Source organism: Pseudomonas sp. UBA5568, from assembly GCF_002425525.1.
Taxonomy (GTDB): Bacteria; Pseudomonadota; Gammaproteobacteria; order Pseudomonadales; family Pseudomonadaceae; genus Aquipseudomonas; species Aquipseudomonas fulva.
In genome coordinates this window covers 1-56,702 of the sequence record NZ_DIMK01000006.1, presented here as the reverse complement: position 1 = coordinate 56,702, position 56,702 = coordinate 1, and the positions used below count along the sequence as shown (strand labels likewise).

53 protein-coding genes (1 of these 53 running past the window's edge) are annotated in these 56,702 nt (G+C 61.1%); 25 read left to right on the top strand and 28 right to left on the bottom strand.

All coding sequences use genetic code 11. The annotated features are described in order from the left end of the window. The 6 genes from B2S33_RS02815 to B2S33_RS02790 all read left to right on the top strand — a co-directional run. Positions 1-33, top strand: the final stretch of a protein-coding gene (locus tag B2S33_RS02815) for a TraX family protein (protein ID WP_242809968.1). 729 nt of this gene lie to the left of the window's left edge; 33 of the gene's 762 nt are visible here — the last part of the coding sequence; its start codon lies beyond the left edge, outside the window; its stop codon occupies positions 31-33. A 10-nt stretch (positions 34-43) separates the two neighbouring features. Continuing rightward, entirely contained in the window at positions 44-583 is a 540-nt protein-coding gene (locus B2S33_RS02810; protein WP_023532599.1) for an IncP plasmid survival protein KfrC family protein, read from the top strand. Between the two features lie 46 nt (positions 584-629). After that, positions 630-2,468 (top strand): type IV secretory system conjugative DNA transfer family protein, encoded by a 1,839-nt coding sequence (locus B2S33_RS02805; RefSeq protein ID WP_027913252.1) that lies wholly within the window; start codon positions 630-632, stop codon positions 2,466-2,468. Next, positions 2,465-3,004: a conjugative transfer signal peptidase TraF gene (gene traF, locus B2S33_RS02800; protein WP_027913251.1), complete on the top strand. Its 540-nt coding sequence runs from the start codon at positions 2,465-2,467 to the stop codon at positions 3,002-3,004. The genes B2S33_RS02805 and traF overlap by 4 nt, the downstream gene beginning before the upstream one ends. 286 nt (positions 3,005-3,290) lie before the next feature. Next, entirely contained in the window at positions 3,291-4,010 is a 720-nt protein-coding gene (locus tag B2S33_RS02795; protein ID WP_023532649.1) for a carbonic anhydrase, read from the top strand. Between the two features lie 190 nt (positions 4,011-4,200). Then, positions 4,201-5,733 (top strand): SulP family inorganic anion transporter, encoded by a 1,533-nt coding sequence (locus tag B2S33_RS02790; protein ID WP_280076427.1) that lies wholly within the window; start codon positions 4,201-4,203, stop codon positions 5,731-5,733. A 53-nt stretch (positions 5,734-5,786) separates the two neighbouring features. Here B2S33_RS02790 and B2S33_RS02785 read toward each other — a convergent pair whose 3' ends face one another. After that, positions 5,787-6,428 (bottom strand): hypothetical protein, encoded by a 642-nt coding sequence (locus tag B2S33_RS02785; RefSeq protein WP_027913249.1) that lies wholly within the window; start codon positions 6,426-6,428, stop codon positions 5,787-5,789. A gap of 356 nt (positions 6,429-6,784) precedes the next feature. On the opposite strand from B2S33_RS02785, the gene B2S33_RS02780 reads away from it, so the two are divergent. Continuing rightward, entirely contained in the window at positions 6,785-7,417 is a 633-nt protein-coding gene (locus B2S33_RS02780; RefSeq protein ID WP_027913248.1) for an SCO family protein, read from the top strand. A gap of 126 nt (positions 7,418-7,543) precedes the next feature. Here the strand turns inward: B2S33_RS02780 and B2S33_RS02775 are convergent, their stop codons facing one another. From B2S33_RS02775 to B2S33_RS02765, 3 genes are all read right to left on the bottom strand, one after another. Next, on the bottom strand, positions 7,544-8,314 hold the full coding sequence (locus B2S33_RS02775) for a MetQ/NlpA family ABC transporter substrate-binding protein (RefSeq protein ID WP_288649781.1): 771 nt from the start codon (positions 8,312-8,314) through the stop codon (positions 7,544-7,546). A gap of 64 nt (positions 8,315-8,378) precedes the next feature. Further along, complete coding sequence (locus B2S33_RS02770) at positions 8,379-9,050, bottom strand: methionine ABC transporter permease (protein ID WP_027913246.1); 672 nt, start codon at positions 9,048-9,050, stop codon at positions 8,379-8,381. Next, on the bottom strand, positions 9,050-10,057 hold the full coding sequence (locus B2S33_RS02765; protein ID WP_027913245.1) for a methionine ABC transporter ATP-binding protein: 1,008 nt from the start codon (positions 10,055-10,057) through the stop codon (positions 9,050-9,052). The genes B2S33_RS02770 and B2S33_RS02765 overlap by 1 nt, the downstream gene beginning before the upstream one ends. Positions 10,058-10,279: 222 nt before the next feature. Here B2S33_RS02765 and katE point away from each other — a divergent pair, with 222 nt between their 5' ends. After that, positions 10,280-12,415 (top strand): catalase HPII, encoded by a 2,136-nt coding sequence (gene katE, locus B2S33_RS02760; protein WP_288649778.1) that lies wholly within the window; start codon positions 10,280-10,282, stop codon positions 12,413-12,415. A 45-nt stretch (positions 12,416-12,460) separates the two neighbouring features. On the opposite strand, the gene B2S33_RS02755 is transcribed toward katE, so the two are convergent. The 4 genes from B2S33_RS02755 to zur form a co-directional block, all read right to left on the bottom strand. Continuing rightward, on the bottom strand, positions 12,461-13,168 hold the full coding sequence (locus B2S33_RS02755) for a PA5502 family lipoprotein (protein WP_197873890.1): 708 nt from the start codon (positions 13,166-13,168) through the stop codon (positions 12,461-12,463). A gap of 125 nt (positions 13,169-13,293) precedes the next feature. Next, positions 13,294-14,076 carry a zinc ABC transporter permease subunit ZnuB gene (gene znuB / locus B2S33_RS02750; RefSeq protein WP_027913242.1) on the bottom strand — a complete coding sequence of 261 codons (783 nt, stop codon included), beginning with the start codon at positions 14,074-14,076 and terminating at the stop codon, positions 13,294-13,296. Further along, positions 14,069-14,842, bottom strand: coding sequence for a zinc ABC transporter ATP-binding protein ZnuC (gene znuC, locus B2S33_RS02745; RefSeq protein ID WP_288502534.1), 774 nt, complete (start codon positions 14,840-14,842; stop codon positions 14,069-14,071). Before znuC ends, znuB begins: the two co-directional genes overlap by 8 nt. After that, positions 14,839-15,324: a zinc uptake transcriptional repressor Zur gene (gene zur / locus B2S33_RS02740; RefSeq protein ID WP_027913240.1), complete on the bottom strand. Its 486-nt coding sequence runs from the start codon at positions 15,322-15,324 to the stop codon at positions 14,839-14,841. The genes znuC and zur overlap by 4 nt, the downstream gene beginning before the upstream one ends. A gap of 66 nt (positions 15,325-15,390) precedes the next feature. Here zur and B2S33_RS02735 point away from each other — a divergent pair, with 66 nt between their 5' ends. Then, positions 15,391-16,296 (top strand): zinc ABC transporter substrate-binding protein ZnuA, encoded by a 906-nt coding sequence (locus tag B2S33_RS02735; protein ID WP_027913239.1) that lies wholly within the window; start codon positions 15,391-15,393, stop codon positions 16,294-16,296. 100 nt (positions 16,297-16,396) lie between these two features. Here B2S33_RS02735 and B2S33_RS02730 read toward each other — a convergent pair whose 3' ends face one another. Both B2S33_RS02730 and B2S33_RS02725 read right to left on the bottom strand, forming a co-directional pair. Next, complete coding sequence (locus B2S33_RS02730; protein WP_288649775.1) at positions 16,397-17,347, bottom strand: homoserine kinase; 951 nt, start codon at positions 17,345-17,347, stop codon at positions 16,397-16,399. Between the two features lie 68 nt (positions 17,348-17,415). Beyond that, complete coding sequence (locus tag B2S33_RS02725) at positions 17,416-17,703, bottom strand: DUF2782 domain-containing protein (RefSeq protein WP_027913237.1); 288 nt, start codon at positions 17,701-17,703, stop codon at positions 17,416-17,418. A gap of 75 nt (positions 17,704-17,778) precedes the next feature. Here B2S33_RS02725 and polA point away from each other — a divergent pair, with 75 nt between their 5' ends. Further along, positions 17,779-20,526 (top strand): DNA polymerase I, encoded by a 2,748-nt coding sequence (gene polA, locus B2S33_RS02720; RefSeq protein WP_181420215.1) that lies wholly within the window; start codon positions 17,779-17,781, stop codon positions 20,524-20,526. Positions 20,527-20,824: 298 nt separating this feature from the next. Here the strand turns inward: polA and yihA are convergent, their stop codons facing one another. Then, complete coding sequence (gene yihA / locus B2S33_RS02715; RefSeq protein ID WP_027913235.1) at positions 20,825-21,457, bottom strand: ribosome biogenesis GTP-binding protein YihA/YsxC; 633 nt, start codon at positions 21,455-21,457, stop codon at positions 20,825-20,827. Between the two features lie 228 nt (positions 21,458-21,685). Here yihA and B2S33_RS02710 point away from each other — a divergent pair, with 228 nt between their 5' ends. The 7 genes from B2S33_RS02710 to B2S33_RS02680 all read left to right on the top strand — a co-directional run bounded on the left by B2S33_RS02710 (position 21,686) and on the right by B2S33_RS02680 (position 28,801). Then, complete coding sequence (locus B2S33_RS02710) at positions 21,686-21,958, top strand: cytochrome c5 family protein (RefSeq protein ID WP_081783975.1); 273 nt, start codon at positions 21,686-21,688, stop codon at positions 21,956-21,958. Positions 21,959-21,989: 31 nt separating this feature from the next. Next, entirely contained in the window at positions 21,990-22,607 is a 618-nt protein-coding gene (locus tag B2S33_RS02705) for a c-type cytochrome (RefSeq protein WP_028687761.1), read from the top strand. 151 nt (positions 22,608-22,758) lie between these two features. After that, positions 22,759-23,391 carry a thiol:disulfide interchange protein DsbA gene (gene dsbA, locus B2S33_RS02700; RefSeq protein WP_288502531.1) on the top strand — a complete coding sequence of 211 codons (633 nt, stop codon included), beginning with the start codon at positions 22,759-22,761 and terminating at the stop codon, positions 23,389-23,391. A gap of 11 nt (positions 23,392-23,402) precedes the next feature. Beyond that, positions 23,403-24,257, top strand: coding sequence for an endonuclease/exonuclease/phosphatase family protein (locus tag B2S33_RS02695; RefSeq protein ID WP_027913232.1), 855 nt, complete (start codon positions 23,403-23,405; stop codon positions 24,255-24,257). A gap of 95 nt (positions 24,258-24,352) precedes the next feature. After that, positions 24,353-26,227, top strand: coding sequence for a GGDEF domain-containing protein (locus tag B2S33_RS02690; protein WP_288649771.1), 1,875 nt, complete (start codon positions 24,353-24,355; stop codon positions 26,225-26,227). 76 nt (positions 26,228-26,303) lie between these two features. Next, positions 26,304-27,092 (top strand): N-acetylmuramoyl-L-alanine amidase, encoded by a 789-nt coding sequence (locus B2S33_RS02685; protein WP_027913230.1) that lies wholly within the window; start codon positions 26,304-26,306, stop codon positions 27,090-27,092. Positions 27,093-27,196: 104 nt separating this feature from the next. Then, positions 27,197-28,801: an EAL domain-containing protein gene (locus B2S33_RS02680; RefSeq protein WP_125922567.1), complete on the top strand. Its 1,605-nt coding sequence runs from the start codon at positions 27,197-27,199 to the stop codon at positions 28,799-28,801. Between the two features lie 13 nt (positions 28,802-28,814). On the opposite strand, the gene B2S33_RS02675 is transcribed toward B2S33_RS02680, so the two are convergent. Continuing rightward, a complete protein-coding gene (locus B2S33_RS02675; protein ID WP_033694889.1) occupies positions 28,815-30,581 on the bottom strand; it encodes a KinB sensor domain-containing domain in 1,767 nt (588 codons plus the stop codon). Between the two features lie 11 nt (positions 30,582-30,592). Then, positions 30,593-31,939: a sigma-54-dependent response regulator transcription factor AlgB gene (gene algB, locus B2S33_RS02670; protein ID WP_027913227.1), complete on the bottom strand. Its 1,347-nt coding sequence runs from the start codon at positions 31,937-31,939 to the stop codon at positions 30,593-30,595. Between the two features lie 211 nt (positions 31,940-32,150). Between algB and B2S33_RS02665 the strand changes: the two genes are divergently transcribed. The 6 genes from B2S33_RS02665 to B2S33_RS02640 all read left to right on the top strand — a co-directional run bounded on the left by B2S33_RS02665 (position 32,151) and on the right by B2S33_RS02640 (position 37,520). Further along, positions 32,151-32,972 carry a BON domain-containing protein gene (locus B2S33_RS02665; protein ID WP_288649769.1) on the top strand — a complete coding sequence of 274 codons (822 nt, stop codon included), beginning with the start codon at positions 32,151-32,153 and terminating at the stop codon, positions 32,970-32,972. 173 nt (positions 32,973-33,145) lie between these two features. Continuing rightward, complete coding sequence (locus B2S33_RS02660; protein ID WP_027913225.1) at positions 33,146-33,436, top strand: hypothetical protein; 291 nt, start codon at positions 33,146-33,148, stop codon at positions 33,434-33,436. A 34-nt stretch (positions 33,437-33,470) separates the two neighbouring features. Then, positions 33,471-33,632, top strand: coding sequence for a DUF1328 domain-containing protein (locus B2S33_RS02655; RefSeq protein ID WP_023532363.1), 162 nt, complete (start codon positions 33,471-33,473; stop codon positions 33,630-33,632). Further along, positions 33,629-34,099 carry an inhibitor of vertebrate lysozyme family protein gene (locus B2S33_RS02650; protein WP_088522797.1) on the top strand — a complete coding sequence of 157 codons (471 nt, stop codon included), beginning with the start codon at positions 33,629-33,631 and terminating at the stop codon, positions 34,097-34,099. The genes B2S33_RS02655 and B2S33_RS02650 overlap by 4 nt, the downstream gene beginning before the upstream one ends. A gap of 728 nt (positions 34,100-34,827) precedes the next feature. Then, on the top strand, positions 34,828-36,156 hold the full coding sequence (gene gltP, locus B2S33_RS02645) for a glutamate/aspartate:proton symporter GltP (protein ID WP_023532821.1): 1,329 nt from the start codon (positions 34,828-34,830) through the stop codon (positions 36,154-36,156). A 134-nt stretch (positions 36,157-36,290) separates the two neighbouring features. Further along, positions 36,291-37,520, top strand: coding sequence for a nucleoside recognition domain-containing protein (locus B2S33_RS02640; RefSeq protein ID WP_023532681.1), 1,230 nt, complete (start codon positions 36,291-36,293; stop codon positions 37,518-37,520). A 31-nt stretch (positions 37,521-37,551) separates the two neighbouring features. On the opposite strand, the gene B2S33_RS02635 is transcribed toward B2S33_RS02640, so the two are convergent. The 15 genes from B2S33_RS02635 to B2S33_RS02565 all read right to left on the bottom strand — a co-directional run bounded on the left by B2S33_RS02635 (position 37,552) and on the right by B2S33_RS02565 (position 54,071). Then, positions 37,552-38,574 carry a DUF5924 family protein gene (locus tag B2S33_RS02635; RefSeq protein ID WP_027913223.1) on the bottom strand — a complete coding sequence of 341 codons (1,023 nt, stop codon included), beginning with the start codon at positions 38,572-38,574 and terminating at the stop codon, positions 37,552-37,554. A gap of 76 nt (positions 38,575-38,650) precedes the next feature. Beyond that, complete coding sequence (locus tag B2S33_RS02630; protein WP_288649767.1) at positions 38,651-40,057, bottom strand: M16 family metallopeptidase; 1,407 nt, start codon at positions 40,055-40,057, stop codon at positions 38,651-38,653. 30 nt (positions 40,058-40,087) lie between these two features. Continuing rightward, a complete protein-coding gene (locus B2S33_RS02625) occupies positions 40,088-41,746 on the bottom strand; it encodes a Na/Pi cotransporter family protein (protein ID WP_027913221.1) in 1,659 nt (552 codons plus the stop codon). Between the two features lie 208 nt (positions 41,747-41,954). After that, positions 41,955-42,725: a TerC family protein gene (locus B2S33_RS02620; RefSeq protein WP_027913220.1), complete on the bottom strand. Its 771-nt coding sequence runs from the start codon at positions 42,723-42,725 to the stop codon at positions 41,955-41,957. Between the two features lie 70 nt (positions 42,726-42,795). Then, positions 42,796-44,103 carry a CitMHS family transporter gene (locus tag B2S33_RS02615; protein WP_023532698.1) on the bottom strand — a complete coding sequence of 436 codons (1,308 nt, stop codon included), beginning with the start codon at positions 44,101-44,103 and terminating at the stop codon, positions 42,796-42,798. Positions 44,104-44,392: 289 nt separating this feature from the next. Further along, positions 44,393-46,339 carry a DUF4105 domain-containing protein gene (locus B2S33_RS02610; protein ID WP_414707691.1) on the bottom strand — a complete coding sequence of 649 codons (1,947 nt, stop codon included), beginning with the start codon at positions 46,337-46,339 and terminating at the stop codon, positions 44,393-44,395. Positions 46,340-46,344: 5 nt separating this feature from the next. Continuing rightward, entirely contained in the window at positions 46,345-46,665 is a 321-nt protein-coding gene (locus B2S33_RS02605) for a DUF2388 domain-containing protein (protein ID WP_023532340.1), read from the bottom strand. 36 nt (positions 46,666-46,701) lie between these two features. After that, on the bottom strand, positions 46,702-46,995 hold the full coding sequence (locus B2S33_RS02600; RefSeq protein ID WP_110606308.1) for a DUF2388 domain-containing protein: 294 nt from the start codon (positions 46,993-46,995) through the stop codon (positions 46,702-46,704). Between the two features lie 29 nt (positions 46,996-47,024). Then, the gene (locus B2S33_RS02595; protein WP_027913216.1) at positions 47,025-47,342 is read right to left on the bottom strand and encodes a DUF2388 domain-containing protein; all 318 of its coding nucleotides are present in this window, start codon (positions 47,340-47,342) and stop codon (positions 47,025-47,027) included. Between the two features lie 285 nt (positions 47,343-47,627). Next, positions 47,628-47,843: a DUF1127 domain-containing protein gene (locus tag B2S33_RS02590; RefSeq protein WP_027913215.1), complete on the bottom strand. Its 216-nt coding sequence runs from the start codon at positions 47,841-47,843 to the stop codon at positions 47,628-47,630. A 339-nt stretch (positions 47,844-48,182) separates the two neighbouring features. Further along, on the bottom strand, positions 48,183-49,676 hold the full coding sequence (locus B2S33_RS02585) for an acetyl-CoA hydrolase/transferase family protein (protein ID WP_028687772.1): 1,494 nt from the start codon (positions 49,674-49,676) through the stop codon (positions 48,183-48,185). A 186-nt stretch (positions 49,677-49,862) separates the two neighbouring features. Further along, positions 49,863-51,299, bottom strand: coding sequence for an NAD(P)(+) transhydrogenase (Re/Si-specific) subunit beta (locus B2S33_RS02580; RefSeq protein ID WP_027913213.1), 1,437 nt, complete (start codon positions 51,297-51,299; stop codon positions 49,863-49,865). Then, positions 51,296-51,616 (bottom strand): NAD(P) transhydrogenase subunit alpha, encoded by a 321-nt coding sequence (locus tag B2S33_RS02575; protein WP_288649763.1) that lies wholly within the window; start codon positions 51,614-51,616, stop codon positions 51,296-51,298. Before B2S33_RS02575 ends, B2S33_RS02580 begins: the two co-directional genes overlap by 4 nt. A 12-nt stretch (positions 51,617-51,628) precedes the next feature. Beyond that, complete coding sequence (locus B2S33_RS02570; RefSeq protein ID WP_027913212.1) at positions 51,629-52,750, bottom strand: Re/Si-specific NAD(P)(+) transhydrogenase subunit alpha; 1,122 nt, start codon at positions 52,748-52,750, stop codon at positions 51,629-51,631. 415 nt (positions 52,751-53,165) lie between these two features. Then, the gene (locus B2S33_RS02565; protein WP_027913211.1) at positions 53,166-54,071 is read right to left on the bottom strand and encodes a LysR family transcriptional regulator; all 906 of its coding nucleotides are present in this window, start codon (positions 54,069-54,071) and stop codon (positions 53,166-53,168) included. Positions 54,072-54,227: 156 nt separating this feature from the next. Between B2S33_RS02565 and B2S33_RS02560 the strand changes: the two genes are divergently transcribed. Both B2S33_RS02560 and B2S33_RS02555 read left to right on the top strand, forming a co-directional pair. After that, a complete protein-coding gene (locus B2S33_RS02560; RefSeq protein WP_288649762.1) occupies positions 54,228-55,409 on the top strand; it encodes an acyl-CoA dehydrogenase in 1,182 nt (393 codons plus the stop codon). A 13-nt stretch (positions 55,410-55,422) separates the two neighbouring features. Then, positions 55,423-56,643, top strand: a complete 1,221-nt coding sequence (locus B2S33_RS02555) for a CaiB/BaiF CoA transferase family protein (RefSeq protein WP_288649760.1) — start codon at positions 55,423-55,425, stop codon at positions 56,641-56,643. The last annotated feature ends 59 nt before the right edge of the window (positions 56,644-56,702 follow it).

Below are 56,702 nucleotides of genomic sequence, written 5' to 3'. Positions count from 1 at the left end.
ATGGCCAAGGCCGGTTACCTGTTCCTGATTTGAGGAGTGCTTGATGAAAATGCCCACCCCCATCAACCCGCCGGCGGATGATGCTGGCCAAGGTATCGAGGCGCAGGCCCAGGCATTGGCCGCCGAGCAGGCTGCGCTGCTGCAGGGCAGTTCGGTACAGGCCCGCTACGATCAGGCCCTCGGCGAACTGGTGGAGCAGAAAGCCGATCAGGCGGGTGCGCTGGAACAGCGGCTGGAGAACATGCTCGATCGTCAGCAGGCGCAATTGCAGCAGAACATGGCCTCACGCCCAGGCATGATCGCCCTGCCCTCCACACGTGCTGCCTGGGAACAGGCGAACCAGCGCTGCCAGGCACGGTTGCAACAGTTGCAGGCGCGCCTGGAACGGGTACAGGACCTGCACCATGGCATGGGTCTGTACTCTCCGCGTATCGAGGAGATGGCGGCGCGCCAGTTGCGAGCCGAGCAACCTGAACTGGTCGAGCAATGGAGCCTGCAACGCCAGGCCGAGCGCAGCTTGACCGAAACACAGCGCCGCAGCCTCACCCAAGAGCTGAGCCGTGGTCGGACGCCATCACCATGACGCCAACCCTTTTTCCCACTCACTTCATCCTTTCCGGAGCCCATCCATGAAGCACAACAACGCCGTTGGGCCGCAAATTCGCGGCGAGAGGCGCGGCGGCGCCAGCCGTTGGCAAGCTTTGCTGGCGCTGGCGTTTTTGCTCGCCGGGTTGGCCACTGCCACGCAATATTTCGCCTATCTGTTCAACTATCACGCCGCCCTTGGGCCTAACCTCAACGGGGTCTATGCCCCTTGGATGATCCTGGTGTGGGCCGCTCGCTGGTCGACCGAACAGCAGGACGCGCTGATGACCGCAGGCTCCGTCGGGGTATTGGTCACAGGGGTTGGCCTGATTGCCGTGGTGGTGGTGCGCATGATCACCAACAACAGTGCCCAGGCCAACGCCTTCCTGCACGGTTCGGCGCGCTGGGGTGGGCACAAGGACATCCAGAGCGCGGGTTTGCTGGCCGATGAAGGCGTGTACGTCGGCGCCTGGCTCGACAAGCGCAACAAGCTGCATTACCTGCGTCACAACGGGCCGGAACACATCCTCACCTTTGCCCCCACGCGCAGTGGTAAGGGCGTGGGGCTGGTGATTCCTACCTTGCTGTCGTGGAAGCACAGCGCCGTGATCACTGACTTGAAGGGTGAGCTGTGGGCGTTGACCGCAGGGTGGCGTCAACAGCATGCGGGCAACCGCGTGCTACGGTTCGAACCGGCAACCGCCAATGGCTGTGTGGGTTGGAACCCGCTGGAAGAGATCCGCCTGGGCACCGAGTTCGAGGTGGGTGATGTGCAGAACCTGGCCACGCTGATCGTCGACCCTGACGGCAAGGGCCTGAACGACCACTGGCAGAAGACCTCCCAGGCCATGCTGGTCGGCTGCATCCTGCACCTGTGCTACCGCGCCCAGGATGAAGGGGGCGTGGCCAGCCTGCCGATGCTCGATGCCATGCTGGCCGATCCCTCCCGGCCCATTGCGGAGTTGTGGGAAGAGATGACCCATTACGGTCACCTGGACGGCGAAAACCACCCGCTGGTGGGCTCTGCCGCGCGCGACATGCTCGATCGGCCGGCCGAGGAAGCCGGCTCGGTGCTGTCTACCGCCAAGTCCTACCTGTCGCTGTTCCGCGACCCGATCGTGGCCCGCAACGTGGCGCGCTCGGAGTTCAAGATCCGCGACCTGATGAACCACGACGACCCGGTCAGCCTGTTCATCATCACCCAGCCCAACGACAAGGCGCGCCTGCGCCCGCTGGTGCGAATCCTGGTGAACATGATCGTGCGGCTGCTGGCCGACAAGATGGACTTCGAGGACGGCCGGCCCAAGGCCCATTACAAGCACCGCCTGTTGATGATGCTCGATGAGTTCCCAAGCCTGGGCAAGCTGGACATCATGCAGGAGTCGTTGGCGTTCGTGGCCGGTTACGGCATCAAGTGCTACCTGATCATCCAGGACTTGTCGCAGTTGCAGGAGTTCTACGGGCAGAACGAGAGCATCACCTCCAACTGCCATATCCAGAACGCCTACCCGCCTAACCGCGTGGAAACGGCCGAGCACCTGTCCAAGCTGACAGGCCAGACCACCATCGTGAAAGAGCAGATCACCACCAGCGGGCGCCGCTCCAGTGCGTTGCTCGGGCAGGTTTCGCGCACCATCCAGGAGGTCCAGCGCCCCTTGCTCACCACCGACGAAGCCCTGCGCATGCCCGGCCCGCGCAAGGACAGCCAAGGCAACATTCAGGAAGCCGGGGACATGGTGGTGTACTGCGCAGGTTACCCAGCCTTCTATGGCAAGCAGCCGTTGTACTTCCAGGACCCGATCTTCCTGGCCCGCGCCAAGGTGCCTGCGCCGCGCGAGAGCGATCGCACCATCGATCTACGGGACACTGTGACCCCGGCATGAAACGTCCGCTGAGCGTGGCCGCCGCCTTGGCCATCCTGTGTTTCCTGTTGCTGCCCCTGGCGCTGCACTGCGGCGCCAGGATCAATGTGACCAGCAGTTTCCCGCCCGGTATCTATTGGGTAGTCGACAAGACGCCGGCCAAGGGCGACTTGGTGATGTTCTGCCCGCCAGAGCAGCCCTTGTTCGATTTGGCCCATAGCCGTGGCTATGTGGGCAGCGGGACATGCCCTGGCGGCTACATGCACATGCTCAAGCGCCTTGTGGCCGTGGCGGATGACGAGGTGGACTTCGCCGAGACGGGCGTGCGGGTCAATGGTCAGTTGCAGGTGCGCAGCCAGCCGCTGGCCAAGGACCCCAGTGGGCGGAGCCTGCCACGCCCGCCTCAGGCTCACCTGCGCCTGGCGGGCAGCGAGGTGCTTCTGCTCTCCGACTACAGCAGCCTGTCGTTCGACGGTCGCTATTTCGGTGTCTTGCCACGCAAGCAAGTGAACGAAGTGGTCAGGCCTTGGCTGGTATGGCAGCGCGAGCCACGTTGAGCGCTGGGGCCTTAATCCCCAGCCTCACTAATCCGAGCAAATAATTGCAGTCATGGTACTTGGCAATTGATGCTTTTTTGCTACTATTGAAACTCCCTCCTGATCATCTGGAACGCCCGTTCTAGAGCCTCCGAATTAAGTTTCAGTTAAGTTTTCCCGGCTAGCGTAGGAAATCAGTCCACACCGACTGTGATTTATGCTCAATGCCTGTCATCTAAATCCCAGCATTGCCAGAATCTTTCACCGGTAAAATGGATTTGCCTACTCACCGTCAAGAGGATGAATCATGCCCGTAAAGGACCCATCCAAGGTCGTGCCGCAGGTCCCTGCGGAGAGCGCCGATGCCGCCCTGAAGCACATTGTCGACGGCTTCCTGCGCTTTCATCATGACGTTTTTCCTGAGCAGCAAGAGCTGTTCAAGAAGCTCGCCACGGCGCAAACGCCGCGCGCCATGTTCATTACCTGCGCCGACTCGCGCATCGTGCCGGAGCTGATCACGCAAAGCTCGCCGGGCGATCTGTTCGTTACTCGCAACGTCGGCAACGTGGTCCCGCCTTATGGCCAGATGAACGGCGGCGTTTCCAGCGCCATCGAATACGCCGTCATGGCGTTGAAGGTGCATCACATCATCGTGTGCGGTCACTCCGACTGCGGCGCCATGCGCGCCGTGCTCAACCCGCAGTCGCTGGCCAAGATGCCGACCGTCAGCGCATGGCTGCGTCATGCCGAAGTAGCCCGCACCGTGGTCGAGAACAACTGCACGTGCGAAACCGAGCACGAGAACATGCAGGTGCTGACCAAGGAAAACGTCATCGCCCAGCTGCATCACCTGCGTACGCACCCCTCCGTTGCTTCGCGCCTTGCCGCTGGCGAGCTGTATATCCATGGTTGGGTGTACGACATCGAGACGAGCAAGATCGAAGCCTACGACGCCTTGAGCGACAGCTTCCTGCCGTTGTCGGCAGACCAGCCAGTGCCCTGCGCTACTCCGAGAGGCCGCTACTAAGCGACCCGACCACCGCTGAACCTTGATGGCCGGCTACACCCCGCTGGGGTGTGGCGTGGCCGTCTGCTGCCCTGAATTCCCTGACTGGTGTGCCGGCTTCTGCGCTGGCGGCTTGCTGCCGCGCGCCTGTCGGGGCTAAACGTGCCCGCGGCCAGAGGAATGGCCGTGCGATAGAGAAAGGAGTAATACGGTGAACATTACACAGCTGAAAGCGGCCCTGCCGCGTGAGTTGCTGGCCTCGGTAGTGGTCTTTCTGGTGGCCCTGCCCTTGTGCATGGGCATTGCGATCGCCTCCGGTATGCCGCCGGCCAAGGGACTGATCACCGGTATCATCGGCGGCATTGTCGTCGGTTTTCTTGCCGGTTCCCCGTTGCAGGTCAGCGGACCGGCAGCTGGGCTGGCGGTGTTGGTCTTTGAGTTGGTGCGCCAGCACGGCATGGCCATGCTCGGGCCGATTCTGCTCCTGGCAGGGATACTGCAGTTGCTGGCCGGGCGCCTGCGCCTGGGCTGCTGGTTTCGAGTGACGGCGCCTGCGGTGGTGTACGGCATGCTGGCGGGTATCGGGGTACTGATCGTGCTGTCGCAGGTCCATGTGATGTTCGACACGGCGCCTCAGCCGTCGGGCATGCAGAACCTGCTGGCGTTCCCGGCAACCGTCGCTGGGGCATTGCCACTGGAAAGCGCAGGCATGGGTTGGCAGGCCGGTGCATTGGGGTTGGGTACCATGGTCATCATGTGGGGCTGGGAACGGTTGCGGCCACAGCGTTTGCGCTTCATTCCGGGGGCATTGCTGGGCGTGACAGCCATGACTGCCATCAGCCTGTGGCTGGCGCTGCCGGTGAACCGCGTGGAGGTACCGGCGGACTTGTCCGAGGCCATTGACTGGATTCGGCTCGATGACCTGATGAAACTGACCGACCCTAGCCTGCTGGTGGCTGCCTTCGCACTGGCATTCATCGCCAGCGCCGAAACCTTGTTGTCCGCCGCAGCGGTGGACCGCATGCACAGTGGCCAGCGCTCGAATTTCGACCGGGAACTCTCGGCCCAAGGCATCGGCAACATGCTGTGTGGCGTACTGGGCGCGCTGCCCATGACCGGCGTGATCGTGCGTAGCTCGGCCAACGTTCAGGCCGGCGCACAAACCCGGGCTTCGGCGATTCTGCATGGCGTGTGGCTGTTGGCGTTCGTGGTGGTGCTCAGCAGCATCTTGCAGCAGATCCCGATTGCAAGCCTGGCCGGGGTGCTGGTGTTTACCGGGATAAAACTGGTCGATCTCAAAGCCTTCCGGGGCCTTGGACGCTATGGCCGGATGCCGATGTTCACCTATGCGGCCACCGCCTTGGCGATCATCTTCACCGACCTGCTCACGGGCGTCTTGCTGGGCTTTGCCCTGACGTTGCTCAAGCTCGCCTTCAAGGCAGCACGCCTGAAGATCAACCTGGTGGACCTGCCCAAGGCCGGGCACATGGAACTTCGCCTGAGCGGCGCGGCCACCTTCCTCAAGGTGCCGGCGCTGACCAAGGTGCTCGACGGCGTACCGGCCGGCACCACCTTGCATGTGCCGCTGGGCAACCTCAGTTACATCGACCACGCCTGCCTGGAATTGCTCGAAGACTGGAGCCGCAGCAATGCAGCCAATGGCTCCAAGCTTCGCGTCGAGCACAAGCGCTTGAAACGGCGGGTAGAGGGACGGTTACGTACCACGTCCGGCGTCGGCGCCTGACAGCGGGCCGTGGCCCAGGCCGGCCATCGCAAGAACAGCCAGCCTGGCCCTGCTCAGGCTGGCTGGCCGAGCTCCACGCCCAGCTGACGTGACAAGCAAGGCCAACGTTTCCAGGCGGCGCCGGTTTCAGGGCTGCTCAGCTTCTCGCGGTAGGCCTCTACGGATTCGGCGGCGAAGCTCTCGTCGTCGAGCATTTCATCGACCGAATGGTGCACCACTTCGTCGAGCTGATTGGCGAACGCCTCGCCGATCAGCTGGTGAGCGATCAGGTTGGCAACGGTGGTATCGACGGGGATGAGCGGCTGCTGGAAGTGCCGGATGTACAGGTCGTTCACCTCCTCCACCAGGCGATGGGCCAGATAGGCCTCATCCAACAGGCAGTCCAGGCCGACATGCCCTTGCATCACGCTGGGCGGCTGCAGGAAGTAAGCCTCGGCAATTTTCAGCACCGGCGTGATCTGCGATTCGATGCCGGCTTCACGCGCCACCTCATGAGCCGCTTCGAGCAGTTCCGGCACTTGATCGATGTAGGCACCCACAAAGCGCGCCAGCGTGTCCTGAGCACCCTGCTCCGGCAGTTGAATGGACGGGTGCAGGTGCGGCAGTTGCAGCGCGAGACGTTTTTTCAGCTGGCCGGTCTGGCCTTCATGTTGATGGGCTTGATTCACCTGCTCGCGTACAGCAGCGATGTTCATGACAACTCCAAGGACAAAACATTTCAAACGGAAGACACTAACTTAGCTGGATATTCAATTAAGTTAAGATCCATTTGTTATAAACGGATCCAATCCCTGTGGCATCCAGCATATATGGCGTTCCCTGGCTGACGGTTTTCCTTCAATTACACCGGTTTAGAGCCTTGAGGCGGCGGATGAAGTTCATTTCATGAAGAGCCTCGCCCACCGTGCTGATCCTTCCGGGCAGCCTGAAAAGGCCAGTGCAGGCCGTGGCGCCGAGCCGCATGCGCAGCATGTCGGCATCGCGTACCCTACTGCCTACCTTGTGCGCTGTTCGTCACAGCGATCGTCGACCTCAACCTGTTACCGAGCCCATGACCCGAACCCAGAAAGCCGTCTTCATCATCGCTGCCCTGATCGTTGTGATCATGGGCCTGATCCTCAACAATGTGCTCAACGCCAAACGCGCCCCGAGCGCCACCGAGCTTATCGATGCTGGCATCATCCTGCTGCCGCAAAGCCGGACGGTGGCTGGGGTGACCATGACCAACCAGGATGGCCAGCCGGTGCAGCTGGACCAGCTGAAAGGCAAGTGGTCGCTGCTGTTCTTCGGCTATACCTACTGCCCGGACATCTGCCCCACCACGTTGGCGCAGCTGCGGCAGGTAAAGAGTGAACTGCCCAAGCAGGCGCTGGACCGCTTGCAGGTGGTATTGGTGAGCGTGGACCCCAACCGCGACACGCCGAACCAGCTCAAGCAGTACCTGGGTTATTTCGACAAGGATTTCATGGGGCTGGCCGGTTCCGTGGAAGACACTCAGAAGCTGGCCAATGCGCTCAGCATTCCCTTCATCCCAGCCGATACCAGCAAGCCCGGTTACACCGTGGACCACAGCGGCAACCTGGCCATCGTCGGCCCGGACGGCCGTCAGCGTGGCTTCATTCGTGCGCCGTTCGACAGCCAGAAATTGGTGGCCCGCCTACCTGGTCTGGTCCAGGGCGACTGAGCATCGCTCAGGGCCCTGCGCGGGCCCTGGTCTCTGGGGCGATAGCACAGGCGCATTGCCCCCGTGCTTGCGTCACGCGCCAGTAGCAACCTCACCCTGGGTCGCCAGGCGACCCAGGGCGCAGGCTCAGAACGCGGGTACTACAGCGCCTTTGTACTTCTCGGTGATGAACTGCTTCACCTCAGGCGAATGCAGGGCGGCTGCCAGCTTCTTCATGTCCTCGCTGTCCTTGTTGTCCGGACGCGCGACGAGGATGTTCACGTAAGGCGAATCGCTGCCCTCGATGGCCAGCGCATCCTTTTCCGGGTTCAGCTTGGCTTCCAGTGCATAGTTGGTGTTGATCAGGGCGGCATCGACCTGGGTCAGCACGCGCGGGATGGTGGCCGCTTCAAGTTCGCGGAACTTGACGTTCTTCGGGTTCTCGGCAACGTCTTTCACGGTGGAGAGGATGTTGGTGTTGTCCTTGAGCTTGATGACACCAGCCTTGTCCAGCAGCAGCAGAGCACGGCCACCGTTGGTGGCATCGTTGGGGATGACTACGGTGGCGCCGGACGGGAGTTCGTTGAGCTGCTTGATCTTGGTGGAGTAAACGCCCAGCGGCTCGATGTGCACGCCAGTCACGCTCACCAAGTCAGTGCCCTTGGCCTTGTTGAACTCATCGAGGTAAGGCTGGTGCTGGAAGAAGTTGGCGTCCAGACGCTTTTCCGCCACCTGTACGTTTGGCTGAACGTAGTCGGTGAATTCCTTCACCTTCAGCTCCACCCCTTGCTTGGCCAGCAGCGGCTTGACCACGTTGAGAATCTCGGCATGCGGCACCGGCGTAGCGGCGACGGTGAGGGTATCGGCCTGGGCCGAGAAGGCCGCGATGGCGGCAGCGACAGCAAGCAGCTTCTTCATTGATCACTCCTTGTGAGGGCCGCGACGGCCCCCGAACGGGTCGGTCGAGCCGACCCCATTGGGGTTACTTACGGGAAAAATGCACAACCAGCCGGTCGCCGACACTTTGCAGGACCTGCACCAGCACCAGCAGCAGCACCACGGTCACGACCATGACGTCGGTCTGGAAGCGCTGGTAGCCGAAACGAATCGCCAGGTCCCCCAGGCCACCGGCACCCACGACACCGGCCATGGCGGTATAGGAAACCAACGTGATGGCCGTGACGGTGATCGCGGCGAAGATCCCTGGCCGGGCCTCAGGCAACAGCGCGCTGGTGATGATCTGGCGCGTGGTGGCGCCCATCGACTGGGTAGCTTCGATGATGCCGCGGTCCACTTCGCGCAGGGCGGTTTCGACCAGACGTGCAAAGAACGGGGTAGCACCCACCACCAGCGGCGGGATCGCACCTGCCACGCCTAGCGATGTACCCGTGATCAGCACGGTGATAGGGATCATTACGATCAGCAGGATGATGAACGGCAGCGAGCGCAGGATGTTGACCACCAGCGACAGCAACGCGTACACGCCCTTTTGTTCGAACATTTGCCGCGGGCCGCACAGGAACAACAGCACACCGAGTGGCAGGCCGAGCAGTACGGTGAAGAACAGCGAGCCGAACAGCATGATCATGGTATCGACGGTTGCCAGCCAGATTTCGGCCCAGTCGACGTTAGCGAAGAAACTCAGGGCGTCCATCAACGCAATACCTCCATATGAACATCAGCAGCCTTGAAGCAGGCAAAGGCCGCTTCCATGTCGCCGCCGATCAGGGCAAGCGTGAGCTGGCCGTAGGGGACGTCCTTGATGCGATCGATACGCCCGGCAAGGATGCTGTAGTCGACGCCGGTTTCACGGGCGACGGTGCCCAGCAGCGGTGCATAGGTCGCGTCACCCTGGAAGGTCAGTCGCACGATGCGGCCTGGCACATGGGCGAAATCGTCGCGCTGCTCGCCTTCGTCGACTTGCTCGTCTTCCTGCACGAAACGTTTGGTGGTGGGGTGCTGCGGATGGAGGAACACGTCCGCCACCGAGCCCTGCTCGACGATCTGGCCGGCGTCCATTACTGCCACCCGGTCGCAGACACGGCGGATCACGTCCATTTCATGGGTGATCAGCACAATGGTGAGCTTCAGCTCACGGTTGATCTCGGCCAGCAGCTGCAGTACCGAGGCGGTGGTCTGCGGGTCCAGGGCGCTGGTTGCTTCGTCACACAGCAGAATCTTCGGGTTGGTGGACAAAGCACGGGCAATGCCGACGCGCTGCTTTTGACCGCCCGACAACTGCGCAGGGTACTTGCGCGCATGGTCCGACAGACCGACCCTGGCCAGAAGCTCGACCACGCGTTTGTCGATCTCGGCGCGCGACAATTGGCCAGCGAGGGTGAGTGGCAGGGCGACATTGTCGGCGACGGTCTTGGACGCCAGCAGGTTGAAATGCTGGAAAATCATGCCGACCTGCTGGCGAAAGCCGCGCAATTGGGTGGCATTGAACGCGGTCACTTCTTCACCGTCGACGATGATCTTGCCGCCGGAAGGCTCTTCCAGGCGGTTGATCAGGCGCAGCATGGTGCTCTTGCCGGCCCCGGAGTGGCCGATCAGGCCAAACACCTGGCCATCCTCGATCGTCAGGGTCGTCGGATTCAGGGCGGGAATTTCTCTACCGGCAACGCGGTAAGTTTTGTGTACCTGTTGGAACTCGATCACGTAGCGAACCTTGTGGGGCGCATGGAAATTGATTCAGCGGTGGGCTGGGGGCCGCATTTTAGCCTTTTATAACCGCTGTTCTTAGCATTTATTTTGCCTCTGACCAATCAGAACGCTATATGGCGACAGCTGGTCATCCCGATGGAACGCTCGCTCTTGTGCCCGGGTCACTAACTGGACAAGCCCGATCGGGCGCCCGAAGACTGATGAGGAAAGCCAACCATGCCCAGCAAGAACAAGGATGCGCCGAAGCACAGCGAGGCCGCAGGTACTCAGACCCCGGATCGGGCCAATACCAATGCCAAGTTGCAGAGCCTGGAAGCAGACCGCAGCGATGCCACCGGGCAGGCGCTGCGCACCAACCAGGGTGTGCGCATTTCGGACAACCAGAACACCTTGAAGGCCGGCGACCGCGGCCCCTCGCTGCTTGAAGACTTCATCATGCGCGAGAAAATCACCCATTTTGACCATGAGCGCATCCCGGAGCGGATCGTCCATGCACGAGGCACCGGTGCCCATGGTTATTTCCAGAGCTATGGCTGCCACGCCGAACTGACCAAGGCCGGTTTCCTGCAAGATCCGGAGAAGATCACCCCGGTATTTGTGCGCTTTTCCACCGTTCAGGGGCCGCGCGGCTCCGGTGACACGGTGCGCGACGTGCGCGGCTTTGCCGTGAAGTTCTATACCGATGAAGGCAACTTCGACCTGGTCGGCAACAACATGCCGGTGTTCTTTATCCAGGACGCCATCAAGTTCCCGGACTTCGTACACGCCGTCAAGCCCGAGCCGCATAACGAGATCCCCACCGGCGGTTCGGCCCACGACACCTTCTGGGACTTTGTCTCGTTGGTGCCTGAATCGGCGCACATGGTCGTCTGGGCCATGTCGGACCGCGCCATCCCACGCAGCCTGCGCATGATGGAAGGCTTCGGCGTGCACACCTTCCGTCTGGTCAACGCCGTAGGCATGGCCCACTTCGTCAAGTTCCACTGGAAGCCCAGCGAGGGCGTGCATTCCGTGCTGTGGGACGAGGCGCAGAAACTGGCGGGCAAGGACACCGACTACCACCGTCGTGACCTGTGGGAAGCCATCGAAACCGGCGACTACCCGGAATGGGAACTCGGCGTGCAGATCGTGCCTGAGGCCGACGAGCACAAGTTCGACTTCGACCTACTGGACCCGACCAAGATCATCCCTGAAGAGCTGGTCCCGGTCACCCCGCTGGGCAAGATGGTGCTCAATCGCAACCCGGACAACTTCTTCTCCGAGGTCGAGCAGATCGCTTTCTGCCCAGGCCACATCGTGCCGGGCATCGACTTCACCAATGACCCGTTGCTGCAGGGTCGCCTGTTCTCCTACACCGATACTCAGATCAGCCGCCTGGGTGGCCCGAACTTCCACCAGATCCCGATCAATCGCCCGGTTGCCCCGAACCACAACAACCAGCGCGATGCGATGCACCAGCATATCGTGCACAAAGGCCGCGCCGCCTACGAGCCCAACTCCATCGACGGCGGCTGGCCGAAGGAAACCCCGCCCGGCCCACGCGACGGCGGTTTCGAGACGTATCAGGAGCGCGTCGATGCGCACAAGATTCGCCAGCGCAGCGACTCGTTCGGTGATCACTTCTCCCAGGCGCGCCTGTTCTTCCAGAGCATGAGCCCGACCGAGCAGCAGCACATCATCAAGGCCTACAGCTTCGAATTGGGCAAGGTTGAGCGTGAGCACATCCGTGCACGCCAGGTGAATGAGATTCTCGCCAACATCGACCTGAAGCTGGCAGCAGCCGTGGCGGAAAACCTGGGCCTGCCAGCCCCTAAAGCCGGCACCGTCAAGGTCAAGGGCAGCCAGCTGGCCGAATCGCCAGCCTTGAGCCAGATGAACCATCCGGGCAAGGTCGGGATCAAGGGTCGCAAGATCGCTGTACTGATCGCCAACGGCGTGGATGCCGCCAGCGTCGACAAGATGGTCAAGGCCCTGGAGGCGCAGAGCGCTCGCCCCATGCTGCTGGGCCCGACCTCGGCGCCTGTGAAGGCCGCCGACGGTACGCAACTGCCGGTAGATGCCTCCATGGAAGGCATGCCGTCGATCATGTTCGATGGCATCGTTGTACCCGCTGGCAAGGCGTCCACCGATGCCATGGCGGCCAGTGGTCTGGCCAAGCACTTCCTGCTTGAGGGCTACAAGCATCTCAAGGCGATGGTGCTGACCCAGGAACTGCTTGCAACGTTGGGCCTGAAGGAAGACAAGGGTCTGCTGACCGGCGACGACCAGAAGGCCATGGACGCGTTCGTCAAGGCAGTGGAAGGGCATCGCGTATGGGAGCGTGAAGCGGCTGCCGAAGCGGTTCCTGCTTAAACCCTCCGCGTGTCAGGGGCTGCATTGCAGCCCCTATCCACGGGCCTAGCGCTGGTGGGGGACCAGCACCACCTGAGCGGGCAACGCGCGCTGGATGTCGTGCTTTTGTTTCAGGTCGAAGGTGCTGTCGATCTTGCGAACACGCTTGGCCAGCAATGTCTTCAGCCACGGCGCATCCGCGCTGCGTGGCACCTGGAACACCACATCGCAACCATAATTGACCACGTCGGCGGCGATGTCATCGAGCTGCTGGCGCATGGCTTGGATGTCGGTGGTTTCCAACGCAATCACTGTACTGGGCGCACTGGGGTCGATCACTCGAGCCCTTGGCTTGGCTTCGGCAGCCTTGAGTGCGGCTTCGGCCTTGGCCAGCTCGGCCTTGCGCGCTTGTGAAACGGCATCACCGCCAGTGACCGCCGGTGCCTGTGGCATCAGCGCACGCGCACGCGCCAGGGCTGTGACCGCCGCATTCACGTCACCTTTTTGCAGCATGATCTGGCTGCGTTGCAGATAGGCTTCGGCCAGCTCGCGCTGGTATTGCTCGACGCGGCCGTCGCCAGGCGACTGCGCTTGCAAAGAGACCAGTTGGTCTTCTGCGGTGGCCAGCTCGTTGCTGGCGATATTTTGTTGCAACTGCTGCCATGCATCAGGCTGGGCAGGCGCGCTGGCCTGTTCGACCGGTGCATGGGAGCACGCGGCAAGGAACAGGGAAAATACGCCAACAAGCAGACAACGGGAGGCAAACGGCTTCATTCCTGCGGCTCTCTATTTGCGCAAAAAGCGAGCAAGTCTACACCCAGGTGCGCACGCTCGAAAACTGGTCTTACAGACCCTTTACTCCGCCGAAGGTTGCAAGACCGGGCTTGGAAGCCTGTCGCTCACCGTTTGGGTAGGGCCAGACTCAGCAAGAATAGCACCGCAGCGCACACCACAATGGATGGACCGGCAGGCGTGTCCTTGAACCATGACAAGGCCAGCCCGCCGCAGACCGCTACCACGCCTATGACGCTGGCGCCTACGGCCATCTGCTCCGGAGAGCGCGCATGCCGTTGGGCGGCTGCCGCCGGAATGATCAGCAAAGAGGTGATCAGCAAGACGCCGACGATCTTCATGGCTACCGCGATGACCACGGCGATGAGCAGCATCAGCGCCATGCGCAACGCTGCAACCGGTAGCCCTTCGACCGTTGCCAGTTCTTCGTGGACGGTGACGGCGAGCAAGGGGCGCCACAAGACGGCGATCAGTACGAGTACCAGGGCGCTGCCGCCCAAAATCCAGGCAAGATCGGTCGGGCTGATGGCCAGCAGATCCCCGAACAGGTAAGCCATCAGGTCGATGCGCACGTCGTGCATGAAGCTCAGCACCACCAGGCCCAAGGACAAGGTACTGGGTGCCAGGATACCGAGCAGCGTGTCGGATGCCAGAGGCTGGCGTTGCTGCAAGGTCACCAGCAGAATCGCCAGCAACAGGCAGCCCACGGTGACGGCCAATGTGGGGCTGACATCCAGCACGAAGCCTAGGGCCACACCCAGCAAAGCAGCATGGGACAGGGTGTCGCCAAAGTAGGCCATGCGCCGCCAGACGACGAACGAGCCAAGGGGGCCAGCTACCAGCGCGAGGGAAAGACCAGCGAGCAGGGCGTAGAGAAGAAAATCAGCCATGCTTGCAGTGCGCTCCGTGAACATGGGGGGCTGGGGCGACCACAGAACCGTGCAGGTCGTGACTGTGGTCATGATGATGGTGATAAATGGCCAGGCTGGGTGCGGTCTGGCCGAACAGTTCGACGAATGCCGGGTCACCGCTGACCTGTTCGGGATGACCGGAGCAGCACACATGGCGGTTCAGGCACACCACCTGATCGGTCGCACTCATGACCAGGTGCAGGTCGTGGGAAACCATCAATACGCCGCAACCCAGGCGGTCGCGCAGTCGGGTGATGAGGTTGTACAGCTCCGTCTGCCCTACCACGTCAACACCTTGCACCGGCTCGTCCAGCACCAGCAACTGCGGCTCTCGCAGCAGCGCACGGGCCAGCAGCACACGCTGCATTTCACCCCCGGACACAGTCTGGATGGGACTGTCGATCACGTGCTCGGCGCCGACCTCCTGAAGCGCCGACAGGGCCGCTGCGCGATCCACGCCAGGTACCAGGCGCAGAAAGCGCAGCACCGACAACGGCAGCGTGGCGTCGACCTGGATTTTTTGCGGCATGTAGCCAATGCGCAGCCGGGGTTTGCGCCATACCGAGCCGCGGTGTGGCTTGAGTAGCCCCAGCACGGCGCGGACCAGCGTGGTCTTGCCCGCTCCATTGGGCCCGATCAGGGTGACGATCTGGCCGGGTGCGACTGCCAAGTCGATGCTGTCGAGCACGGCATCCCCGCCATAGGTGACGCCAACCTGCTCCAGGCGGATCAGCGCGTCGCTCATGCCGCGTCCTTGCAGTTGCTGCACACGCCCACGACCTCGACGGTCTGGTTCTCGACCGTGAAACCTACATGCCTGGCGCTGCCGACGATGGCATCGCTGATACTCGCCTGCTCCAGCTCAATGGCGATATGGCACAGTCGGCAAATGAGAAACTGCCCCTGGTGCGTATGCTCGGGATGGCTACAACCGATAAAGGCGTTGAGCGAAGCGATGCGGTGCACGAGACCGTTTTCCAGAAGGAAGTCCAGCGCGCGGTACACCGTTGGCGGCGCCGCGCGACGGCCATCCTGTTCGCTCAGCACCGCCAGGATGTCGTAGGCGCCCAACGGTTTGTGGCTCTGCCACACCAGCTCCAGTACCCGGCGGCGCAGCGCCGTCAGGCGCAGCCCTTGACGAGCGCACAGAGCGTCGGCTTCAGCCAGGGCGCTGTGCACGCAATGGGAATGGTCATGAGGACGGGTGGCCAGCGGCGTAATGGACATGGGCAGCGACGATTCTGGATAGAGACGTTATTATGTTACCTGTTTCTGACGATTCGAGTACCTACTGTGGCCCGATTCCTTACCCTGTTTGTCGCTTTCATCGCATTTTCCGCCCACGCTGACGTGCATGTGCTGACCAGCATCAAGCCTCTGCAACAGATCGCCGCTGCTGTGCAGGAAGGCGTCGGCAGCCCTGAAGTGCTGTTGCCGCCGGGTGCCTCGCCTCACCATTACGCACTGCGTCCCTCGGACGTGCGCAGGGTCGCGGAGGCGGATTTGCTGTACTGGATAGGCCCGGACATGGAGGGCTTTTTGCCCAAGGTGCTGACCAGCCGCAGCAAGACGACCGTCGCGGTACAGTCGCTGCCGGGCATGAAGCTGCGTCACTTTGGCGAGGACAGCCATTCCCACGACGAAGACCACGACGACCATGACCATGATCACCGCCCAGGCAGCCTGGATGCGCACTTGTGGTTGTCTTCGGTGAACGCCCGGGTGATCGCCGGGAAAATGGCCGCCGATCTCGCCAGCGTGGACCCTGCCAATGCCGACCGCTACACGCGTAACCTGGCGACCTTCACCCAGCGCCTGGACGCGCTCGACACCCGCATCAAGGCTCGGGTGGCGGGTGTGGCAGGCAAGCCTTACTTCGTGTTCCACGAGGCCTTCGATTATTTCGAGGCAGAGTATGGCCTCAAGCATACCGGCGTGTTCAGCGTGGCGTCCGAAGTGCAGCCCGGCGCTCAGCACGTGGCCGCCATGCGTAAGCGGCTGCAGGAAGTGGGCAAGACTTGCGTCTTCAGCGAGCCGCCCTTGCGCCCCCGGCTGGCCGAAACCCTGACAGCCGGTCTGCCGGTGCGCCTGGCCGAGCTCGATGCGCTGGGTGGCACCGATCCGGTGGATGCGCAAGGCTACGAGCGATTGCTCGACAAGCTAGGGGGCGACTTGGCGAGCTGCCTGGAGCAGCTGTAAAGGTACGCTGCGGCTGCATATCTGGGTTGGGCGCCCGGGGCAGCGCCTGATGCCTTCTGCCCCATGGGCAGGCGCACAGGGCCTGCCGCCAGGGTTTGGATCAGAGGGCGAACGGCAGCTTCACGGCCACCTGCTGGCGCTGCGCCAGGCGCACCTCGAACTCGCTTGGGTCGTGGATCATCACATCCATGCCAGCAAAGGACTCTGCCGCGATCAAGCGAGACAGCCAGAACCGCACGCAGGCAACGCGCAACATCTGTGGCCAGAATTCGGCTTCGGCTGCTGTGAACGGCCGTAATGCGGCGTAGGCGGCAAGCAAGGCCTGGGCGCGCGGTACATCGATGCCGGCCTGCGCATCCAGGCACCAGTCGTTCAGGGTAATGGCAATGTCATACAGCATCGGCCCCGAGCAGGCGTTGTAGAAGTCGATGACTCCGGACAGATGGGTGCCTTCGAACATCACGTTGTCGCGGAACAGGTCGGCATGCAGGTTCGCCCGGGGCAGTGCCAGGATCTGCGCCTGATGGGCGGCGATTTCATCCAGCGCCGGTTGCAGCAGGCTGGCCTGCTCGGCGTTCAGGCGCGGCAGCAGTTCGGCCCCGGCGGCCAGCATCCACTCAAGGCCTCGGTCCGTGCGGCGCTCGATGATGTGTTCACGGGTGGCCAGGTGAATGTGTGCGAGCAGTTCACCGACCTGGGCACAATGCTGGGCATTGGGCGCCTTGATGTGTTTGCCCGAGAGCCTGGGTTGCAGCAACGCCGGTTTGCCGCACAGTTCGCGCAGGCCATGGCCGTCACGGTCACGAATGGCGTAGGGCACTGGCATCCGGGCCGTGTGCAGGGTATCGAGCAGCTCGATGAAGAACGGCATGTCCTCGCTGGGCCCACGCTCGATCAGCGTCAGCACGAACTCCCCCTGTTCGAGGCTGACGAAGAAGTTGCTGTTCTCGGTGCCGGCGGCGATACCCTGGAAATCGAGCAGGCGACCCAGCTCATAAGGTGCCAGAAAGGTTTCCAGCTCAGGCCGGGTCACGGGGGTGAAGACTGACATGATGAAAGATTGCCCATGCAGGCACTTCTGGCCGAAGTGCCGGGTTGATGTGAACGGTGCGCGTCAGATTACCACTCGAAGATCTTCCAGGACGGAATCAGCATGTCCGGCTGGTCGGAACGAATGAAATTGCCATCGGAGCCATCGGCGCGTACCAGAAAGTAAGGCTTGCCATGTTTGGGCGTGATCTTGATCGCATACAGGAAGCCGTTTTGGCGATATTCCTGGATGGTCTTGTCGCCTTCCGTGCGAATGGTCACCTCGGGATCGGCCGAGGGCGCGTCATCCGCCGCCAAGGTAACGACGGGCAGACCTGCCATCAGGCAGAGCAGTAACAGGCGATTGAGTGTACGCATGATAACCTAGTCCCTTTGTCGTCAATGATTCTGGCTATTCTAGCGCCGGACCCGTCGAAAAGGTTGATTCTGCTCATGAGCCAAGCGCCCCTCGTCCTCGTGGACGGTTCCTCCTACCTTTATCGCGCCTTCCATGCCTTGCCCCCGCTGACCACGTCCAAGGGCATGCCAACCGGTGCGGTGAAGGGTGTGCTCAACATGCTCAAGAGCCTGCGCAGGCAGTACCCGGACAGCTTGTTCGCTGTGGTGTTCGACGCCAAGGGCGGCACGTTCCGCGACACTCTGTTCGCCGACTACAAGGCCAACCGCCCCAGCATGCCTGACGATCTGCGGGTGCAGATCGAGCCGCTGCATGCCAGCGTCAAGGCCATGGGCTACCCACTGTTGTGCGTCGAAGGGGTCGAAGCTGACGATGTCATCGGTACCTTGGCACGCAGCAGCGCGGCGCTGGACCGGCCGGTCATCATTTCCACCGGCGACAAGGACATGGCGCAGCTGGTCGACGGGCACATTACCCTGGTCAACACCATGACCGGTAGCGTGCTGGACGTGGCTGGCGTGCACGAGAAATTCGGGGTCGGCCCCGAGCACATCATCGACTTCCTGGCGCTGATGGGCGACAAGGTAGACAACATTCCAGGTGTGCCAGGTGTGGGTGAAAAGACCGCCGTCGGGCTGTTGACCGGGATCGGCGGGGGGCTCAGCGACCTGTACGCGAACCTGGACAAGGTGCCTGCGCTGCCTATTCGAGGCGCCAAGAGCCTGCCCGCCAAGCTTGAAGAACACCGTGAAGCGGCTTTCATGTCGTACGAGCTGGCCACCATCAAGATCGATGTGCCGCTGGACATCGAAGTCGATGCGCTGGTGTGCGGCGAACCAGACCGCGAGGCGCTGCTGGCGCTGTATACCGAAATGGAGTTCAAGAGCTGGATTGCCGACCTGCAGCGCGATGCGGCTCGGGAAGGGGACCAGTTGCCCCCGGTAGAGGCCCCGGCGGCCATGGTCGAGGCCCGCTATGAAACCATCCTTGACCAGGACCGCTTCGACGCCTGGCTCGAGAAGCTGCGCCAGGCACCGCTGTTCGCGTTCGATACCGAAACCACCGGCCTCGATGCGCAGCGCGCCCAGCTGGTAGGGATTTCCTTCGCCGTCGAGCCCCATGAAGCGGCCTACGTCCCCTTGATGCACGACTACGAAGGCGCCCCTGCCCAGTTGGACCGTGAGGCCGTTCTGCTCGCGCTCAAGCCCTTGTTGGAGGACCCGGCAAAAGCCAAGGTAGGCCAGAACGCCAAGTACGACATCAACATCCTTGCCAATGGTTCTCCCGCGATCCAGGTGCAGGGGGTGGCCTATGACACCATGCTCGAATCGTACGTGTTCAACTCGACCGGCACGCGGCACGACATGGACAGCCTGGCGCAAAAGTACCTTGGGCATACCACCATTGCGTTCGAGGACATTGCAGGCAAAGGTGCCAAGCAGCTGACCTTCAACCAGATCCTTCTGGACAAGGCCGGCCCCTACGCGGCCGAAGATGCCGACATCACCCTGCGCCTGCACCAGGCATTGCAGGCGCACATGGCCAAGACCCCCAGTGTGCAGCCGGTGCTCACGGACATCGAAATGCCGCTGGTGCCGGTGCTGGCCAAGATCGAGCGCCAGGGCGCGTTGGTCGATGCGGCGCTGTTGCACGTCCAGAGCGGCGAGCTGGGTGTGAAGATGGCCGAGCTGGAACAGCGGGCCTTCGAACTGGCTGGTGAGGAATTCAACCTGGGTTCGCCCAAGCAGCTGGGCGCGATCCTGTACGACAAGCTGGGCATGCCGGTGATCAGCAAGACGGCCAAGGGCCAGCCATCGACGGCAGAAGCTGTGCTGGACGAGCTGGCCGAGCAAGGGTACCCACTGCCTGAAGTGCTGATGCAGTACCGCAGCCTGAGCAAGCTCAAGAGCACCTACACCGACAAGCTGCCGGGGCAGATCAACCCTCGCACGGGGCGAATCCACACGTCGTACCAGCAGGCAGTGGCGGCCACGGGCCGGTTGTCGTCCAGTGACCCGAACCTGCAGAACATTCCGATCCGCACGGCCGAAGGCCGGCGAATCCGCCAGGCCTTCATCGCAAGCCCTGGCTACAAGCTGCTGGCCGCCGACTATTCCCAGATCGAGCTGCGCATCATGGCGCACCTGGCCAAGGACGAAGGCTTGCTGCACGCGTTCCAGAACGATCTGGACGTGCACCGGGCGACGGCGGCCGAAGTATTCGGCGTTGCGCTCGAACAGGTCACCCATGACCAGCGGCGCAGCGCCAAGGCGATCAACTTCGGGCTGATCTACGGCATGAGCGCCTTTGGTCTCGCCAAGCAGATCGGGGTGGACCGCAAGCAGTCCCAGGATTACATCGATCGTTACTTCACACGCTATCCAGGGGTGTTGGCCTACATGGAGCGTACCCGTGCCCAGGCCGCAGAGCAGGGGTTCGTGGAAACCCTGTTCGGTCGCCGGCTCTACCTGCCTGATATCAACGCCAAGAACCCAGCCTTGCGCCGGGGAGCCGAGCGCACGGCGATCAACGCGCCGATGCAGGGTACGGCTGCCGACATCATCAAGCGCGCCATGGTCAATGTGGACAACTGGCTGACCGAAAGCGCACTGGATGCGCGGGTGATCCTGCAGGTGCACGACGAACTTGTTCTTGAGGTGCGCGAAGACCTCGTGGATCTGGTGAAAGATGAAATTCGAAAGCACATGAGTCAGGCGGCGCAACTGGACGTGCCGTTGCTGGTCGAGGCCGGTGTGGGCGCAAACTGGGACGAAGCCCACTGATTGCGCGGGCCAAGGGGCGTTGTGGTGCGGTTTGCCGTCACAGTCGCCCTGGCCTGTCACAACCGGTTTCATGAAACTGTCGCAAATAGTTCCAGGCCCCAGGAACTAAAGCAGTGAACTGCAACTCAGAGTACCTGAATGGCTGGTGAAGCCGTTCGATGCTCCTATGTTGTGTTAAGTGTTGGCAGATATCCGGACCCCGCCCTAGCGGTCCGGGCTTGGACCCCGAACTTCCCCCTCCCCATACGAAGTCCGGGGTTTTTTTTGCCTGAAATTTGCCTGGCGCGGGCCTTGGCCCTCAGGCGACAGGCTTGTCTTCGAGCTCCATCCAGTCGGCCAGCACGCGGTAGGCGTCTTCAAGGCCCAGGCGCTTGGGGGCCGAGAACAGTTGGATGGTCACGCCTTCGCCCCAGCCTTTCCTGATCTCCGATTGCACCTTGAGCAAGGTGTTCTTGGCGGCGCCATGGGTGAGCTTGTCGGCCTTGGTCAGCAAGATATGCATGGGCATGCCGCTGGCCTTGGCCCAATCGAGCATCATCTTGTCGAAATCCGTCATCGGGTGGCGGACATCCATCATCAGGATCACGCCACGCAGGCATTCGCGGCTGCCCAGGTAAGCTTCCAGGTGGCGCTGCCAGTGCTGCTTGAGGGGGATGGGCACCTTGGCGTAGCCGTAGCCCGGTAAGTCGACCAGGCGGCGTTCGTCATCCAGGCTGAAGAAGTTCAGCAACTGGGTGCGGCCGGGCGTTTTCGAGGTGCGGGCCAGGCTGGCGTGGGTCAGCGTATTCAGCGCGCTGGATTTACCGGCGTTGGAGCGGCCGGCGAAGGCCACCTCGTAACCCTGGTCGTCCGGGCATTGTTCGACCTTGGCAGCGCTGAGGGCGAATTTGGCTTTCTGGCACAGGCCGAGGATGGGGTTCTTGACTTGCATGGGATATCCGATGTGGTGATGCCAGCCCCCTGTTGAGCGGGGCCTGGCAAGCGGTGTCGTTTCCGTTTGGGTGGCGGAAGTATATAATGCCCCAGTTTTTGTGTGCTCTTTCTCCCGGCTTTGGGGAACGAGCATGGGGTGTCGAACATGAGCTTGCGCATTAGAACGCAGCGCGGCCCCCAACCCTGAACGTCATGGCGCAATACGCAATGGCCGCTTGCTGTCGGTCTGTTCCTGCCGGTTTTCAGCGCACAGGCTACACAGGATTCCGAGGTGTTGTACAACCGCGTGTGCGCGGCGGGTACAGCGAACGCCTGCTCCATGAGCCCAGAGGGGCGATCGGGCAACCTGATTCCTGATCTGGCGCAATGCATGAATATCTCGGCACGGCACAATGCTCAGGGTTTCAAGGCTATGCCGCCGCGTGGATTGTGCATGGACTGCAGTGCCGAGGACTACCGTCTGGTCATCCTTTGGATGAATGGCAGTCCCGATACATAACATTTCACCCCTAGCCGTGTTGGATTAGCTGATGAACAAACTAGTCGTGAGTCTGCTGTTGAGCCTAGGTGTCGCAGGTGCGGCCACTGCTGCGCAGCCCGTCAAAGGCGATGCCGCCGCAGGTCAGGCCAAGACGGCCGTCTGCGGGGCCTGCCACAACCCAGATGGCAATAGCCTGGCACCGAACTTCCCCAAGCTGGCAGGTCAAGGCCAGCGCTACCTCGAAAAACAAATGCACGATATCAAGTCCGGCAAACGCGTCGTGCTGGAAATGACCGGTATGCTCGCCGGCTTCAACGACCAGGACCTGGCCGATATCGCGGCATATTTTGCCAGCCAGAAAGGCAGCGTGGGCGCGGCCGACCCTACGCTGGTCGAGCGCGGGCGTGCGCTGTTCAACGGTGGCGACCTGGACAAGGGCATGCCGGCCTGCACGGGCTGCCACTCGCCTGACGGGGCGGGTATCGCACTGGCCGGGTTCCCTCACCTGAGCGGGCAGCATGCCCAGTACGTGAGCAAGCAGCTGACGGACTTCCGTGAAGGCAATCGCACCAACGATGGGGATGCCATGACCATGCGCACCATCGCCGGGAAGCTCAGTAACCATGACATTGAAGCATTGGCCAGCTACATCCAGGGCCTGCATTAATGCCCGGTTAATGTTGAAAGCCAAAGATGAAAGGGCGGCGCGGCTGCCCTTTTTTTCGTCCGCAGCCGTTACACTACAGAACTAGAGCCCTTCCCGGCCTGTCTCAATCCAGGTCGTGCCGTGGCGACCCATGACTGCTCAGGAGTAAAGCATGCGTAAACTGATTCTCAGCGCTGCGCTGGTCGCTGCCAGCGTACTTGGTATGACTTCCGTTCAGGCCGCAGAGCCTGTAGCCGGCAAGGAGTATGTCGAGCTGAGCAACCCGGTTCCGGTTTCCGTGCCTGGCAAGATCGAAGTGGTCGAGTTGTTCTGGTATGGCTGCCCGCATTGCTATCACTTCGAGCCTGTCATCAACCCGTGGGTCGACAAGCTGCCCGAGGACGTCAACTTCAAGCGTGTGCCGGCCATGTTCGGTGGCCCTTGGGATGCCCATGGCCAGATGTTCCTGACTCTGGAAGCGATGGGCGTCGAGCACAAGGTGCACGCGGCGGTATTCGACGCCATCCAGAACCAGCACAAGCGCCTGACGGATCCAAAAGACATGGCCGATTTCCTGGCAACGCAGGGGGTGGACAAGGACAAGTTCCTGGCCACCTACAACTCTTTCGCCATCAAGGGCCAGGTCAACCAGGCGAAAGAACTGGCCGAGAAGTATAAAATCACTGGCGTTCCCAGCATGGTGGTCAACGGTAAGTACCGCTTCGACCTGGGCACCGCTGGCGGACCAGAGGGCGTCCTCAACGTGGCCGACCAGCTGATCGACAAGGAGCGCGCTGCCAAATAGGCAGCGCACCCATGCCTCGCCTACGGGTCACGCGCGGCGTTGCCCTGCCCCAGCCGCAGGTCAACGAGCATCACCTGCAAGCCCCCGGCTTGCCAGAAGATGGTCGTCTGCGGCTGCTCAGCTTCAACATCCAGGTGGGCATTAGTACCGAGCGCTATCGGCATTACCTGACGCGCAGCTGGCAGCACCTGCTGCCGCACACTGGCCGAGCCAGCAACTTGCAGAAAATCGGTAAGTTGCTTGGGGACTTCGACCTGGTGGCCCTGCAAGAGGCGGATGGGGGCAGCTTGCGCTCGGGCTATGTCAATCAGGTCGAGCATCTGGCCCAACTGGGTGCCTTCCCCTACTGGTACCAACAGCTCAATCGCAACCTTGGGCGCTTCGCTCAGCACAGTAATGGTGTACTCAGTCGCTTGAAGCCTCACCAACTCGAGGATCACCCACTGCCTGGCCCAGCAGGGCGCGGGGCTATCCTGGTGCGCTTCGGCGAGGGTGAGGATGCGCTGATCGTGGTCATGATGCACTTGGCCCTGGGCGCCAAGACCCGCGCACTGCAACTGGCCTACATCCGCGAACTGATCGGCGGGTATCGCCATCAGGTGTTGATGGGGGACATGAACACCCATGCTACCGACCTGCTCGAGCATTCACCGTTGCGCGACCTTGGCCTGATTGCGCCTCAGGTGGAGGCCACCTTCCCCAGCTGGCGACCACAGCGCTGCCTGGACCATATCCTGCTCAGCCCGAGCCTTACCCTGGAAAGGGTCGAGGTGCTGGCCCAGCCGATTTCCGACCATCTTCCTGTGGCCGTCGAGATCCGATTGCCTGATGCATTGACTGTGGATACGCTGCCGGCCTTGAGCTGAATCAACTGACGCCTCGTTTGCCCTCAAGTGTCCCGGGCACGCGCCGACAGTGTGTATCAGACAGCCCCAGTTGTATCACCCGTGCGGACACAGGCATGACCGAAGAAGCCGAGCGCTGGAAAGAAAAATACCTGATAAGCATTGAGCAACAGGAGAAGCTCGAACGTCGCTGGGAGGCGCGCCTGGACTTGCTGCGCCAAGGCCTGGTTCGCAGTACGTTGGCCGCTGAGGGCAGCGACAAGGTCGTCGACCAGTGCATGAAGGAAATGCGCGAGGTCATTCGCAGTGACAACATGGATGCCGGGCTTGCCGGCCTTATCCCCCGTCTTGAAAAAGCGGTACTGGAGTCTGAGCAGCGCCGCGAAACCCGCATGAACCAAGTGGGCGATGCGCTGACGGCACTGGTCGATCAGTTGCAAGGCCTGCCGTTGACCAGCGATGTCTCCAGGCCGTTGAAGAAGCTTGCCAAGCGGCTGGAGGCCGGTGTCACCCAGTCTCGCGATCTGCCGCCGCTGCTGGGGGAACTCAGTGGGCTGCAAGGGCGTGCGCTGGCCGCGCTGGACAGGCCCGAAGCCAGTTCGCGGGGCGGCTTTTTGCAGCGGTTGTTCAAAGGTCGCGATGACCTGGCGCCTGTCGAGGCCGCCAGCGAGCAGGCGCCGGGCCTCGTCCCTGCTGCCTCGCAGCCCCTGGTTCAGGAAGCGTCCATTGTCCCTCAGCACGATGGGCATGAGGACAGCGATGCGTCCCCGTCACTGATCGAGTCTGAACAAATGTCGGGTGGCGAGCCGCCGCCCGTGCCCCCGGCACCTGGTCCGGCAATGGACGTGCCATTGCAAAGTGGGGGTGAGGATGATTCGACCCCTTTGGCTGATGTCCCGTTGTCTGACCAAGAGGCCTATGCCCTGCCCTACGCAGTCGAGCCGCCATACAGCCAGGTGGCCGCCCATATCGAGCAGACGCTGCTCGGTCTGCTGGATGACCTGAGCCTGCCGGACCGCCACAAGGCGCAGGCGCAGGCGATGCGCGAACGGGTGGCGCGCGGCATGAACTGGTACGAGTTGATTCCGATGCTGGATGATCTTGCCGTGTTGTTGCTGGCGATCACCGACAGCGGCCAGCATGAGTTCGAAACCTATCTGCAATTGCTCAATGAGCGGCTCGAGGGTTTCCACGGCCACTTGCAGGCCGCCAGCGCAGGTCACGCCGACAACAGCAGTGCGGCACGCGAACTGGATACGCAATTGCGTGAGCAGGTGGACGGGCTGCAAACCGACATGCAAGGCGCCGCAGACGTATCGAGCTTGAAGCACCTGCTCGAAAGCCGGCTCGAAGGCTTGCTGATGACGATGGACCAGCACCAGCACGAGCGCGATCGCCGCGAGCAGGCGCTGGCTGGGCGTCTGCAGGGGCTGTCCGAGCGCGTGGCCAGCATGGAGCAGGAAGCGCTGGGTTACCGTGAGCACCTGGAGGAGCAGCGGCAGAAGGCGTTGCTCGACCCACTGACCGGCTTGCCCAATCGTGCGGCCTGGAGCGAGCAAATCGAGCGCGAGATGCAGCGCTGGCAGGAAAACGGCGGCGACTTGGCCATGGCGATTCTGGACCTGGATCATTTCAAGCAGATCAACGACGGCTATGGGCATCTGGCCGGTGATAAGGTACTGAAGATCGTGGCCGATCAGTTGCGCAAACGGCTGCGGGGCCAGGATTTCATTGCCCGCTTCGGGGGCGAGGAGTTCGTGCTGCTGCTGCCCGACACCTCGCCGGCAGACGCGTTACAGGTCGTCGAAACGATGCGCCTTGCCGTAGAGGCCTGCCCGTTTCACTTCAAGGGGGAGCGGGTGGTGGTATCCACGTCCATCGGGCTGAGCGCGTTCAGGCCTGGCGAGGTGGCCGATCAGGTGCTCAAGCGTGCCGACGCAGCGCTTTACCGTGCCAAGCAACGGGGGCGCAACTGCGTGGAGCAGCACTGACCGAGCGCCTGGCAAGGGCGAGCGCAGATGCGGGGAGAGCGTTATACTGTAGCGCTCATTCGCTGAGGCCACTGCCGTGCTTTCCACGCTGAAAAAATCACTGATCACCCTGCTGCTGCTGACTGTCGCCGGTTGCTCCACGGGCTTGCGCATCGACCGCAGCCACCCGTCAGCCAACCAAGACAACCGCATTCAGTTCGTGGTGCTGCACTATACCAATGCCTCACTGGAGCGCTCGTTGGCGTTGCTGACCCATGGCGAGGTCAGCAGCCACTACCTGATCGGTGATGGCCCCGCAACTGTCTACCAATTGGTGGATGAAAGCAGGCGGGCCTGGCACGCTGGCGACAGCCAGTGGCAAGGCAGAACCTGGTTGAATTCATCGTCCATCGGTATCGAGATCGTCAACGCTGGCTTTACCGATACGCCTGCCGGGCGGGTATGGCACCCCTACAGCGAAGCGCAGATCCAGTCGCTGATCGCGCTGCTCAAGGATATCGTCAAGCGTAATGGCATCGAGCCTCGGCACATCATTGGCCATAGCGACATCGCCCCACTGCGCAAGCAGGACCCCGGCCCGCTGTTCCCGTGGAAACGTTTGGCCGACGCCGGCCTGGGTGTGTGGCCTGACGCCTCTAGCGTGGCTCGCCAGCAGGCCTACTTCGAGGTCAATCCTCCTACGGTTGGATGGTACCAGCAGGCGCTTGCCCGATTTGGCTACGCCATCGAGCAGACGGGCGTGCTCGATGTCCAGACTCGGCACGTGATCGCGGCGTTCCAGATGCGCTTCCGACCTCAACGCTTCGACGGCCAGCCCGATGCGCAGACGGCCGCCATGCTCGAGGTGCTCAACCGCATGCGGTAAAGCGTTGACGGCTGCCGTTTGGTCCTCGCGCAAGCGAAGCGCTAAACGGCAAAGGTAATTGTCCATTGAGTTGCTATACCTTGGTAATCAACTGGATGCCTTCGATGCCTGATCGCCTAGCGGCCTTGCGCCAATTTTTCTACCGCCCCTGGATGCTTGCCGCTTTGGCGGCAATCGCCAGTGCCGCCCTATTGCTAACCGCCAGCATCGCCATTGCGTTGCAGCAGATGAAGCAAAGTGAAAGCGAACAGATGAATGCTCAGGGCGAGCGTTTTCTGGAACGACTGGAACAGGTATTCGGGCAGTTGCGCGAAGGTGTGGACTTATTGGAGACGCAACCTTTGCGTGGCTGCGGCCCCGCCATGCTGACGGCCTTGCAGCAGATCGGGTTGAGTTCACGGTTCATTTACGAGGCGGCCTATGTCGACGGTAATGTTGCCTGCTCGAACCGAGGTGACGAGCGGGCTTTCGTGCCGCTGCGCCCGCCAGACATCAAGGGGCCGGTCTACAGCTACTGGCTCAACACCACCACCGAGCCCGACGAAAACCTTGCCGCCCTGATGTTGGGGCGTGGCCGGTTTCTGGTGTCCACGTCCCGTGGGCATCTGACCGATGTAGTGGATTTGCCTCCGGGCGGGAGCTTGTTGGTCGTGCTGGACAACGGTGCTCGGGCGATCCCGGTGCTGGGCCCGCCCCAGGTGTGGCCACCGCCTTCTGTGTGGTCGACCAGTCACAAAACGTTGCTGGAGTTCAGCGATCGTCTCATCTATCGCATGCCCACCAAGTCTCCTGATTACCAGTTGGTTCTGATCGCACCACGCGCAAGTCTCCCCCTGCGCATGAATGGCGCCCTGTGGCTGCTCTTTCCAGGCAGCGTACTGGGAGCTTGTTGCATTGGCTGGCTGGTCCTGCAATTGGCTCAACAGCGACGCTCCATGAGCTCGGAGCTTCAGCAAGCGCTGAGTCGTGGCCAGCTGCAAGTGCTCTACCAGCCGATTTTCGAGCTCGACAGCAGGCGCTGTGTCGGCGCCGAGGCATTGGTGCGCTGGCGTCGGCCCGATGGCAGCCTGACCAGCCCTGAGCTGTTCATCCCGCTGGCCGAGAATACCGGGCAGATCCGTGAAATCACCGACTTCGTCCTGCGACGCGTCCTCGAGCAACTCGGCCCTTTGTTGCGCTCAAGGCCCACGCTCTACATCTCGGTGAACCTGGCGGCGTGCGACGTGATGGTTCCGCGTGTTGGGGAGGTGGCGGCGCGCCTGCTGGCGCTGCATCGGGTGGCCCCGAGGCAGATCGCCTTCGAGGTGACCGAACGGGGCCTGATCGATGTGGTGGTGGCGCGCGAAAACCTGGAAGCGTTGCGCGCCGAGGGCCATCAAGTGCTGATCGACGATTTCGGCACGGGCTACTGCAGCCTGGCCTACCTTCAGACCTTGCCCGTGGATTGCCTGAAAATCGACAAGGCATTCATCGATGCGCTGGGCCACGATGCCGCCAGCAGCGGCGTGGCGCCCCATATCATCCGCATGGCCCACGACCTGCATCTACGGGTGATCGCCGAAGGTATCGAGCGTGAGGACCAGGCGCTGCTGCTGCTTGGCGAAGGGGTGAAGTACGGCCAGGGCTGGCTGTTCGCCAAGGCCCTGACGGCCCGGCAGTTTGCCGAGCTGGTCACGCGGGATAAGTTGCCACGGGGCAGACAGGCCTGACAGGCCTTGAGCGTCAGACCGGCAGGGCCAGGTAGAACTGGGTACCTTCACCTGGTCGCGAGAAGACGCCCATGCGCCCACCGTGCAACTGCACGATTTCCTTGCACAGGGCCAGTCCCAGGCCGGCCCCGCCCTTCTTGCGGCCTACTTGCACGAACGGCTCGAAGATGCGGCCCTGCTGACCATAGGCGATACCCTCGCCCGTGTCCTCGACACTGATGATCACGCGTTCGGCATGGCGGCGCGCATGCAGGCGGATGCGCCCGCCCTGGGGGGTGTGCCTGACCGCATTGTGCAGCAGGTTGTCCAGCACGCGGTCGAGCTGAGCAACGTCAGCCTGGATGCGCGGCAGTGGCGGTTCCAGGGCCAAGACCAGTTCGATCTGCTTCTGGCCCGCCTGATCGGCGAAGCGCAATTGCGCCCGCTCCAGCAATTCATCGATGGCACAGGGCGCCAGCTCGAGCTTTTGCAGACCGCTTTGATAGCGGCTGAAGTTGAGCAGGTCGTTGATCAACTGGGTCAGGCGTTGCATTTCTTCGCCGATGGTTTCCAGCAGATCGTATTCACGCGCTTCCTCGGGAAACTTGACCCGTTCGCGCAGCAAGCCGAACGCCATGTGCATACCGGTGACAGGCGTACGCAGCTCGTGGGAGGCGCGTAGCACGAACTCGCTGCGCACCCGCTCGAAGGCACGCTGTTCGGTCACATCGTGCAGCACCATCACGGCGCCCAGGATCGGGCCCTGAGGATGGCTGACGGGCGTCAAGCTATAGGTCAGCAGACGCGTTTCCTCGTCAACGTCGATGTGAAGGTCGTCCGGTTGACGGTCCAGACTGCCGCCGCGTAGCACCTGGCACAGTTGCTGTTCCAGTTCAGGTCGTTCCAGGGCTTCGGCCAGGCTGCTGCCAACGCGGCTGTCGTTCCAGCCCAGTTGGCGTTGAGCAACCGGGTTCAAGTGCTCGAGCAAGCCCTGTCGGTCGATGATCAGCAGGCCATCATCGATACTGTCGAGCACGGCTTGCAGGCGCTGCTGCCCGGCGAGCAATTCGTCGACATTGGTGGCCTGGTGCTTGCGCAGGGCGTCGGCCATGATCCCGAAGCGACGCGTGAGCTGGTTCAGTTCGCTGGCTTGAGTGATCGGGAGTGTGACATCGAAATTGCCCTTGCCCAGCTGATCGGCTGCCTTGGCCAGGGCCTCGATGGGCTGGCCGAATCGGCGGGCAATGTTGTGGGCCGTGATGAAGCCCAAAACCAGGACCACCAGGCCCATCAGGCCCAGCACGCCGCCTACCAACAGGGCGCGGGCACGGCTTTGTTCTTCGCTGCGAGCGATGTTGGCCAGCGCTTGTTTGTGGGAATCGATCAGGTCAGTACGCACTTGATTGAATGCGGCGCCCAGTGGCTGGTCCACGGCCAGGCTGCGCGAGGGCGCCGGGGTGGCGTGGTAAGCCTCGAGAAATGCCTGGTAGTGGTCGCGGGCTTCGCTGAACCCTGGCCGCTGGCCACCGTCGGCCAGGCCTTGGTCGAGCAGGCGTTGGAAGTCGTCTTGCAGCGTTTGCAACTGACCTGGAGCCGTGTCCGTATCCAGCAGCAGGATAAGCTGCTCACCCAGGTTCTGGCGTAGCTTTAGCCCTACATCCAGCGAGTGGTTGGTGTCTCGAACCAGCGCCTGCTGGGCCGAAGCCATCTGCAGGACACTGACCAGGCCGAGTAGCAACCCCAACAGGGCGACCGTGACCAGCGCCGAGATGCTGAGAAAGAGCCGCGTGCGCAGCTTCATGGTCGGCCACTTCACAGGTTGTACTGCTTACGCTTGCGATACAGGGTCGATGCGTCGATTCCAAGGGTCTTGGCGGCTTGGTCGAGCGTGTCGCTGGCGGCCAGCACAGCGCCGATGTGCGCGCGCTCAAGCTCATCCAGGCTCAAGGCGGCCCCTACGCGCGGCGCGTTGCTGGCCGGTTGCTCGCCCATGCCCAGATGGCTGATCTCGACCTTTTCCTGGGGGCAGATGATGCTGGCCCGCTCGATCACGTTACGCAATTCGCGAATGTTGCCCGGCCAGCGATAATTGAGCAGCGCTGCACGTGCTTCCTCACTGAAACCGCGGGCCGGCCTTGAGTATTCCTTGACGAAGCGCGCCAGAAAGCGGTCGGCAAGCGTGAGGATGTCTTCACTGCGCTCGCGCAGGGGCGGCAGGTGCAAGGTAATGACGTTCAGGCGGTAGAGCAGGTCTTCGCGGAAACGACCCTCGCGCACCATTTCTTCAAGGTTGAGGTTGGTGGCGGCGAGAATGCGCACATCGGCCCGGCGGGTGACCGGGTCGCCAACACGCTCATATTCCTTGTCCTGGATAAAGCGCAGCAACTTGGGTTGCAGGGTCAGGGGGAAATCACCGATTTCATCGAGGAACAAGGTGCCGCCGTCCGCCTGGTTGACTCGGCCAAGGGTGCTTTCGCTGGCGCCGGTAAAGGCCCCTCGCGTGTGACCGAACAATTCGCTTTCCATCAGCTCGGCATTGAGCGACGGGCAGTTGATGGTCACGCAGGCCTTGCGTGCGCGCTTGCTCCAGCCGTGGATGGCGCGAGCCAACTCACCCTTGCCGGTCCCGGATTCGCCCAGGATCAGGATGTTGGCATCAGTGGTTGCCACCTGGCGGGCTGTTTCCAGTACGACCATCATGGCCGGGCTGTGGGAGTCGAGGCCATCCTTGGGCTTGCGCACTTCGCCTTCCAAGGCTTCCAGGCGGGCGGAAAGCTGGCGCACCTCCAGTTGCTTGGCTGTGGCCAGGCGCAACTGGTCAGGACTGCAAGGCTTGACCAGGTAGTCGGCGGCGCCGGCCTGGATGGCATCGACCGCTGTATCGATGGCGGAGTGGGCGGTCACGATGACTACACGCATCCACGGCGCCTGAACGCGCATCTGGGCCAACACGTCCAGGCCATTGTCTTCGCCAAGGCGCAGGTCAAGGAAGCACAGGTCGAACACCTGGCGCTGCAGCAGGCTCTCCGCCTGAGTGGCGCTGTTGGCGGTCGCCACGCTATAGCCCTCGTCTTCCAGGCAGTAGCGGAAGGTGCGCAGGATCGCGGACTCGTCATCCACCAGCAGAATGCGGCCTTGCTTGTCCTGGGCTGATTCCATGTACCTGCGCTCCTTTGGGAAATATCTTTGTTTAGTGTGGGAAAAATCGGGCAAGTTGCATGGTCAATTCTGAAGGATTCTGCCCTTTGCACGCCAGCGAGTCGACCAGCATGCTCAAAAGTCCCGGGGGACTGGCGATTTGCTTAGAGAGGGTGGTTGGCACATTGGTTGCGAAGAGTTTCAGATTTTGCCTACAAAAGGAGAGTACGACATGCCCTTCCCCTTTCGCGCGCTTGCGCTAGCGGTCAGTTTGCTGCCCTTCGTCGCTGTGGCGAGTGGAGATCCTGTTCACGATGCTCGCTTGGAAGGTTCGCTGCAGACGGCAGTGTCCCTGAACCGGATCCTCAACCCTTATCGGATCACCGTTGAGGTCGACGGCGCATCGGCGCGTTTGGCTGGGGAGGTCGAAAATGAGGTTGAGCGCCGTTTGGTCGAGGAAGTGGCCTTGGCCACTTCAGGTATCGAGAAGGTCGACAATCAGGTAAAGGTCAATCCTGAGCTGGTTGAGCGACCGCTGGCGTTGCGAGCCTATGCCCGGCGCACGGAAGACGTGACGCTGACGGCGGTCATACGGTCACGGCTGTTGTGGAGCCGCCTGACCGAGAAGGCATCTATAGAAGTGCAAAGTGACAGCGGTGTCATCACGCTCCGGGGTCGGGTAGACAATCCCGAGGCCAAGGAGCTTGCGGGCGTCGTGGCACGTACCACCGAGGGGGTGTACCTGGTCAACAACCTGATCAGCCTGGACACCGCCGCCATGATCAAAGCCAAAGGCCAGCCCGTGGATGCCCCGAGCGGACCACAGCCAAGCGATGCCTGGATCGTGGATAAAGTCCAAAGCAGTTACAGCTTCAGCCGCAACCTCGACGGGCTGAATCTGAAGGTGGTGAGCCAGGATGGCTTGGTACGACTCTCCGGCGAAGTCGTTAGCCCCGAGCAGAAAAATATCGCGATGGACATCGCCAGGCAGATCATCGGAGTACGTGGCATAGATGCCGACATGCTCAAGGTGGCAACCAAGGTTGAGGGGTGATCGTGCATTTCGCACGGCCCCCCAGGGTGCATCGTGCAGGATACGTGGTAGGTTCTAATGGTTCAATCTTTTAACTCATTGAAAAATAAGTATTTTTTCTAATTTGAAAGCTGGCACGCAGGCTGCAATTACTTGTTCAAGTCTGGACAAAAATTACAGCAGGAGAAGCCGGCATGAACCGCCCATCTGTCAACCGTTTGCAAGTTACCGCCCTGCCACTGCGTCAGATCATGTCGCTTGGCATCGCGGTCATGCTGACCTTGGCAGCAGGGCTGTTCTACTACAGTGTGCAAACCGCCCGGTTGGCCGATCAGGTAGCGGCGCAAACCGCCCTGCTGTCGCAGATCCAGAACACCCGCGCCAGTAACCTCGTTCAGGCAGCCGAGCCGCTGCCATCGAAGGGTAAAGCCGAGTCCCCTGCAACCGTTGAACATGTCGTACCACAGGACCGTTGGGTGTTCTGATCACCCTGCTTTTGAAAAACAAAGGAGAATCACCATGCTGAGCTGGGCTATCACTTTCCTCATCATCGCCATCGTCGCTGCAGTTCTGGGCTTTGGTGGTATCGCTGGCGCTGCAACGGGTATCGCCAAGATCCTGTTCATCGTCTTCCTGGTTCTTTTCGTGGCTTCGTTCTTCTTTGGACGCGGTCGCAGATGAGCAGGCTGTTGCGCAATGCCGTAGCTGGCGTTCTGATGATGAGCGCCACTGCAGCAGCGTTGGCGGCCAATGATGGCCAGCAACGCGTCGATCAATTGCTGGGTAGCGATGCCGAATACCGGGAATCTTGGCAGGATGCTGTCAAAGGCGAAGAACGCCTGCCCGATTGGGTATTGAACCTCACGGGGAGTTCGCCTCAGCAGATGTCGGCGGTCACGGAAGACGGTAATAAGTACCTCGTGGGCCCGCTCTGCGAAGCCGCGGACAAATGCACTTACAAGCGTTTGATCGTGGCATTCAGCTGGGACAAGGATGACGCCTACGGGATGCTGGTGGAGGTACCGGAAGGCCTGCCCAGCGACAAGTCGCCTACCCGCCATGCGCAGTACCGGTGGCTTGGCGAACCTGATGATGGCATGAAAGCCCTGCTTCAGGAGCAACTCAAGCAGGACCCGAACTGGTACTGAGTCGCAAGACCAGTGTGGTTCAGGTCCGGCACTGTCATGAAATAGAAGCTGAACGGCCGTAGGCTTGCAGCCTTCTATGATGCGCCGCTCCGAGGAGGAGCAGCACATGACCAAGGGGCCGGGCTGTTCTGATCGCTACAGGATCGGAGTGGCCTAGGGGTACAGGGAGTGCCTCCACCTGTTGGGCCGGGTCAGGTAAGGCAGAATCGGAAGTTCCAGGTCAGTAGAGCCCTGAACGATCTTCAGGGTGGACCTGGCTTCCGAGGAGCCATCCAAATATCAGTGCACGATGCACGAGTTCCCTCTCGGGACACATTTTGTCTCAACCGCATGTCTTTTTTTTCCTCAGCCGTGCTATCAATACGAGCTGCGTTTGAAGCATTCGGATTGTCGAACAACCTGATTTTTCCTACGTGCTTTTGCGACTATTCCAGCCGCCATTTGGCGTTTATGTCCTATTCGGGTTTCCGAACGGCGCACCGCATGTCAGTTATTTCCCTCGAAATGCCTCCACTTTCCCATGCTTGATCGGTATGGGGTATGCGTTTCCGGCATTAGATTTCCCTCTTTCCCATCGCAATAGTTGCGGCCTTTTTCGCCGACCGAGCCCTGCGCTCGTCTGCGCTGTCCTTACAACACGTCGCTGATCGGCGCATTCGCCCGGGGTTGTTTCCACAGTTTTCCGGTAGCCGTTAGTTGACATGACCACTACAACAAAGGGTAAAGACATGAAGAAGGCAAAACTGAGCCTCGCCTGGCAGATCGTCATCGGTCTGGTCTTGGGCGTTGCAATCGGCGCGCTCCTGAACCACTTCAGTGCGGAAAAGGCCTGGTGGATCAGCAACGTCCTTCAGCCTGCTGGTGATATCTTCATTCGCCTGATCAAGATGATCGTGGTCCCGATCGTGATCTCATCGCTGATCGTGGGCATCGCCGGGGTTGGCGACGCCAAGAAGCTTGGCAGTATTGGCCTGAAGACCATCCTTTACTTCGAAGTCGTCACGACCATCGCCATTGTCGTGGGCCTGGTGCTTGCCAACCTGTTCCATCCGGGCGCCGGCATCGACATGAGCACCCTCGGCACCGTGGACATCTCCAAGTACCAGGCGACCGCCGCCGAGGTGCAGCATGAGCATGCCTTCATCGAGACCCTGCTCAATCTGATTCCGTCGAACATCTTCGCGGCGCTGATGCGCGGTGAGATGCTGCCGATCATCTTCTTCTCGGTCATGTTCGGCCTTGGCCTCTCCAGCCTGCAAGCCGAGCTGCGCGATCCGCTGGTACGCACCTTCCAGGCCGTATCGGAAACCATGTTCAAAGTCACTCACATGATCATGAAGTACGCGCCGATCGGTGTGTTCGCGCTGATCGCGGTGACCGTTGCCAACTTTGGCTTCAGCTCATTGCTGCCACTGGCAAAGCTGGTCCTGCTGGTGTATTTCGCCATCGCCTTCTTCGCCTTCATGGTGCTGGGGCTGGTAGCGCGCCTGTTCGGCTTCTCGGTGATCAAGATCATGCGCATCATGAAAGATGAGCTGATCCTGGCCTACTCCACCTCAAGCTCGGAAACCGTCCTGCCACGGGTTATCGAGAAGATGGAGAAATACGGTGCGCCCAAATCGATCTGCTCGTTCGTGGTGCCTACCGGCTACTCGTTCAACCTCGACGGCTCTACCCTGTACCAGAGCATCGCGGCCATCTTCATCGCCCAGCTCTACGGCATCGACCTGTCGTGGAGCCAGCAGCTGCTGCTGGTACTGACCTTGATGGTGACCTCCAAAGGTATTGCCGGAGTACCGGGTGTTTCGTTCGTGGTACTGCTGGCCACTCTGGGTAGCGTGGGTATCCCGCTGGAAGGTCTGGCGTTCATTGCCGGTGTCGACCGCATCATGGACATGGCCCGCACGGCACTCAACGTGATCGGTAATGCCCTGGCCGCGCTAGTCATCTCCCGCTGGGAAGGTATGTACGACGCAGCCAAGGGCGAGCTGTACTACGCCTCGCTGATCGCCGAGAAGCCTGAAGCTGCCATGGTGGGTGAAGCAGCCAAGCGCTGAGGCCAAGCCTGTTGGACACAAAGCCCCGACATGTCGGGGCTTTTTGTTGTCTGCGGCATCTACACTCACGGCGGGCCGCAGCCAGGGCGGTGTTCGATACGTTATGATTCGGGCATTTCGGGGGAGGTACGTGGATGCTCAACGGCTTGTGGCTCGGCTTTTTCCTGGTAGCGGCCATATCTGCCATGGCTCAATGGCTAGTGGGTGGCAACGCTGGCATCTTCGCGGCCATGGTCGAAAGCATCTTCGCCATGGCGAAACTTTCCGTCGAGGTCATGGTATTGCTGTTCGGCACCCTGACGCTGTGGCTGGGCTTTCTGAAGATTGCCGAGCAGGCGGGTATCGTCGAATGGCTGGCCAAGGTGCTGGGCCCCTTGTTCGCACGGCTGATGCCAGAAGTGCCGCCTGGGCACCCCGCGCTGGGGCTGATCACCATGAACTTTGCGGCCAACGGTCTGGGCCTGGACAACGCTGCTACCCCTATCGGCTTGAAGGCCATGCGTGCCCTGCAGACGCTCAACCCCAGCAGCACCACGGCCAGCAATGCACAGATCCTGTTCCTGGTGCTCAATGCGTCTTCCTTGACCCTGCTCCCTGTGACCGTCTTCATGTACCGGGCTCAGCAAGGCGCGCCCGACCCAACCATGGTGTTCCTGCCTATCCTGCTGGCCACCAGTGTGTCGACGCTGGTAGGGCTGCTGTCGGTCGCGGTGATGCAGCGTTTGCGGCTATGGGACCCTGTGGTGCTGGCTTACCTGGTGCCCGGTGCGTTGCTGCTGGGGGGCTTCATGGCCTTTCTCGGCACGTTGTCGGCAGCCGCGCTGGCCAGCTTGTCCTCAATCCTGGGCAACCTCACGCTGTTCGGGGTGATCATCGTCTTTTTGATCATCGGCGCGCTTAAGCGGGTCCAGGTCTACGAAGCGTTCGTCGAAGGGGCGAAGGAAGGCTTCGACGTTGCCAAGAGCCTGCTGCCCTACCTGGTGGCGATGCTGGTGGCGGTCGGTGTGCTGCGCGCATCAGGGGCGCTTGAGGTGGCGTTGGACGGTATTCGCCATGCGGTGAACTGGATGGGCCTGGATACGCGATTCGTCGAAGGGCTGCCAACTGCCCTGGTCAAGCCGTTTTCCGGCAGTGCCGCACGGGCGATGCTGATCGAGACCATGCAGGCCCAGGGTGTGGATAGCTTCCCTGCCTTGGTCGCTGCGACCATTCAGGGTAGTACCGAAACCACGTTCTACGTCCTCGCCGTGTACTTCGGTGCAGTGGGCATTCAACGGGTGCGCCATGCCGTGGGGTGTGCACTGTTGGCCGAGTTTTCCGGTGTGGTGGCAGCGATCTGCGTTTGCTACTGGTTCTTTGGCTGAACGGCGTTTCAGGTGCTACAGGGTGCGCCGCTCATGAAGCGGCGCCATCCTCGACTACCTTGAAGCGCAGTACGCCTATCACCTGGCCATCTTCGGTCAGCACCCTCACCTGCCAACGCCCCACCGGGTTGGGCGGGAAGTTCTGCTTGTGGGTCCAGGCCCGATAACCTTCCTTGCGCCCACCGTGAATGTCCAGGGCGATACGGTCCACCTCCTGCCCGTCTTTCTGCCACACATGGTAGATCCGCTCATTCAGGCCGCGCGGCGCGTTGATGGCGGTATAAGCGTACAGGCCGCTGCTGCGAATACGGCTGGCAGCGATTTTATCCAGTGAATCTCCCGGCTCACGGTTGATGACCTCGGTACTCACGGCGACCTCGGTCATCCACAAGGTGGCCGGCGGCACCCAGGAGCGCAACAACCAACCACCGCCACCGACTGCCAGCGTGATCACCACCAGGCCGACACCGCGTCGCCAGTTGCTGACCGGGAAGCTGCTGACCAGGCTTGGGAAGGACAAGGCCATGGCGATGATCAGGGCCAGCTTGAAGCTTTGCGCGGTGGTGAGGTGCAGGATGATCGGCAAAGCCGTCAGCAAGGCGGCGAACAGGGTCAGGGTGTGCAGCGCCATGAACAGCCAGCGCCGCGGCGCGAGCCAGCGGTAGTACAGCGGGTCGATGATCGAGACCAGCCCGGCGGCGCCCAGCAAGCCTGTAAAGATCGACTGGCCGCTGTTCCAGGTGGTAGTGATGAAGAAAAACGGAAGCACGAAGAACAGGGATTCCTGGTGGATCATCTGCGTGGCATAGCGCAACAGCGGCTGGGGTATTTCACGCTTGAACGTACGCGTGAACAGGCGAGTGAGCGTGCTTTCGAGCATCAGCCAGACCCAGCTGACCAGCAGCATGACGGCGATCCAGCTGGCAAGCCCCGCCTGCCGGTCGACCAGGATGAAGCTGCCTACACCCGATAGAAAGCCCCCCAAGGCAATGACGCCCGGATAGCGTTTGAGCAGTTCGATGATGCGCTGGGCGATCTTGGGTATTGGGGGCATGGGGGCTGCAATGCTTGGAGTGGCTAGGGGGCGGCCCTTGCATGCACGACGCGGGCATTGAAAGGATACCGCCGTTTCACATGTGCCGAGTAGCACCGCTTGGCTTGTCAGGTGTTTGTCGACGCCAGCGCAGAAGGCACGCGGCGAGCAGCAACCCTGCCAGCAGGAACGACAGACCGTAGAGCTCGTCGTACCCAAGCAGCGGTTTTTCGATACGAATGTAGCCTTCGTGGGCGAGCAACTGCTCGAGCGCCTGGTTGGCTTGCTCCAGTGTCACTCGTCGCAGCTGACGCACAGGGCTGGTGAAGCGGCCGTCGGTGTAGTCGTTCAATGCGCCCCAGTAATAATCGGCAAGGGCACTGTTACCTTGGGTTGCCCAACTTTCCTTGGCGATGCTCGCTTGCTTGATGCGGGCAAAGGTGTCCGGGTCCAGGCCCTGCTTGCGCAAATGATCGAACAAGCGCCGCATGACCTCGATGGCCCTTCCTATATCATCGCGCTCAAGGTCGGCGTTGAGGCTGAGCAGGCCGGTATCACCGAAGCTCTCGCGCTGGACCGAGGGCCCGTAGGACAGGCCGTTGCGCAGGCGCAGCTGGTCGTACACTGCCCAATCCAGATAACGGGAGAGCAGATCCCGGGTGGCCTGATGGTCGTTGTCCAACACGGGCTCGATGAACAGCCAGTGGAGTTTGGCGGTATCGCCCAGCCAGCCGTGCATCAGGTCGCGCCGTTGCTTGGCCTCATGGCTGATCGATTCCAGATCACGGCGGTCTTCCGGCTCGGTGGCCGGGAGTTCGCCGAAGGTTCTTTCCAGGTAGGCGGGCAACAGGCGGTCAAGGCCACCCACCATGATCAGTGTCATGTTGTTGGCTGCGTACCAACGCTCGCGCAGGCCTTGGACCTGCTCGAGGGTCATGTCGTCGAGGTTGGAGCGCTCGGGGCATTTCAAGCCCAATTCCGTGGCCAATTGCTGCCCGGCGGGGTGGCCGATATCCTGCCGGTCGAGCCAGCGCTGCAGGTGCCCGTAATGGCCACCGTCCTCACGCTCGATGATGCGCTTGGCAGTCGCCAGGGCCTTGGCGTCGATCTGGGTGTCGCGAATGATCGACAGCAACAGATCGAGTACCTTGCGCTGATTGCGTGCGGGCGCCTCGATCACGAACGTGGTGTCGGCATTGCCCGTGAACGCATTCCATTCGCCACCCAGCGCCTGCAGGCGCTCTTCCAGACCCCCTTCGCCCGTGTCATCCACCCCACTGAACAGCAGGTGCTCCAGCAGGTGCGGCAGCTCTTTCTGGTCGCAGCCGAAGTCGTCCAGGCCCACCCCCACGACCAGGCGAATGGACACATGGTCGCGTTCGTAGCCGTCCTTGAGGATGACCTGCAGGCCGTTGGGCAGCAGATAGCCCTCCACGCGAGCGCGGTCCAGGGCAAAGGAGCAGAAGCTACACATCAGCAGGCAGACGAACATCAGGCAACGCATGGGTGAGCGGGGGTCCTCAGGTCGGCGACATCACGGCAGAGGGGCTTCGTCCGGCACGCTGTCGAGCATCAGCCCGCCCGTGTCCGAGCCGCCCAGTACCACATAGGCACTGCTGCAGAACAAAGAGTTCAACCGCTTCATGTCGGCGATAAGCTCCAGGTGGATGGAGCTGGTCTCGATGCTCTGTACCACTTTGCGCTGCAGGCGGCTGACATGGGCGTGGGCCAGGCGCCGTTCCTGGGCGCGAAAACGACGTTTCTCGCGCAGCAGCAAACGCGCGCTTTCCGGGTCGGCGCTGAGGAATACCGAGAGGCCGAGGCGCAAGTTGGCCAGCAATTGCTCCTGCAATCCGGTCAGTTCCTCCAGCCCCATCTGAGAAAAGGCACGGCGTTGGCTTGTTTTCTGCTGCTGGACTTTGCGCAACATGCGTTCGATCAGGTCGCAGGCCAGCTTGAGGTTGACGGCCAGCTCGATGATCTCGGCCCAGCGACGGTTGTCGTGTTCGCTGAGGTCCTCGCGGGTCATCTGCGCCAGGTATAACTTGATGGCGCTGTACAGGGCCTCGGCATCCTCACCCAGTGCGCGTACCTGCTGAGGCAATGCAGCCTGAGTGCCGCGCAGGGCGCCAAGCATGGCTTCAAGCAAGTTGTCGACGATATCGCCCAGGCGCAGCGTCTCCCGGGCAGCATTGGCCAGCGCCAGGCTGGGCGTTTCCAAGGCCGAGGCGTCGAGATGGCGCGGGCGTATCTGCCCGTTGTCGCGCTCGCGCTCTGGCAACAGGCTGTTGCACAGCCTTCCCATGGGCTTGACCGTAGGCAGCATGATCAGGCAGCGGGCCGTGTTGTAGAGCAAGTGGAAGCCAATGACCAGTTCTTGCGGACTGAAACTCAGTGAGTCCATCCAGTCCACCAGCGGGTGGAGCACGGGGATGATCAACAGCAGGCCGATCAGCTTGTACAGCAGGCTGCCCAGCGCCACGCGGCGGCCGGCGGCGTTCTGCATGCTGGTGCTGATGAACGCCAGCAGGCCGCTACCAATGTTGGCGCCGACCACCAGGCCTATGGCCACCGGCAGGCTGATCACCTCGGCACCTGCCAGTGTGGCGGTGAGCAGGACGGCGGCCAGGCTCGAATACGACACCATGGCAAACAATGCACCGACCAGGGCGTCGAGCAGAATGTCGCCGGTCAGCGAGGCGAAAAGCACCTTCACGCCTTGGGCATGGGTGATGGGGGCGGCTGCCTGGACGATCAGTTCCAGCGCCAGGATGATCAGGCCCAGGCCGATGCCGACGCGGCCGAGTTGGCCAGCACGGGTCTGCTTGCGTGAAAGGAAAAAGATCACCCCCAGGAAAATCAGCAGGGGCGAAAGCCAGGACAAGTCGAAGGTCAGTACACGGGCCATGAGCGCCGTGCCCACGTCGGCCCCTAACATGATGGCCAGCGCCGGGGTCATGGCCATCAGGCCCTGACCTACGAATGAGGTGACCAGCATTGCGGTTGCGTTGCTGCTCTGCACCATTGCAGTGACCAGAATGCCCGCGATGAAGGCCAGCGGGCGTTTGTCCATGTTCTGGCCGATGATGCGTCGCAGATCCGAACCGAACACCCGCAAAATGCCGGTTCGCACGATGTGCGTGCCCCACACCAGCAAGGTGACTGCCGAAAGCAGATTGAGTAGGGTCAGCATGACGAGAGCCCCCTGAGTGCACCGGCCAAGGTGGCCGGTCGAAAAGACGCGGGCGCAGTGCTGTTTGCAAAGGCCTGTTCAAGCTTTAGTTCTATTATGCCGCTGCCGCCAGCTTCGCATGGCTGTCATCATTTTGAAACATCCTTGGGACGTACTGGCGGCATGCGCAAAGGGCCCCGCAGGGCCCTTTTCTTCGTGACGTGTGAGGTTATTGACCCGGCACGTCCTTGCGCAGCTTCACGGCCTCGTGCTCCTTGCCAGCCTTGCGTGCCAACGACGTACGCATGCGGATGTTGATGGCTTCGACCGCCAGGGAGAAGGCCATGGCGAAATAAACGTAGCCTTTAGGAACATGCACATCGAATGCTTCGGCGATCAGCACGGTACCTACCACGATCAGGAACGACAGCGCGAGCATCTTCAATGAAGGGTGCTTGTCGATGAAGTCGGCGATGGTACCGGCACAAGCCATCATGACCAGCACGGCGACGATGATTGCGGCGATCATCACCGGCACGTGCGACACCATCCCCACAGCGGTAATCACCGAATCCAGGGAGAAGACGATATCGATGATCGCGATCTGGATGATGGTGTACAAGAACTTGCCGCCAGAGCCCTTGGGTTCGTCGGCGTTTTCTTCTTCGCCTTCCAGGCCGTGGTAGATCTCCTGCGAGCTCTTCCAGAGCAGGAACAAGCCACCGAAGAACAAGATCAGGTCACGTCCGGATATACCCTGCCCTAGCACCACGAACAGATCGTCGGTCAGGCGCATTACCCAAGTGATGGACAGCAGCAGCATGATGCGAGTGACCATGGCCAGGGCCAGGCCGAAGATCCGGGTACGCGGCTGCATGTGCTTGGGCATGCGGCTGACCAGGATCGAGATCATGATGATGTTGTCGATGCCCAGAACGATTTCAAGCGCGGTCAGGGTGAAGAAGGCAACCCAGATTTCCGGGCTGGTCAGCCATTCCATGTGTTTTCCTTTGAGCGGTATGGGCGATGCGCCTGCATCGAGGCGCATTGCGGTGGAGAGAGGTCTGTTATCAGAGACTACTGAACAGCGGGAAAATGCCCATGATCAGCGCGGCGAACATTATGCACAGGCACACCAGTACTGCCCACTTGAGCGTAAAGCGTTGGTGATCCCCGAATTCGATGCCGGCCAGGGCGACCAGCAGGTAAGTCGAGGGTACCAGCGGGCTGAGCAGGTGCACCGGCTGCCCGACGATGGATGCACGGGCCATCTCGACCGGACTGATGCCATAGTGGCTTGCCGCTTCGGCCAGTACGGGGAGAACACCGTAATAGAAGGCGTCGTTGGACATGAAGAAGGTGAACGGCATGCTCACGATCGCCGTGATCACCGCCAGGTACGGGCCCAACGCTTCGGGAATGACAGCCAGCAGGCTTTTGGACATGGCATCGACCATGCCCGTGCCCGACAGGATGCCGGTGAAGATGCCTGCGGCGAAGATCAGGCCGGTAACCGCCAGCACGCTGCCGGCGTGGGCGGCGATACGGTCTTTCTGTTGTTGCAGGCAGGGGTAGTTGACGATCATCGCGATGCTGAAGGCGATCATGAACAGCACTGGCAACGGCAGCAGGCCGGCGATGAGGGCCGCCATCAATGCAGCGGTCAGTGCGCCATTGAAGTACAGCAGCTTTGGCCGGCGTGCCTCTGGATATTGCGAAACACTGATGTCGCTGTGATCGATATCGTCAGTTGGCAGGTGCAGCTCGCCCAGGCGGGCACGTTCGCGTTTGCCGTACAGGTAGGCGATGGCCAGGATCGCGACCACGCCGAACAACATCGCTGGAATCATGGGCACGAAGATATCGGAAGGGTCCACGTGCAAGGCGCTGGCCGCCCGCGCGGTGGGCCCACCCCATGGCGTCATGTTCATGACCCCGCCGGCAAGAATGATGAGCCCCGCCATGATGCGCGGGCTCATGCCCAGGCGGCTGTACATGGGCAGCATGGCCGCGCAGCAGATCATGTAGGTGGTAGCGCCGTCACCGTCCAGCGATACCACCAGGGCCAGCACGGCGGTGCCTACCGACACCTTGAGCGGGTCGCCCTTGACCAGCTTGAGGATTTTTCGCACCGCAGGGTCGAAAAGGCCGGAGTCGATCATCAAGGCAAAGTAGAGAATAGCGAACATCAGCATGACGCCGGTGGGCGCCAACTTGCTGATGCCTTCGAGCATCATGGGGCCGATCTTGCTGGCGAAACCGCCAAAGAGGGCGAACAGAATGGGCACCAGGATCAGGGCGATCAAGGCCGACAGACGCTTGGTCATGATCAGGTACATGAACGTGACGACCATGGCGAAGCCGAGGAAGGTCAGCATGGCAATACTCCAGGCGAGGCGCGACGAAAAAGAGGACGGTTCGGGCGGGTCAGCGTGCAGGACGCTGCGCGTGGAGTAGGTAGGACGGGACTAAGAGAAGTCGGGCACGGAAAGGCATCGGTATCACCATTGTTGTTGTTGGTTGCGCCGGGCGCGGCACGTACCTCGCCCTGGCTGACCGGTCTGTGCCGGCAATGGGGCTATCCTAAGCGGGCAAGCTTTCAGCCAGCTTTCGCTCGATCAAGGGTGACAAAAGGTAGGTAAAGCGGGTGGATGGGCTGTTGAGCCGCTACAGCTGTAGCCCACCCGCTGCCTTATGCAGTGCGCGAAGATGCTCTCCGATGTGCTTCACGTTGGCTTCAACTTCCGCTATCTGCCTGGCCCGGGAAGGTTCGAGCAGCGCCCTCACCTCTTTGTCCAGGTTGGTACTCAAGCGCAGCAACTGCGCCTGGCGTTCGCTGCTGACCTTTTCCAGGTGAACCCGCTCTTCTCGCTGCGGCAGCCCGTAGCCTGTGGTGTCGAGCAATTCCGCCGGGCGACTCAGGAAACCGCTGTTGGCGAGCATCTGCTTGAGGGTGGCATCGGCCTTGTCGACGCTACCATCCTTGAGCGCTGCGGCATTGAGATAGCGCTGCTTGACCTCGTCCTGTGCCAACAGCAGTTGCCGTCGCAAGCCCGCCTGTTCCAGAAGCAGCAAGGCGGCACTGGTGCGCAGGTCAGCCTGGTCGAACCAGGGCTTGCGTTGCTCGGCGTCCAGGGCCAACCAATCCTCTACCTTGGTTTGCTTTACCGGCAGTTGCTTCTTCAGCACATCGAACATGGCCTGGTAGCGGTCGCGGTACGAGTCAAAGCGGTAGCCCAGGCGCAGTGCCTCTCGCGGATCGTCCAGCATGCTGGTGTCAGCCAGCCCACGGCCGTCGAGCACGGCAAGCAGGCCATTGGGCATGATGCTGTCAAGGTCGTTGAGTTTTGGGTTGGCGGTACCGCTACGCAGCAGCTTCAGCGATTCCACGGCGCAGTTATTGGACAGGAACCAGTAGTTGCCGTCGTAGCTCCAGTGCATTTCGGCGGCCTGGCGGACCAGGTTCTCGATCTCCTCACGATTGAGCTTGAGTGGCACCGAGGCCAGGCTGCGCAGTTCGGTCTTGGTGTATTCATCGATGACCTGCCCCAGCGGCAGCACGAACAACCGGGAGGGATAGACGCCGACCAGTCCATCCCAGCTGGACAACTGGACGTCGTTGACGAAAGCGCGGTACGAAAGCACCAGGCTTTGATCAAGGTCCAGGCGGCAGTCCGGGCCTCGCGGACGGCCGGGCTTGCAGATGACCAGGCGCAGCATGCTGTGCCCCCAGCGGCTGACCAGGTTCTGATTGGCCTCGGCCAGCAGGTAATCCACTTCGTACACCCGCTCGGGGTCGACCTCACCCAGCGGCTGGCGCGCGAAGTCGCTACCGGCATTGATGAACGGCAGGCCTTTGGCGCAGGCGTCCTGGGGAGGGCTCCAGCCAAAATGTTGAGTCAGGTATCGATTGAGCGCGGGGCGGCGACAGCCATAGCTGGGGTCGAGAAGGAAGTACTCCATATTGACCGCGACGTATTCTTTCGGGCTGCTCAGCTCGTAGCGGTCGGGGCTACGCACGAACTGGCCGTTATGCTGTTCGCGCTCGCCGCGCCGGCCTACGTACTGGGGCCAGCCGGCGAGGTCCAGCAGGCGTGGGTCATCGCTGAGGGTGAACCGTCGCCCCGCCTGGCCGCGGCATTCGCCGGGCAGGCCTATATTCCCGACAGTGCCTTGCAGGCGGTTGCATCGAGTGAGCAATGCGTTCTGCTGCCCCGGCCACAACCGGGCGCGGTCGTAGATATGAGTGAGCTCATGGACCACGGTCGCCAACAGTTCGTTGCGCACAGTGCCATGGGGCCGATGCGTCAGCTCTGTGGTCGCGGTGCCGTCGGCAAGGCTGGGCAGCAGGCGCCGATTGAGCATCAGGCTGGACACCAATGATGCCTGGCCGTAGGCGTCAGGCGGCATCTGGTCACTCCAACTGACGCTGACGGTGCGATCAAGCCGCTGCTTGAACGAGGGTGGCAGGCTGGCCATCGCTTGGTCGAGCAGCGCCTGGCTGGCGCTGACCTGCTGCGGGGTCAGGTCGGCGGTTTGCAGATCCAGGTGCAAGTCTGCAAGCGCGGGCGTGCCGAGCAGTGTCAGAAGACAGCCGAACCACCCGGCACGCAGTGACTTCACAGCGCGAGAATAGCTTCGGCCAATACCTGGTCACTGGCATCGCGTGCCTGCGGTACACGCTCGCGCAACGTCGTGAACGCCGCTTCCAGTTGCGCGCCACGGATATCGCCGTCGCTGGCCACGAAGCTGGCTGCATCGTCGTGAGCTTCACGTACCACTTTCGAATCGCGAATGGATGTCGTGGTATCCGATGTGAAGTCGATCGAGCGGCCAAAGGCGCGCACGATGATGTTGCTGGTGGCCACCAAGGTCTGAGCCTGGGCCAGGTCGGCCAACAGGAACATGCCGAGAGTAGCGGCAATCAGCGGTTTACGCATGGAGCATCTCCGAAAATACTGGGAGGAAAAGGATAGTCATTCGACGAGGATTGCTCGCGCCAGTTCCAGGTCGCTGGCAGTGCGCGCGGGTTTATGCACGCGAATGGCTTCAAGGGCTGCCTCAAGGCGTGCACCGCGCACACGACCCTCGGTGGCGACGAACATTGCCGCATCGTCGCGCGCTGCGCTTATGAGCTTTCGATCAAAAGGTGCAGTGGTGACCTGGGTCGTGACGTAACCCGAGATCACCAGGCCTTGGGTAGTGGCGTCCAGCGCGTGAGCCGTGGCTATGCCCGCGGTCCAGAGCAGGGGTAATAGCAGAAAACGCATGAGCGATCGGCTGGAGACGGCCTGCTGACTCAAAGAGCCAGGATGGCTTGAGCCAGTTGCTCGTCGCTGGCGTGCAAGGCAGGTGCTTGGGCACGGATGTGAACCAGCGCGCTTTCGAGCTTGGCGCCCCGGATGCTGCCCTGGCTGGCGACGAAGCTGGCGGCGTCGTCGCGGGCTGCTTGCACGATCTTGTTGTCGCGCAGGGATGAAGACGCATCGGACGTGGCGTTGGTTGAGGCAGCGACGCCTCGTACCACGGTGTCGGTGGTGACGACAAAACTGCTGGCACTGGCTGTACCAGCCAGGCCAAGCATCAGCGCAGCGCCGATCAGGTAAGTACGGGTCATGAACGTAAGCTCCTGGTGTAAGGGGATCCAGCTGGGAACGTGGGCAACGGCCCTTGCCTAGACTATGACAGTCGGTTCTACCAGACAGTTAAGCGAAGCGTATCACGCGGTGCTGTATCAAGATGTTAATGATAGAGCGGCGTTGAACTGTTATGCCTTATAGAAGAGCTCACGGTAACTGTACCGGTGACGGAGATTTTATTTGAAACACAAATAAAAAACCCGTCGCAGGGCTCTGCGACGGGTTTTCGAAATTCACGTTGCCAGTCAGGCTGGCACAGGCGCTTAGCGCCAGAAAGGCTTGCTCAACTCTTCGTAACGCTGCGATTCGCTGATACCGGCGTCTGCCAGCAGACGCGCATCCAAGCGAGCCAATTGACGACGGCTTGCCATACGACGCTGCCAAAGCAACAAGGTAGAGGCTACGCGCAGGGGGAACGAGGCGTTGGATTGTTTGGCGGTGCTTTCAAAAACCAGACCGGAACTGAGGGTACGTTCCATGATGATCATCCTTCCGCTTATGGCGGCATTAGATAGTGATTTAACTGATGCCAATGATCCTCCCCTCTTGTCCATAACAGTAGATACAGTTGCAGGTAAAGAGGGCGAGCCAGTTAACTGTGTAATGCTACTGTTGCACTCGAAAGTGGCTAAACTGTACTGGTGTGCGCGAATATGGTGCATATTTCGGTGATTCCTCTGCCTTTCGGAGAGATCATCTGGTGAAAAGCAGTACAGTAGTACAGTTCATTCTGTTCCTGCCTTGTTGCTGCTTTCTCAGTGGCGTAAAAAAAGGGTCGCCAAGCGACCCTTTGAGGTTTGTGCTTACTTCAGGACGCGTTACAGGGCAAGCATGCGACCTGTCTCTTCCAGGTTTTCATGCCATGCCAGTGCTTCACGCAAGATGTGCGGCGTGTGCCCGCCCCGCTGGCAAGCGCGCTCGAAGTAATCGTTCAAGGCCGCGCGATAGTCGGGGTGTACGCAGTTGTCGATGATCGCCCTGGCGCGCTCCCGAGGGGCCAGGCCCCGCAAGTCTGCCAGGCCTTGCTCGGTGACCAGGATGTCCACGTCATGCTCGGTATGGTCCACATGGCTGACCATGGGTACCACGCTTGAGATGGCGCCGCCTTTGGCAATCGATTTGGTCACGAATACGGCCAGGTGTGCATTACGGGCGAAGTCGCCGGAACCGCCAATGCCGTTCATCATCCGGGTGCCGCAGACGTGCGTGGAGTTGACGTTGCCGTAGAGGTCGAATTCCAGGGCAGTGTTGATACCGATGATACCGAGACGCCGAACCACTTCGGGGTGGTTGGAGATTTCCTGCGGGCGCAGAACCAGCTTGTCCTTGTACTTTTCCAGGTTGCCGAACACGTCGGTGTTGCGGCGACTGGACAGGGTGATGGAACTGCCCGAGGCAAAGCGCAGTTTGCCCGCATCGATCAGATCGAACGTGGAGTCCTGCAGCACCTCGGAGTACATGGTCAGGTCTTCGAACGGCGAGTCGATGAGCCCGCACATCACGGCGTTGGCAATGCTGCCGATCCCCGCCTGCAGGGGCCCCAACCGGTTAGTCATGCGCCCTGCTTCAACCTCTTTCTTCAGGAAGCTGATCAGGTGGTCGGCAATGCCTTGGGTTTCGTCATCGGGTGGCAGCACCGTGGAGGGCGAATCGGGTTGGTCACTGATGACGATGCCTACGATCTTGGCAGGGTCGATGGCAATGGCGGTACTGCCGATGCGGTCATCCACCTTTACCAATGGGATGGGCGTGCGGGTAGGACGGTACGTAGGTATATAGATGTCGTGCAGCCCTTCCAGATTCGGGTTGTGCGACAAATTGATCTCGACGATAACTTTCTTGGCAAAGATCGCAAAGCTCGCCGAGTTGCCGACCGACGTGGTCGGTACAATATGCCCTTGCTCGGTGATGGCCACCGCTTCGATCACGGCAATGTCGGGGAGCTTCAGTTGCTGGTTGCGCAGTTGCTCGACGGTCTCCGACAAGTGCTGGTCGATGAACATGACCTTGCCATCGTTGATGGCCTTGCGCAGCGTACTGTCCACCTGGAACGGCATGCGGCGGGCCAGTACACCGGCTTCGGTCAGCTGTTTGTCCAGGTCGTTGCCAAGGCTCGCGCCGGTCATCAGGCTGATTTGCAGCGGCGACTGCTTGGCGCGTTCGGCCAGCGCGTGAGGGACGGCCTTGGCTTCACCGGCGCGGGTGAAGCCGCTCATGCCGACGGTCATGCCGTCCTCGATCAGGCCAGCGGCGTCGGCCGCACTCATTACCTTGCTATGCAGGGAGGACAAGCGGATGCGATCACGGTACATGGATTGTTATCTCGGGCTACTAAGCTACTGCTGCGCAGTCTAGTGATTTAGACCGGTGCCGTCCCGCGACCATGGTCGTATTACCCCCGCCGCTTCATGGCCGTTGATCCGGATCAATTAACGAAAAAGCCCCGGCCGTTATCGACCAGGGCTCTTCTTGTTCACAGGATCAGAACAGAACCTGCCTCACTCCACGGCCTTGACCATGTCTTCGATGACCTTCTTGGCGTCGCCGAATACCATCATGGTCTTGTCGAGGTAGAACAGCTCGTTGTCCAGGCCTGCATAGCCGCTGGCCATGGAGCGCTTGTTGACGATGATGGTCTTGGCTTTGAAGGCTTCGAGAATCGGCATGCCGGCGATCGGTGACTTGGGGTCATTCTTGGCGGCCGGGTTGACCACGTCGTTTGCGCCCAATACCAGGACTACGTCGGCCTGGCCGAACTCGGCATTGATGTCTTCCATCTCGAAGACCTGGTCGTAGGGGACCTCGGCTTCTGCCAACAGCACGTTCATGTGACCAGGCATACGCCCTGCCACCGGGTGAATGGCGTATTTGACGGTGACACCGTTGTGCGTGAGCTTCTCGGTCAGCTCCTTGAGCGCATGCTGGGCACGTGCGACGGCAAGGCCATAGCCGGGAACGATGATCACGCTGTCGGCGTTGCTGAGCAGGAAGGTCGCATCGTCGGCCGAGCCGGACTTCACCGGACGCTGTTCTGTGGAGCCTTGGGCAGCACCCGCTTCGGCATCGCCACCAAAGCCGCCCAGGATGACATTGAAGAACGAGCGGTTCATGGCCTTGCACATGATGTAGGACAGAATCGCCCCGGACGAACCTACCAGCGAGCCGGCGATGATCAACATGGAGTTGTTCAGCGAGAAGCCGATCCCTGCTGCAGCCCAGCCCGAGTAGCTGTTGAGCATCGACACCACCACCGGCATGTCGGCACCGCCGATCGGGATGATGATCAGCACGCCCATGATGAACGCCAGCACCAGCATGAGGGTAAAGGCGCTGTAGTGGCCGGTGAAGGTGAACAGCAACCCCAGCGCGATGGTGGTCAGGCCGAGAATGAGGTTGAGTTTGTGCTGACCGGCAAACTGCACCGGCGCGCCTTGGAACAGGCGAAACTTGTATTTGCCCGATAGCTTGCCGAAGGCGATCACCGAGCCCGAGAAGGTAATGGCACCAATGGCAGCCCCCAGGAACAGCTCCAGGCGGTTACCCGTAGGGATTGGATCGCTGATGGCGGCGACGATTCCCATCGACTGGGGCTCGAGCACTGCGGCAATGGCGATGAATACCGCGGCAAGGCCGATCATGCTGTGCATGAAGGCGACCAGCTCAGGCATCTTGGTCATCTCGACGCGTTTGGCCATCACCGAGCCTGCGGTGCCGCCCACCAGCAGCCCGACGATCACATAGCCGATGCCGGCCGTGGCCAGCTCAGCACCGAGCTTATAAATGAGACCGACCGTGGTGAGGATCGCGATACCCATACCGATCATGCCGAACAGGTTGCCACGCCGGGATGTAGTGGGGTGCGACAGGCCCTTGAGCGCCTGGATGAAACACACCGAGGCGACCAGGTACAGAAGTGTTACCAGATTCATGCTCATGCTGACTTCTGCCCCTCGTTCTTGACCTTTTTCTTGAACATTTCAAGCATGCGGCGGGTGACCAGGAACCCGCCAAATACGTTGACTGCAGTCAGAGCAACGGCGAGCGTGCCCATCACCTTTCCGGCAGGCGTGACCGTCAGCGCAGCGGCGAGCATGGCACCGACGATAACGATGGCCGATATCGCGTTGGTGACTGCCATCAGCGGGGTGTGCAACGCCGGTGTGACATTCCAGACCACGTGGTAACCCACATAAATGGCCAGCACGAAAATGATGAGGTTATAAATGCCATGGGAAATCAGCATATCTTCCATTTGTCGTGCTCCTCAGCCGTTCTTGCGGACGATTTGACCGTCGCGGCACATGAGGCAGGCCGCGACGATGTCGTCTTCGAGGTTGATGGTCAGGGCGCCGTCCTTGTCGAACAGCAGTTTTGTGAAGTCCAGCAGGTTGCGTGCGTAAAGGGCGGAAGCGTCCGCTGCGACCAGGGCGGGTAGGTTAGTTGGGCCCACGATGGTGACGCCATGGGCATGCACGACCTCGTCGGCCACGGTCAGTGGGCAGTTGCCGCCCTGGGCCGCTGCCAGGTCGATGACTACCGAACCTGGTTTCATGTGGGCGACCGTTTCGGCGCTTAATAGCGTAGGCGCCTTGCGGCCAGGGATCAGTGCGGTGGTAATGACGATGTCCGCTTGCCGGGCACGCTCGTGTACGGCCTGAGCCTGACGCTGCATCCAGCTTGCCGGCATGGGCCTGGCGTAGCCGCCGACGCCTTGGGCACAGTCGCGCTCCTCATCGGTCTCGTAAGGCACATCGATGAACTTCGCGCCGAGCGATTCGATCTGTTCCTTCACCGCAGGGCGCACGTCCGATGCCTCGATGACTGCGCCAAGACGCTTGGCCGTCGCAATCGCTTGCAACCCCGCTACACCTGCACCCAGGATCAAGACGCGTGCTGCCTTCACTGTACCGGCGGCCGTCATCAGCATCGGCATGAAGCGCGGATAGTGATGGGCAGCCAGTAATACGGCTTTGTAGCCGGCGATGTTGGCTTGGGATGAAAGTACGTCCAGGCTTTGTGCCCGAGACGTTCGCGGCGCGGCCTCCAGCGCAAATGCCGTGAGGCCGCGCGCGGCCATCTTGGCGATAACGTCGTTGTTGAACGGGTTGAGCATGCCGACCAGAAGGCTGCCGCTGCTCATCAGCGCCAATTCACCATCGGTTGGCGCGACTACCTTGAGCACCAACTGGGTGCCATAGGCTTCAGCCGCCGAGCCCAGGCGGGCACCGACAGATTCATAGGCGCTGTCCGGAATGCTGGCATTGACCCCAGCACCTTGCTGGACCGTAACCTGATGACCCTGACCTATCAGTTTCTTGATGGTTTCAGGCGTCGCGGCGACCCTTGTCTCGCCGGTCTGCGTCTCGAGCGGAACACCAATGTGCACGACTATTTCTCCTGCGATGACCTTTTTTATATTTGTGAGGCCAGCGCACTTCGTAGGGTGCGCCGGAGCGGCTTAGGGCCCAACCACCCGATCCTGGGCGGGCACAGCATTTTGCAGACGAACCAGACGGGCTTCAATAGAATCTGGAGCGAAACTAACCAATAACTACAAGTCACCATGTGACCAGATGTCGCAGCTGATCTGTTGCGAACGCTCAAGCGCCTTTATTCGTCAAGTTAGGACAGTTTTCAGCGGAAAATCTGCATTTTTCGTGTTTAAGCAGGCGAATGTCGCAAACAGAGGCTTAATAACAGATCGCTGAAGCACTCTATCACTGTCAGAAGCCCTGCAATATAGTTATTTAAATGCGACAGATCATTACATCTGTAGGTGTAAATTATAATTGACTACGGGGTCAGCTTTCCTTGGTGTCAGCGTAATCTGCCGCCTGTGCCACCAGCCATTCCCGAAACGCATCCAGCGTGGTTGATTCGACCCTGCGCTCCGGAATCATTAGATAGTAGGCCCTGTCGCTACGTAGAACATGCCTGTTAGCGACCACCAGCCTACCCTCGCCGAGCTCGCGTTGAATGAGAAAGGGGGGAATGAGCGCAACACCCATTCCATGCATGGCCGCTTGTGCGAGCATTGAAAAGAGCTCAAGGCGGGGGCCGGTCATGTCGGTTGCTACAGAAATGCCGATGCTGCTGAACCACTGGCGCCATGCATAGGGCCGGGTGCTTTGTTGCAGCAGGGGGAGTTGTGCAATGTCGTGCGCCTGGAGGGTGTGCCTATCACCAAGCAACGCCGGGCTGCAGACAGGGACAGGATTTTCACCCATCAGCCTGTGCGAGCGGGTACCTGACCAGTCACCGTCACCAAAGTAGATGGCGGCATCGAAGCTGGTATCGGCAAATAGAAAAGGTCGTGTGCGATTGGTCAGGTTGACCGTGACATCGGGTTGACGCTGCTGGAAATCCATCAACCGCGGCAGCAACCATTGAGTGCCGAACGTGGGCACCACTGCCAGCTCGATCACGCTGGCGCCCTGCTGACGCATCACCGACAGCGTATCGCGCTCTACCGCATCGAGTTGCGCGGCCACTTGCCGGCTGTAGGACAGCCCTGCTTCGGTCAGCTTCACGCCCCGGTGTGAGCGGCGGAACAACTCAACGTTCAAAAAGCCCTCAAGGCTGCCGATCTGCCTACACACAGCGCCCTGGGTCAGCGACAGTTCCTGAGCAGCCTTGGTGAAGCTTTCGTGGCGGGCGGCAGCCTCGAAGCAAACCAGGGCTGTAGTGCTGGGTATCTTCCGACGCATGCCTATCCCTCACTCGTGGACATTTGGTTTTGGGGTTTCAATGCTCTCTGAGTGAGAAAATAGCACTCATAGGTGCAGAAACGTCGTTTGTCGTCGCCGCTTGCCCGGCCTAGGATCACGTCATAAGTCATCCACCGTTCTGGGAGAAATGCATTCATGGCCGCCAAAGCAAGCTTCAGCTGGATCGACCCCCTCTTGCTGGATCAACAGCTCAGTGAAGAAGAGCGCATGGTTCGAGACAGTGCCTATCAGTTCGCCCAGGACAAGCTGGCTCCGCGCGTGCTTGAAGCGTTCCGTCACGAAAAGACAGATGTAGCGATCTTTCGCGAGATGGGTGAAGTGGGCCTGCTGGGCGCTACGATCCCGGAGCAGTACGGTGGGAGCGGTCTGAACTACGTGTGTTACGGGCTCATTGCTCGCGAGGTAGAGCGCATCGACTCGGGGTATCGCTCGATGATGAGTGTGCAGTCGTCGTTGGTGATGGTGCCGATCAATGAATTTGGCTCCGAGGCACAGAAACAGAAGTACTTGCCCAAGCTTGCCAGTGGCGAGTGGATTGGTTGCTTTGGCCTTACTGAACCCAATCATGGGTCTGACCCGGGGTCGATGGTCACTCGTGCCCGGAAAGTCGAAGGCGGCTATCGGTTGACCGGCAGCAAGATGTGGATCACCAACAGTCCTATCGCTGATGTGTTCGTGGTGTGGGGCAAGGACGATGCAGGTGACATCCGTGGTTTCGTTTTGGAAAAGGGCTGGGAGGGCCTGAGTGCACCGGCGATTCATGGCAAGGTCGGGCTGCGCGCCTCCGTGACGGGTGAGATTGTCATGGACAATGTGTTTGTGCCCGAGGAGAACATGTTCCCTGAGGTGCGCGGGCTCAAGGGGCCTTTCACTTGCCTGAACTCCGCACGCTACGGCATTTCATGGGGAGCACTGGGCGCTGCCGAGGCCTGCTGGCATACAGCGCGTCAGTACACCCTGGACCGGCAGCAATTTGGCAGGCCGCTGGCTGCCAACCAGCTGATTCAGAAGAAGCTCGCTGACATGCAGACAGAGATCACCTTGGCACTGCAAGGCTGCCTGCGTCTGGGGCGCATGAAAGATGAGGGCACTGCCGCTGTCGAGATCACGTCGATCATGAAGCGCAACTCATGTGGCAAGGCGCTGGACATCGCCCGCATGGCGCGTGACATGTTGGGCGGTAATGGCATCTCGGACGAATTCGCCGTGGCGCGTCATCTGGTCAACCTCGAGGTGGTGAACACTTATGAAGGCACCCATGACGTGCATGCTCTGATTCTGGGGCGTGCGCAGACAGGTATTCAGGCTTTCTATTAATAAGGAGGCTGTCATGGGAGCGCTTTCGCATCTGCGCGTGCTGGACCTGTCGCGGGTACTGGCGGGGCCGTGGGCTGGTCAGATCCTTGCGGACCTGGGTGCCGATGTCATCAAGGTCGAGCGTCCTGGCAAGGGCGATGACACGAGGGCGTGGGGGCCGCCTTATCTTAAGGACAGCGCGGGTGGCAGTACTGGCGAAGCGGCTTATTATCTGGCAGCCAACCGCAACAAGCGCTCTATCACGATCGACTTCACCCAGGCCGATGGTCAGCGACTGATCCGCGAACTGGCTGCCAAGAGCGATATCGTCATTGAAAACTTCAAGGTAGGCGGCTTGGCGGCTTATGGGCTGGATTATCCATGCCTGAAGGCTATCAATCCGAAGCTCATCTATTGCTCAATCACCGGGTTCGGGCAGACAGGCCCCTATGCGCAGCGTGCGGGCTATGACTTCATGATTCAGGGGCTTGGCGGGCTCATGAGCCTGACAGGGCTGCCGGAGGGTGAAGTGGGTGCGGGGCCTGTGAAGGTTGGGGTGGCGCTGACGGACATTCTTACCGGGCTGTATTCGACGGTGGCGATTCTGGCGGCGCTGTCTCATCGGGAGCAGCGTGGTGAGGGTCAGCACATCGACATGGCTCTGCTGGATGTCCAGGTGGCGTGCCTGGCCAATCAGGCGATGAATTACCTCACAACGGGCGTGCCGCCGCGTCGCCTGGGCAATGCGCACCCGAATATCGTGCCTTACCAGAACTTTCCCACGGCCGATGGCGACTTCATTCTCACTGTGGGCAACGATGGTCAGTTCCGAAAGTTTGCAGAGGTGGCTGGGCAGGTACAGTGGGCTGATGACCCGCGGTTCGCAACCAACAAGGCACGTGTAGCCAACAGGGGCGAGCTAGTACCGTTGATTCGCCAGGTGACGGTGTTCAGGACGACGGCGCAGTGGGTGAGTGACCTGGAAGCAGTAGGCGTGCCGTGTGGGCCGGTCAATGACCTGGCGCAGGTGTTTGAGGATCCACAGGTAGTGGCGCGAGAACTGGCAGTGAGCATGGCGCACCCACTGGCAGGCACAGTGCCCCAGGTCGCTTCGCCGATTCGCTTGTCGCAGACGCCTGTTGAGTACAGGCATGCGCCACCTCTACTGGGTGAGCATACAGAGAGCGTGTTGAAGGCACTGCTAAGCATGCCGGATGCCGAGGTGAAACGGCTGCAGGTGGCCGGGGTGATCTAGCGGGTGACGGCGGCTATGAATAAGCGGGGGGCGGCAGCCCCCCGCTTTGCTTTTGATTT

Coding starts and splice junctions, on each gene's coding strand:
- B2S33_RS02810 (WP_023532599.1), top strand. CDS start 44: ATGAAAATGCCCACCCCCATCAACCCGCCGGCGGATGATGCTGGCCAA.
- B2S33_RS02805 (WP_027913252.1), top strand. CDS start 630: ATGAAGCACAACAACGCCGTTGGGCCGCAAATTCGCGGCGAGAGGCGC.
- traF (WP_027913251.1), top strand. CDS start 2,465: ATGAAACGTCCGCTGAGCGTGGCCGCCGCCTTGGCCATCCTGTGTTTC.
- B2S33_RS02795 (WP_023532649.1), top strand. CDS start 3,291: ATGCCCGTAAAGGACCCATCCAAGGTCGTGCCGCAGGTCCCTGCGGAG.
- B2S33_RS02785 (WP_027913249.1), bottom strand. CDS start 6,428: ATGAACATCGCTGCTGTACGCGAGCAGGTGAATCAAGCCCATCAACAT.
- B2S33_RS02780 (WP_027913248.1), top strand. CDS start 6,785: ATGACCCGAACCCAGAAAGCCGTCTTCATCATCGCTGCCCTGATCGTT.
- B2S33_RS02775 (WP_288649781.1), bottom strand. CDS start 8,314: ATGAAGAAGCTGCTTGCTGTCGCTGCCGCCATCGCGGCCTTCTCGGCC.
- B2S33_RS02770 (WP_027913246.1), bottom strand. CDS start 9,050: ATGGACGCCCTGAGTTTCTTCGCTAACGTCGACTGGGCCGAAATCTGG.
- katE (WP_288649778.1), top strand. CDS start 10,280: ATGCCCAGCAAGAACAAGGATGCGCCGAAGCACAGCGAGGCCGCAGGT.
- B2S33_RS02755 (WP_197873890.1), bottom strand. CDS start 13,168: ATGAAGCCGTTTGCCTCCCGTTGTCTGCTTGTTGGCGTATTTTCCCTG.
- znuB (WP_027913242.1), bottom strand. CDS start 14,076: ATGGCTGATTTTCTTCTCTACGCCCTGCTCGCTGGTCTTTCCCTCGCG.
- znuC (WP_288502534.1), bottom strand. CDS start 14,842: ATGAGCGACGCGCTGATCCGCCTGGAGCAGGTTGGCGTCACCTATGGC.
- zur (WP_027913240.1), bottom strand. CDS start 15,324: ATGTCCATTACGCCGCTGGCCACCCGTCCTCATGACCATTCCCATTGC.
- B2S33_RS02730 (WP_288649775.1), bottom strand. CDS start 17,347: ATGTCAGTCTTCACCCCCGTGACCCGGCCTGAGCTGGAAACCTTTCTG.
- B2S33_RS02725 (WP_027913237.1), bottom strand. CDS start 17,703: ATGCGTACACTCAATCGCCTGTTACTGCTCTGCCTGATGGCAGGTCTG.
- polA (WP_181420215.1), top strand. CDS start 17,779: ATGAGCCAAGCGCCCCTCGTCCTCGTGGACGGTTCCTCCTACCTTTAT.
- yihA (WP_027913235.1), bottom strand. CDS start 21,457: ATGCAAGTCAAGAACCCCATCCTCGGCCTGTGCCAGAAAGCCAAATTC.
- B2S33_RS02705 (WP_028687761.1), top strand. CDS start 21,990: ATGAACAAACTAGTCGTGAGTCTGCTGTTGAGCCTAGGTGTCGCAGGT.
- dsbA (WP_288502531.1), top strand. CDS start 22,759: ATGCGTAAACTGATTCTCAGCGCTGCGCTGGTCGCTGCCAGCGTACTT.
- B2S33_RS02695 (WP_027913232.1), top strand. CDS start 23,403: ATGCCTCGCCTACGGGTCACGCGCGGCGTTGCCCTGCCCCAGCCGCAG.
- B2S33_RS02690 (WP_288649771.1), top strand. CDS start 24,353: ATGACCGAAGAAGCCGAGCGCTGGAAAGAAAAATACCTGATAAGCATT.
- B2S33_RS02680 (WP_125922567.1), top strand. CDS start 27,197: ATGCCTGATCGCCTAGCGGCCTTGCGCCAATTTTTCTACCGCCCCTGG.
- B2S33_RS02675 (WP_033694889.1), bottom strand. CDS start 30,581: ATGAAGCTGCGCACGCGGCTCTTTCTCAGCATCTCGGCGCTGGTCACG.
- algB (WP_027913227.1), bottom strand. CDS start 31,939: ATGGAATCAGCCCAGGACAAGCAAGGCCGCATTCTGCTGGTGGATGAC.
- B2S33_RS02665 (WP_288649769.1), top strand. CDS start 32,151: ATGCCCTTCCCCTTTCGCGCGCTTGCGCTAGCGGTCAGTTTGCTGCCC.
- B2S33_RS02660 (WP_027913225.1), top strand. CDS start 33,146: ATGAACCGCCCATCTGTCAACCGTTTGCAAGTTACCGCCCTGCCACTG.
- B2S33_RS02655 (WP_023532363.1), top strand. CDS start 33,471: ATGCTGAGCTGGGCTATCACTTTCCTCATCATCGCCATCGTCGCTGCA.
- B2S33_RS02650 (WP_088522797.1), top strand. CDS start 33,629: ATGAGCAGGCTGTTGCGCAATGCCGTAGCTGGCGTTCTGATGATGAGC.
- gltP (WP_023532821.1), top strand. CDS start 34,828: ATGAAGAAGGCAAAACTGAGCCTCGCCTGGCAGATCGTCATCGGTCTG.
- B2S33_RS02640 (WP_023532681.1), top strand. CDS start 36,291: ATGCTCAACGGCTTGTGGCTCGGCTTTTTCCTGGTAGCGGCCATATCT.
- B2S33_RS02635 (WP_027913223.1), bottom strand. CDS start 38,574: ATGCCCCCAATACCCAAGATCGCCCAGCGCATCATCGAACTGCTCAAA.
- B2S33_RS02630 (WP_288649767.1), bottom strand. CDS start 40,057: ATGCGTTGCCTGATGTTCGTCTGCCTGCTGATGTGTAGCTTCTGCTCC.
- B2S33_RS02625 (WP_027913221.1), bottom strand. CDS start 41,746: ATGCTGACCCTACTCAATCTGCTTTCGGCAGTCACCTTGCTGGTGTGG.
- B2S33_RS02620 (WP_027913220.1), bottom strand. CDS start 42,725: ATGGAATGGCTGACCAGCCCGGAAATCTGGGTTGCCTTCTTCACCCTG.
- B2S33_RS02615 (WP_023532698.1), bottom strand. CDS start 44,103: ATGCTGACCTTCCTCGGCTTCGCCATGGTCGTCACGTTCATGTACCTG.
- B2S33_RS02605 (WP_023532340.1), bottom strand. CDS start 46,665: ATGCGTAAACCGCTGATTGCCGCTACTCTCGGCATGTTCCTGTTGGCC.
- B2S33_RS02600 (WP_110606308.1), bottom strand. CDS start 46,995: ATGCGTTTTCTGCTATTACCCCTGCTCTGGACCGCGGGCATAGCCACG.
- B2S33_RS02595 (WP_027913216.1), bottom strand. CDS start 47,342: ATGACCCGTACTTACCTGATCGGCGCTGCGCTGATGCTTGGCCTGGCT.
- B2S33_RS02590 (WP_027913215.1), bottom strand. CDS start 47,843: ATGGAACGTACCCTCAGTTCCGGTCTGGTTTTTGAAAGCACCGCCAAA.
- B2S33_RS02585 (WP_028687772.1), bottom strand. CDS start 49,676: ATGTACCGTGATCGCATCCGCTTGTCCTCCCTGCATAGCAAGGTAATG.
- B2S33_RS02580 (WP_027913213.1), bottom strand. CDS start 51,299: ATGAGCATGAATCTGGTAACACTTCTGTACCTGGTCGCCTCGGTGTGT.
- B2S33_RS02575 (WP_288649763.1), bottom strand. CDS start 51,616: ATGGAAGATATGCTGATTTCCCATGGCATTTATAACCTCATCATTTTC.
- B2S33_RS02565 (WP_027913211.1), bottom strand. CDS start 54,071: ATGCGTCGGAAGATACCCAGCACTACAGCCCTGGTTTGCTTCGAGGCT.
- B2S33_RS02560 (WP_288649762.1), top strand. CDS start 54,228: ATGGCCGCCAAAGCAAGCTTCAGCTGGATCGACCCCCTCTTGCTGGAT.
- B2S33_RS02555 (WP_288649760.1), top strand. CDS start 55,423: ATGGGAGCGCTTTCGCATCTGCGCGTGCTGGACCTGTCGCGGGTACTG.